General features: G+C 74.0%; 55 protein-coding genes and 1 pseudogene (2 of these 56 cut by a window edge). 33 read left to right on the forward strand and 23 right to left on the reverse strand.

What is annotated here, in order from left to right; all coding sequences use genetic code 11:
* The 4 genes from Q1K26_RS19980 to Q1K26_RS19995 form a co-directional block, all read right to left on the reverse strand.
* Positions 1-917, reverse strand: partial view of a DNA polymerase III subunit delta' gene (locus Q1K26_RS19980; RefSeq protein WP_300015114.1) — the 5' portion only. The gene continues 235 nt to the left of window position 1, outside the view; the window shows 917 of its 1152 coding nt (coding positions 1-917); the start codon lies at positions 915-917; its stop codon lies off the left edge, out of view.
* Positions 914-2905 carry an MFS transporter gene (locus Q1K26_RS19985; RefSeq protein WP_300015117.1) on the reverse strand — a complete coding sequence of 664 codons (1992 nt, stop codon included), beginning with the start codon at positions 2903-2905 and terminating at the stop codon, positions 914-916. Before Q1K26_RS19985 ends, Q1K26_RS19980 begins: the two co-directional genes overlap by 4 nt.
* Before the next feature lie 69 nt (positions 2906-2974).
* Positions 2975-3478 carry a hypothetical protein gene (locus Q1K26_RS19990; protein ID WP_300015120.1) on the reverse strand — a complete coding sequence of 168 codons (504 nt, stop codon included), beginning with the start codon at positions 3476-3478 and terminating at the stop codon, positions 2975-2977.
* 77 nt (positions 3479-3555) lie between these two features.
* On the reverse strand, positions 3556-6003 hold the full coding sequence (locus tag Q1K26_RS19995) for a penicillin-binding protein (protein ID WP_300015123.1): 2448 nt from the start codon (positions 6001-6003) through the stop codon (positions 3556-3558).
* A 154-nt stretch (positions 6004-6157) separates the two neighbouring features.
* On the opposite strand from Q1K26_RS19995, the gene Q1K26_RS20000 reads away from it, so the two are divergent.
* The gene (locus Q1K26_RS20000) at positions 6158-6571 is read left to right on the forward strand and encodes a WhiB family transcriptional regulator (RefSeq protein WP_300015126.1); all 414 of its coding nucleotides are present in this window, start codon (positions 6158-6160) and stop codon (positions 6569-6571) included.
* A 1148-nt stretch (positions 6572-7719) separates the two neighbouring features.
* On the opposite strand, the gene Q1K26_RS20005 is transcribed toward Q1K26_RS20000, so the two are convergent.
* Together Q1K26_RS20005 and Q1K26_RS20010 are read right to left on the reverse strand one after the other, a co-directional pair.
* Entirely contained in the window at positions 7720-8877 is a 1158-nt protein-coding gene (locus tag Q1K26_RS20005) for an ArsA family ATPase (protein WP_300015129.1), read from the reverse strand.
* Positions 8874-9893, reverse strand: a complete 1020-nt coding sequence (locus Q1K26_RS20010; RefSeq protein WP_300015132.1) for an ArsA-related P-loop ATPase — start codon at positions 9891-9893, stop codon at positions 8874-8876. Before Q1K26_RS20010 ends, Q1K26_RS20005 begins: the two co-directional genes overlap by 4 nt.
* A 71-nt stretch (positions 9894-9964) precedes the next feature.
* On the opposite strand from Q1K26_RS20010, the gene Q1K26_RS20015 reads away from it, so the two are divergent.
* From Q1K26_RS20015 to Q1K26_RS20030, 4 genes are read left to right on the forward strand one after another with little or no spacing between them, the layout of a single operon-like run.
* A complete protein-coding gene (locus Q1K26_RS20015) occupies positions 9965-10138 on the forward strand; it encodes a hypothetical protein (protein WP_300015135.1) in 174 nt (57 codons plus the stop codon).
* Between the two features lie 34 nt (positions 10139-10172).
* Entirely contained in the window at positions 10173-10634 is a 462-nt protein-coding gene (locus Q1K26_RS20020; RefSeq protein ID WP_300015138.1) for a RidA family protein, read from the forward strand.
* The gene (locus Q1K26_RS20025) at positions 10631-11224 is read left to right on the forward strand and encodes a hypothetical protein (RefSeq protein WP_300015140.1); all 594 of its coding nucleotides are present in this window, start codon (positions 10631-10633) and stop codon (positions 11222-11224) included. The genes Q1K26_RS20020 and Q1K26_RS20025 overlap by 4 nt, the downstream gene beginning before the upstream one ends.
* Before the next feature lie 34 nt (positions 11225-11258).
* A complete protein-coding gene (locus tag Q1K26_RS20030; RefSeq protein WP_300015144.1) occupies positions 11259-13136 on the forward strand; it encodes a hypothetical protein in 1878 nt (625 codons plus the stop codon).
* Here Q1K26_RS20030 and Q1K26_RS20035 read toward each other — a convergent pair.
* A complete protein-coding gene (locus tag Q1K26_RS20035) occupies positions 13100-14014 on the reverse strand; it encodes a Gfo/Idh/MocA family oxidoreductase (protein ID WP_300015146.1) in 915 nt (304 codons plus the stop codon). The two genes, Q1K26_RS20030 and Q1K26_RS20035, sit on opposite strands and share 37 nt — an antisense overlap.
* Before the next feature lie 16 nt (positions 14015-14030).
* Between Q1K26_RS20035 and Q1K26_RS20040 the strand changes: the two genes are divergently transcribed.
* Together Q1K26_RS20040 and Q1K26_RS20045 are read left to right on the forward strand one after the other, a co-directional pair.
* Positions 14031-14843 (forward strand): NUDIX domain-containing protein, encoded by an 813-nt coding sequence (locus tag Q1K26_RS20040; protein ID WP_300015148.1) that lies wholly within the window; start codon positions 14031-14033, stop codon positions 14841-14843.
* The gene (locus Q1K26_RS20045) at positions 14840-15625 is read left to right on the forward strand and encodes an MBL fold metallo-hydrolase (protein ID WP_300015151.1); all 786 of its coding nucleotides are present in this window, start codon (positions 14840-14842) and stop codon (positions 15623-15625) included. Before Q1K26_RS20040 ends, Q1K26_RS20045 begins: the two co-directional genes overlap by 4 nt.
* 35 nt (positions 15626-15660) lie before the next feature.
* On the opposite strand, the gene Q1K26_RS20050 is transcribed toward Q1K26_RS20045, so the two are convergent.
* The 3 genes from Q1K26_RS20050 to Q1K26_RS20060 all read right to left on the reverse strand — a co-directional run bounded on the left by Q1K26_RS20050 (position 15661) and on the right by Q1K26_RS20060 (position 18372).
* On the reverse strand, positions 15661-16938 hold the full coding sequence (locus tag Q1K26_RS20050) for an MFS transporter (RefSeq protein ID WP_300015154.1): 1278 nt from the start codon (positions 16936-16938) through the stop codon (positions 15661-15663).
* 338 nt (positions 16939-17276) lie between these two features.
* The gene (locus Q1K26_RS20055; RefSeq protein ID WP_300015157.1) at positions 17277-17951 is read right to left on the reverse strand and encodes a Crp/Fnr family transcriptional regulator; all 675 of its coding nucleotides are present in this window, start codon (positions 17949-17951) and stop codon (positions 17277-17279) included.
* Between the two features lie 169 nt (positions 17952-18120).
* Positions 18121-18372, reverse strand: coding sequence for a hypothetical protein (locus Q1K26_RS20060; RefSeq protein WP_300015160.1), 252 nt, complete (start codon positions 18370-18372; stop codon positions 18121-18123).
* Positions 18373-18606: 234 nt separating this feature from the next.
* Between Q1K26_RS20060 and nth the strand changes: the two genes are divergently transcribed.
* The 4 genes from nth to Q1K26_RS20080 all read left to right on the forward strand — a co-directional run bounded on the left by nth (position 18607) and on the right by Q1K26_RS20080 (position 22182).
* Positions 18607-19341 carry an endonuclease III gene (nth, locus tag Q1K26_RS20065; RefSeq protein WP_300015362.1) on the forward strand — a complete coding sequence of 245 codons (735 nt, stop codon included), beginning with the start codon at positions 18607-18609 and terminating at the stop codon, positions 19339-19341.
* Between the two features lie 55 nt (positions 19342-19396).
* On the forward strand, positions 19397-20053 hold the full coding sequence (locus tag Q1K26_RS20070; RefSeq protein WP_300015163.1) for a TlpA disulfide reductase family protein: 657 nt from the start codon (positions 19397-19399) through the stop codon (positions 20051-20053).
* A gap of 50 nt (positions 20054-20103) precedes the next feature.
* Positions 20104-20739 (forward strand): CoA pyrophosphatase, encoded by a 636-nt coding sequence (locus Q1K26_RS20075; protein WP_300015365.1) that lies wholly within the window; start codon positions 20104-20106, stop codon positions 20737-20739.
* Positions 20740-20982: 243 nt separating this feature from the next.
* The gene (locus tag Q1K26_RS20080; protein WP_300015166.1) at positions 20983-22182 is read left to right on the forward strand and encodes a MarP family serine protease; all 1200 of its coding nucleotides are present in this window, start codon (positions 20983-20985) and stop codon (positions 22180-22182) included.
* A gap of 10 nt (positions 22183-22192) precedes the next feature.
* On the opposite strand, the gene Q1K26_RS20085 is transcribed toward Q1K26_RS20080, so the two are convergent.
* Positions 22193-23473, reverse strand: a complete 1281-nt coding sequence (locus Q1K26_RS20085) for an adenylosuccinate synthase (RefSeq protein WP_300015169.1) — start codon at positions 23471-23473, stop codon at positions 22193-22195.
* Between the two features lie 156 nt (positions 23474-23629).
* On the opposite strand from Q1K26_RS20085, the gene Q1K26_RS20090 reads away from it, so the two are divergent.
* Entirely contained in the window at positions 23630-24253 is a 624-nt protein-coding gene (locus Q1K26_RS20090; RefSeq protein WP_300015172.1) for a hypothetical protein, read from the forward strand.
* Positions 24254-24295: 42 nt separating this feature from the next.
* On the opposite strand, the gene Q1K26_RS20095 is transcribed toward Q1K26_RS20090, so the two are convergent.
* On the reverse strand, positions 24296-24958 hold the full coding sequence (locus tag Q1K26_RS20095; protein ID WP_300015175.1) for a lysophospholipid acyltransferase family protein: 663 nt from the start codon (positions 24956-24958) through the stop codon (positions 24296-24298).
* 192 nt (positions 24959-25150) lie between these two features.
* On the opposite strand from Q1K26_RS20095, the pseudogene Q1K26_RS20100 reads away from it, so the two are divergent.
* The 4 genes and pseudogenes from Q1K26_RS20100 to Q1K26_RS20115 form a co-directional block, all read left to right on the forward strand.
* Positions 25151-25786: pseudogene (locus Q1K26_RS20100) on the forward strand (ATP-binding cassette domain-containing protein); the annotation flags it as partial.
* A gap of 110 nt (positions 25787-25896) precedes the next feature.
* On the forward strand, positions 25897-26199 hold the full coding sequence (locus Q1K26_RS20105) for an urease subunit gamma (RefSeq protein WP_300015368.1): 303 nt from the start codon (positions 25897-25899) through the stop codon (positions 26197-26199).
* 11 nt (positions 26200-26210) lie between these two features.
* Positions 26211-26561, forward strand: a complete 351-nt coding sequence (locus Q1K26_RS20110; RefSeq protein ID WP_300015372.1) for an urease subunit beta — start codon at positions 26211-26213, stop codon at positions 26559-26561.
* Positions 26558-28273: an urease subunit alpha gene (locus Q1K26_RS20115; protein ID WP_300015178.1), complete on the forward strand. Its 1716-nt coding sequence runs from the start codon at positions 26558-26560 to the stop codon at positions 28271-28273. The genes Q1K26_RS20110 and Q1K26_RS20115 overlap by 4 nt, the downstream gene beginning before the upstream one ends.
* Positions 28274-28287: 14 nt before the next feature.
* On the opposite strand, the gene Q1K26_RS20120 is transcribed toward Q1K26_RS20115, so the two are convergent.
* The gene (locus Q1K26_RS20120) at positions 28288-28515 is read right to left on the reverse strand and encodes a hypothetical protein (protein WP_300015181.1); all 228 of its coding nucleotides are present in this window, start codon (positions 28513-28515) and stop codon (positions 28288-28290) included.
* A 92-nt stretch (positions 28516-28607) separates the two neighbouring features.
* On the opposite strand from Q1K26_RS20120, the gene Q1K26_RS20125 reads away from it, so the two are divergent.
* Genes Q1K26_RS20125 through Q1K26_RS20135 form a run of 3 tightly spaced genes read left to right on the forward strand, consistent with a single transcriptional unit; the run spans position 28608 to position 30785 of the window.
* Positions 28608-29276 (forward strand): urease accessory UreF family protein, encoded by a 669-nt coding sequence (locus Q1K26_RS20125; protein ID WP_300015184.1) that lies wholly within the window; start codon positions 28608-28610, stop codon positions 29274-29276.
* Positions 29266-29970: an urease accessory protein UreG gene (gene ureG, locus Q1K26_RS20130; protein ID WP_300015187.1), complete on the forward strand. Its 705-nt coding sequence runs from the start codon at positions 29266-29268 to the stop codon at positions 29968-29970. The genes Q1K26_RS20125 and ureG overlap by 11 nt, the downstream gene beginning before the upstream one ends.
* Positions 29967-30785: an urease accessory protein UreD gene (locus Q1K26_RS20135; protein WP_300015190.1), complete on the forward strand. Its 819-nt coding sequence runs from the start codon at positions 29967-29969 to the stop codon at positions 30783-30785. The genes ureG and Q1K26_RS20135 overlap by 4 nt, the downstream gene beginning before the upstream one ends.
* Here the strand turns inward: Q1K26_RS20135 and Q1K26_RS20140 are convergent.
* The 3 genes from Q1K26_RS20140 to paaZ all read right to left on the reverse strand — a co-directional run bounded on the left by Q1K26_RS20140 (position 30745) and on the right by paaZ (position 34643).
* Positions 30745-31191 carry a BLUF domain-containing protein gene (locus tag Q1K26_RS20140; protein ID WP_300015192.1) on the reverse strand — a complete coding sequence of 149 codons (447 nt, stop codon included), beginning with the start codon at positions 31189-31191 and terminating at the stop codon, positions 30745-30747. The genes Q1K26_RS20135 and Q1K26_RS20140 overlap by 41 nt on opposite strands.
* A 99-nt stretch (positions 31192-31290) precedes the next feature.
* On the reverse strand, positions 31291-32607 hold the full coding sequence (gene paaK / locus Q1K26_RS20145) for a phenylacetate--CoA ligase PaaK (RefSeq protein WP_300015195.1): 1317 nt from the start codon (positions 32605-32607) through the stop codon (positions 31291-31293).
* A complete protein-coding gene (paaZ, locus tag Q1K26_RS20150; protein ID WP_300015198.1) occupies positions 32604-34643 on the reverse strand; it encodes a phenylacetic acid degradation bifunctional protein PaaZ in 2040 nt (679 codons plus the stop codon). Before paaZ ends, paaK begins: the two co-directional genes overlap by 4 nt.
* A 220-nt stretch (positions 34644-34863) precedes the next feature.
* Here paaZ and Q1K26_RS20155 point away from each other — a divergent pair, with 220 nt between their 5' ends.
* The 7 genes from Q1K26_RS20155 to paaE all read left to right on the forward strand — a co-directional run bounded on the left by Q1K26_RS20155 (position 34864) and on the right by paaE (position 40633).
* Positions 34864-35667, forward strand: coding sequence for an enoyl-CoA hydratase-related protein (locus Q1K26_RS20155; RefSeq protein WP_300015200.1), 804 nt, complete (start codon positions 34864-34866; stop codon positions 35665-35667).
* A complete protein-coding gene (locus Q1K26_RS20160) occupies positions 35664-36254 on the forward strand; it encodes a TetR/AcrR family transcriptional regulator (protein WP_300015203.1) in 591 nt (196 codons plus the stop codon). Before Q1K26_RS20155 ends, Q1K26_RS20160 begins: the two co-directional genes overlap by 4 nt.
* 383 nt (positions 36255-36637) lie before the next feature.
* A complete protein-coding gene (gene paaA / locus Q1K26_RS20165; protein ID WP_300015205.1) occupies positions 36638-37576 on the forward strand; it encodes a 1,2-phenylacetyl-CoA epoxidase subunit PaaA in 939 nt (312 codons plus the stop codon).
* A gap of 101 nt (positions 37577-37677) precedes the next feature.
* Positions 37678-38001 carry a 1,2-phenylacetyl-CoA epoxidase subunit PaaB gene (paaB, locus tag Q1K26_RS20170; RefSeq protein WP_300015374.1) on the forward strand — a complete coding sequence of 108 codons (324 nt, stop codon included), beginning with the start codon at positions 37678-37680 and terminating at the stop codon, positions 37999-38001.
* Positions 37998-38954: a 1,2-phenylacetyl-CoA epoxidase subunit PaaC gene (gene paaC, locus Q1K26_RS20175; protein ID WP_300015208.1), complete on the forward strand. Its 957-nt coding sequence runs from the start codon at positions 37998-38000 to the stop codon at positions 38952-38954. Before paaB ends, paaC begins: the two co-directional genes overlap by 4 nt.
* On the forward strand, positions 38948-39454 hold the full coding sequence (paaD, locus tag Q1K26_RS20180; protein WP_300015211.1) for a 1,2-phenylacetyl-CoA epoxidase subunit PaaD: 507 nt from the start codon (positions 38948-38950) through the stop codon (positions 39452-39454). Before paaC ends, paaD begins: the two co-directional genes overlap by 7 nt.
* A gap of 111 nt (positions 39455-39565) precedes the next feature.
* Positions 39566-40633, forward strand: a complete 1068-nt coding sequence (gene paaE, locus Q1K26_RS20185) for a 1,2-phenylacetyl-CoA epoxidase subunit PaaE (RefSeq protein ID WP_300015214.1) — start codon at positions 39566-39568, stop codon at positions 40631-40633.
* Positions 40634-40690: 57 nt separating this feature from the next.
* Here the strand turns inward: paaE and Q1K26_RS20190 are convergent, their stop codons facing one another.
* From Q1K26_RS20190 to Q1K26_RS20200, 3 genes are read right to left on the reverse strand one after another with little or no spacing between them, the layout of a single operon-like run.
* Positions 40691-41692, reverse strand: coding sequence for a VOC family protein (locus Q1K26_RS20190; RefSeq protein WP_300015217.1), 1002 nt, complete (start codon positions 41690-41692; stop codon positions 40691-40693).
* A gap of 47 nt (positions 41693-41739) precedes the next feature.
* Positions 41740-42936 (reverse strand): FAD-dependent monooxygenase, encoded by a 1197-nt coding sequence (locus Q1K26_RS20195; RefSeq protein WP_300015220.1) that lies wholly within the window; start codon positions 42934-42936, stop codon positions 41740-41742.
* A complete protein-coding gene (locus Q1K26_RS20200) occupies positions 42933-44213 on the reverse strand; it encodes an aromatic acid/H+ symport family MFS transporter (protein WP_300015223.1) in 1281 nt (426 codons plus the stop codon). The genes Q1K26_RS20195 and Q1K26_RS20200 overlap by 4 nt, the downstream gene beginning before the upstream one ends.
* Before the next feature lie 199 nt (positions 44214-44412).
* On the opposite strand from Q1K26_RS20200, the gene Q1K26_RS20205 reads away from it, so the two are divergent.
* A complete protein-coding gene (locus Q1K26_RS20205; RefSeq protein WP_300015226.1) occupies positions 44413-45189 on the forward strand; it encodes an IclR family transcriptional regulator in 777 nt (258 codons plus the stop codon).
* A gap of 111 nt (positions 45190-45300) precedes the next feature.
* Entirely contained in the window at positions 45301-46074 is a 774-nt protein-coding gene (locus Q1K26_RS20210; RefSeq protein ID WP_300015229.1) for an IclR family transcriptional regulator, read from the forward strand.
* Positions 46075-46116: 42 nt separating this feature from the next.
* On the opposite strand, the gene Q1K26_RS20215 is transcribed toward Q1K26_RS20210, so the two are convergent.
* Entirely contained in the window at positions 46117-46929 is an 813-nt protein-coding gene (locus tag Q1K26_RS20215; RefSeq protein WP_300015232.1) for an ABC transporter permease, read from the reverse strand.
* The gene (locus Q1K26_RS20220) at positions 46926-47879 is read right to left on the reverse strand and encodes an ATP-binding cassette domain-containing protein (RefSeq protein WP_300015234.1); all 954 of its coding nucleotides are present in this window, start codon (positions 47877-47879) and stop codon (positions 46926-46928) included. Before Q1K26_RS20220 ends, Q1K26_RS20215 begins: the two co-directional genes overlap by 4 nt.
* Before the next feature lie 81 nt (positions 47880-47960).
* On the opposite strand from Q1K26_RS20220, the gene Q1K26_RS20225 reads away from it, so the two are divergent.
* The 3 genes from Q1K26_RS20225 (at position 47961) to Q1K26_RS20235 (ending at position 50727) form a co-directional block, all read left to right on the forward strand.
* Complete coding sequence (locus Q1K26_RS20225) at positions 47961-48950, forward strand: Gfo/Idh/MocA family oxidoreductase (RefSeq protein ID WP_300015236.1); 990 nt, start codon at positions 47961-47963, stop codon at positions 48948-48950.
* 233 nt (positions 48951-49183) lie between these two features.
* Positions 49184-50155, forward strand: a complete 972-nt coding sequence (locus tag Q1K26_RS20230) for an AraC family transcriptional regulator (protein WP_300015239.1) — start codon at positions 49184-49186, stop codon at positions 50153-50155.
* A 77-nt stretch (positions 50156-50232) separates the two neighbouring features.
* Entirely contained in the window at positions 50233-50727 is a 495-nt protein-coding gene (locus tag Q1K26_RS20235; RefSeq protein ID WP_300015242.1) for a bifunctional nuclease family protein, read from the forward strand.
* An 81-nt stretch (positions 50728-50808) separates the two neighbouring features.
* Here Q1K26_RS20235 and Q1K26_RS20240 read toward each other — a convergent pair whose 3' ends face one another.
* Positions 50809-52731 (reverse strand): TPM domain-containing protein, encoded by a 1923-nt coding sequence (locus Q1K26_RS20240; RefSeq protein ID WP_300015245.1) that lies wholly within the window; start codon positions 52729-52731, stop codon positions 50809-50811.
* Positions 52732-52897: 166 nt separating this feature from the next.
* Here Q1K26_RS20240 and Q1K26_RS20245 point away from each other — a divergent pair, with 166 nt between their 5' ends.
* On the forward strand, positions 52898-53539 hold the full coding sequence (locus Q1K26_RS20245; RefSeq protein ID WP_300015248.1) for a hypothetical protein: 642 nt from the start codon (positions 52898-52900) through the stop codon (positions 53537-53539).
* A gap of 27 nt (positions 53540-53566) precedes the next feature.
* On the opposite strand, the gene Q1K26_RS20250 is transcribed toward Q1K26_RS20245, so the two are convergent.
* Positions 53567-54823, reverse strand: coding sequence for a multidrug effflux MFS transporter (locus Q1K26_RS20250; protein WP_300015251.1), 1257 nt, complete (start codon positions 54821-54823; stop codon positions 53567-53569).
* 93 nt (positions 54824-54916) lie between these two features.
* Between Q1K26_RS20250 and Q1K26_RS20255 the strand changes: the two genes are divergently transcribed.
* On the forward strand, positions 54917-56025 hold the 5' portion of the coding sequence (locus Q1K26_RS20255; RefSeq protein ID WP_300015254.1) for a pyridoxal phosphate-dependent aminotransferase. The gene runs 46 nt beyond the window's last position; only the first 1109 of its 1155 coding nucleotides appear in the window; the start codon lies at positions 54917-54919; its stop codon lies beyond the right edge, outside the window.

The following is a 56025-nucleotide window of genomic DNA, read 5'->3' on the forward strand; positions in this document are numbered from 1 at the left end:
GCGCGGTCCAGGGCGTCGCGCTGGGAGCGGGTGTTGCGCAGCTTCTGGCGCTTCTCCAGGTCACGCTCGGCGGCTTTGGCCGACCGGGCCGCCCCGGCCACGCCCTTGCCGACGCCGCCGCCGCCCATCGCGATGCCGAGCTCCTCGCGCTCGGGGACGTCGCGGGCCTCGCTCAGGGCACTGGCCTCGGCCTTCGCCCCGCGCACGAGGTCGGCGGCGAAGGCGAACGCGTCGCCCAGCGAGCGGGTGCGCAGGGGCAGGCCCAGCACCATCTCGCGCTGGGCGCGGCTGTCGGCGTTACGGGCCAGGTGGCGCGCGCGGCCGACATGACCACCCGCGACCGACGCCGCCCAGCCGGCCGTGTCCGGGTCGATCCCGTCGCGGCGGACGAGCACGTCGGCGATCGCCCCGGGCGTGGGCGTGCGCAGCGGAACGATCCTGCAGCGGGACCGGATAGTCACAGGAATATCGTCGGGATGATCCGACGGGGAGCACAGCAGGAAGATGGTCAGCGGCGATGGTTCCTCGATGGCCTTCAGGAGTGCGTTGGCGGCGCGCTCCCCGAGCCGGTCCGCGTCCTGAATGATCACGACCTGGAAGCGGCCGGTGGCTGGGTGCTTGGCGGCCCGCTGCACGATCTCGCGAGTCAGCGCGACATTGATACTCAGCCCCTCCGGCACCACCTCGCGCACGTCGGCGTGGGTGCCGCTCATGACGGTGTGGCAGGCCGCGCAGTGCCCGCAGCCGGCCTCGGCGCACTGCAGGGCCGCCGCGAAGGCCCGCGCCGCCACCGAGCGGCCCGAACCGGGTGGGCCGGTGAACAGCCAGGCGTGCGTCATCGCGGAGGGGTCCTGGGCGGCGGCGCTCAGCTCGGCCACCGCGGCGGGCTGGCCGACGACCTCGTCCCACACCGTCACGGGACCCCGACCCCGTCCGGCGCACCCACCGCCGGCGGCAGCATCGGCCCGATCCCGGCCAGGACTCGCGCGGCCACCTCATCGGGCGTGCCTTCCGCCTCGACGACGACGTAGTGGTGGGGCTCGGCGGCCGCCATGCGGGTGAGCAGCCGCTGCACGCGCAGGTGCTCCTCACCGGGCATGCCCGGTGAGGCGGCGTCGGCCGGTGCGGCGCGGTCGAGCATCACGGACACGTCGGGCCGCAGCCGGCCGGTGGCCCACAGCACCAGACTGTCCAGCTCGCGGGGATCGACGTCCCCGGCGGCCACTCCGAACTGAACGAGCGGACTGACCAGGAACCGGTCGACGACGACGACCGCACCCTGCGCCAGCCCGGGCCGGATCACCCGCTCCACGAGATCGGCCCGCACGGCCGCGGCGGCCAGCGCCTTCGCCCGCGCCCCGCCCAGCGCCGCCTCGCGGATGGCGGCGGTCCAGCGCTCGCGGTCGCGGCCGGACTCGCCGAGCTCCACGACCGTGTGCCCCGCGGCGCGCAGCGCGGTGGCGAGCAGCGTCGCCTGCTCGGCCGTCTGCTCCGCGGGGGCACCCTCGACGGCGATCAGGACACCCGACCCCTCGCGAGGGTCGCCGCGGCGCAGCGCGGCGAGCAGGTCGGGCAGCATCGGCTCGGTGCGCCGGTCGTCCATCTGCCGGTAGGCGAGCATCCCGACCACCGCGGCCACCAGGCCGCCGGCCAGCATCACGATCCGAGTGCCGTCGATGAGGAACGACCGGCCCAGCAGGTCGACGCGCTGCGTGCTCACCAGCCCGACGACCAGCGGCACCAGCGCCATCGACCCGAGCAGCGTGAGCCGCACGATCGACTGGACGAACGCGACGATCCGGCCGCGAATCCCGTCCGCCACCGCGGTGCCGATGATCGTGAGCCCGGTGAGGAACGCGATGCCCGCGAACCCCCCGACCAGCCCCACCGCCGCGATGGCGACGAACAGGTGCGGCGCCACCGCGACCAGCACCAGCGCGAGGCCCGCCGCGACGATCGCGGCGCCGAACAGCCGGTTGTGCGGGATCCGGCGGGCCATCCGCGGGGCCGCCCCCATGCCCGTGGCGAGCCCGGCGAAGACCGAGGCGAACAGGATGCCGTACGCGGCGTTGCCGCCACCGAGGCTGGTGGCGTAGAGCGTGGCCGACCCGACGACCGTGCCGCCGGCCGCGAACGCGCCGACGATGCCGGCCACCAGCCCCCGGACCAGCGGGGTGTCGGCCACGAAGCGGGCCCCGTCGCGGAGCAGCGTGAGCACGCCCGGCGCGATCTCGCGGCGCCCGTCGGAGCGCCCGGAGATCTCCGGGATGCCGAACCACACCGTGATCGCCATGACGAGGTAGGCGCTGCCGGTGATCGCGAGGGCCAGGTGCAGCGTGGCCGTCTCCCCGGCGTCGCCGCCGAGCGTCGATCCGGCGCTCGACAGCACCGTGAACAGCCCCGACGCCAGCAGCACCGCCACCCCGTAGGTGACGACGAGCGCGAGCTGGTTGGCCGTCTCGATCTGGTCGGGGCGGCGCAGCAGGTTGGGCACCGCCGCGTCCTTGGCCGGGATCCAGAACATCGCGCAGATCTCGATGAGGAACACCGCGACGAACAGCCACGCCAGCGACCCGACCAGCGGGATGGAGACGAACAGGCCGAACCGCAGCACGTCGCACACGACCATGACGCGGCGGCGGTCGAACTTGTCGGCCAGCGCCCCGGCCAGCGGGCCGAGCACCAGCGCGGGAAGCAGCTTCGTGGCGACGACGCCGCCGAGGGCGAAGCTCTGCGCCTGGTAGCCCGACGTGAGCTGGGTGGCCAGCGCGGACAGGGCGAGCAGGCTCAGCCACTCGCCGGTGGCCGATCCGGCCGTGACCAGCCACAACCGGCGGAACGCGGGGATGGCGAGGACGCTGCGCACCCGGTGCGAGGTGGGCGCGGACAGCTGGGGGGAAGCCATCGTCACCTCCTCGGGGCCGGTCGGACCCAGGGTAGTCCGGGGTACCGACAGGACCTCCGACGGCGGCTGTCAGCCGTGCAGGAGCACCATCACCAGCTGGATGAGGATCACCGCGTACACGGCCACGAAGAAGAGCGTGAACAGCCGCGACCCGATCCGGCCCCGGGCCAGCCGGGACAGTCCGAGGATCCCGGGCTCGGGAGCGACCGGGGGCCGCGCCCGGGCCGGATGGTGGCGGACCGGGGGCGGGGCCGGGGTCGCAGGCGGCCGCGGCACGGGCGCGGCGGGGGCGGCGGTCGGCGGCGGGTCGGCCGCGACCGCCCGGAGCACGGCGGGGCGGGTCGACGGCGGGTGGGGCGGATCGTGGGAGGCACCGGAGGGCACCCGGAGCCACGGCGGGGCGACGACGTCGTCGAGCACTGCGGTGACGGATCCGATCCGGGCCGCGAGCGGCGCGCATTCCGGCCGTGCGGCGCCGGTTCCGGGCCGGCCGACGAGACGGACCGGACCGGACCTGCGCGGCCGGGGCACCGTCGCCCCACCGCCGCCGGTGTCGCCGTCAGCGTCGGTCATGGTGCGATGGTAGGCCGGGTCGCGCTGCGTGCCCGGCTCATCCACCCCGTCGGGCGATCATCGGGCCTCCGAGCGGGCTACCCGTCGTCGTCGCCACCACCCCCGCCTCCGTCGCCCCCATCCCCGTTGCCGCCGCCCCCGTCGCCGCCGTCCCCGTCATCGGGTGGCGGGCCGTCACCGTCCGGGTTCTCGCCCGGGGCCGGATCCTCGGTGGGCGGGGCGGGCGGCGGCGGCACCTCGCCACTGGAGATGCTGAGCACGATCGTCTCGCCGGGCAGCGCCGTGCCACGCGGCAGTTGCCCGAGCACGGTGCCGCGGGCGGCGGCGTTGTCGACCGTACGGGTCGTGACCGCCCACCCCGCCGACTCCAGCGCACCCCGGGCGTCGTTCTCGCCCCGCCCGACGACGTCGGGCACGCGGGACTCCGCACCGCCCTCCAGGTAGCGCTCCTCCACGGGGGGCAGCGGGATCACCGGCTGGCCCTCGAACAGCGGCGCCATCATGCCGTACCAGGTCTCCGCGGGGGTCTTGCCGCCGAAGATGTTGCCGTTGCGGCAGGCGAACGGGGCGCCGCCGCTGTCGCAGAGCGCGTCGGGACGGTTGTCGTTGTCGTAGGTGATCACCGCACCGGACAGCTGCGGGACGACCCCGAGGAACGCGGCCGACTTGTTGGCCTGGGTGGTGCCGGTCTTGCCCGCCATCGGGCGGTCCCAGCCGACCTGTCCGGCCGCCCTCGCCGCGGTGCCGCCGGGGAGGTCGTCCTTGCTCATCGCGTTCATCATGGCGTTGGCCAGGCCGGGCTCGACGGCCTGTTCGCACGGTGCCTCGGTGATCTCCACCGGGTTGCCCTGCGAATCGGTGATCTCCTCGATGGGAGTGGGCGGGCACCAGACCCCACCGCTGGCCAGCGTGGCCCCGACGTTGGACAGTTCCAGGACGCTCGTCGGGCTCACCCCCAGCGTGAACGACGCCTGCCGCTGCGCCTTGGTGACCTCGGCGATGGACCGGTCGGTCGGCTGCCCGGTGTTCGGGTCGACGAACCGGTCCTCCGCCAGGGAGCGCATCCCCAGCCGCACCGCCATGTCGACCACGTCGGGTACGCCGGTGAACTCCATCAGCTTCACGAAGGCGGTGTTCGGCGACTGCGCCAACGCGTCGGTGATCGTCATGCGCTCGGAGTAGTTGCTGGAGTTCTGCACGGGCAGCGGGCGACCGCCGCCGTCGACGTAGATCGGAGACGCGTACCCGCTGGGCGGCACCGCCATCTGGTAGTTGATGCCCAGACCCTTCTCCAACGCCGTGGCGGCGGTGAAGGTCTTGTAGACCGAACCGGCGCCCAGTGGCACCGGGATGTAGGGCAGGCCGTAGGAGGTCTCCAGCGCGTCGGCGTCGAGACCGAAGACCCGGCTCGACCCCATCGCCAGCACGCGGTGCCGCTCGGCACCCGGCTCGACGGAGGCCATGACGTTGGCGACGTTCGGCTGGTCCGGGGGCACCTCGGCCACCAGCGAGGCCTGCATGGCGTCCATGACCCGCCGGTCCAGGGTGGTGCGGATCGTGTAGCCGCCGCGGTTGAGCTGCTCACGGGTGACGCCGGCCTTGGCCAGGTACTCCTGCACGTACTGGCAGAAGAAGCCGGTGGGCCCGGCACCGATGCAGCCGATGCCCTGGGTGTTCAGCGGGTTGACGACTCCCAGCGGGCTGGCCAGCGCCTCGTCGGCCTGCGCCTGGTCGATCATCTGCTGATCGAGCATCTGCTGGATGACCAGGTTCCGGCGTTGCACCGCGGCATCGGGCCGGGTGACCGGGTCGGTGGCCGACGTGCTGCGCACCATCCCGGCGAGCAGCGCCGCCTGCGGCACGGTCAGCTCGGCCGCCGTGACCCCGAAGTACGTCTGAGCGGCCGTCGCGATCCCCGCAGCACCGTTGCCGAAGGGCACGATGTTCAGGTAGCGGGTGAGGATCTCCTCCTTGCTCAGCGACTGCTCGAGCTGCAGCGCGATCTGCGCCTCCTTGAGCTTGCGCGCCGGGGTCTGCTCGGTGGCCTTGAGCCGCTCGGTCTCCGTCTCGGCCTCGACGTAGAGCAGGTAGTTCTTGACGTACTGCTGGGTGAGCGTGGACGCGCCCTGCTCGATGCTGCCCGACACCGAGTTCGTGACGAGCGCTCGCGCCGTGCCCTGCCAGTCGACGCCCTGGTGCTGGTAGAATCGCCGGTCCTCGACGGCCACTATCGCGGCCTTCATCGCCGGGGAGATCTCGTCGGCGGTGACGGCGTCGCGGTTCTGGTTGGACTCGAAGAAGTAGGCCATCGGCGCGCCCGCCGAGTCGGTGACGACCGAGGTCTGCGGGAGCGGTTTGTCCAGGACGTCGGTGGAGACGCTGCCGACGCTGTCGCTGGCGTCGTTGGCCACCAGCCCGATCCCGAGCGCGACCGGGAACGCGATGCCCGCCGTGATGATCCCGGCGAGCAGGCACAGCCCGAGCAGCAGGGAGACCGGCCGGACGAGATGGCGCGGGAAGCTCACGGTCGAGGAGCCTACGCCCGGAGGTGTCGGGAGCCGGTCAGGCCGGTCCCGGCGGGAAGTTGAGTATTTTTGCTCGCTGTCGGAGGGAACCCGGGGCTCGCAGAATCCGTCTGTGGTGGTCGTGACGGCCATGCGAACGAGATCTGGAGGGCCCATGAGCGAGCTCGCGAGCTCATCGTCGGCGCAGCGGCACCGGTGGAACTGGCGGGCGGCGGCGCGCTGCCGCACGACCGACGCCGACGGGCTGTTCGTCACCGGCGCGCAGCAGCGGGAGGCGCGGATGTTCTGCCGCTCATGCCCGGTGCGCACGGAGTGCCTGGCGCACGCGCTCGACGAGCGCATCGAGTTCGGGGTCTGGGGCGGCATGACCGAGCGGGAGCGGCGCGCGTTACTGCGCAACCGCCCCGAGATCGGGTCCTGGTACGAGATGCTGATCGACGCCCGATCGGCCTACTACGCCGCCGATCCCGGAGTGGACCCCTACGAGCACACCGCCACCGGGCTGGCCAGGGCCGCCGAGCAGGCGGTGGCCGCACGGATGGCGCAGCGCCTGCACGAGTCGGCCTGACCCGGCCGCCACGGACGACCAGTGCCTCGCGCGGAGACGCCGCGGATCTGGTGGGCCGGTCTCGGACGGAGTGCCGGTTCGCGCCGGCCGGTGTGGATCTTGTGGACCGGGCGGTTCTTGTGGCCGATACACGGCCGGGTAGCTCGGTGCGCCGGTGTGCAGCGGCACGTGCAGGTGGGCGCCTACGGCCGGGCGGGCGCGGCGGCAGCGGGCGGCGCGGCGGCAGCGGGCGGCGCAGCGGCAGCGGGCGGGCGCCCTGCGGGGGCACTCGGGCCGGCTGGGCTTGCCGGCGTTGAGCACCCAGCGCATCTTCGGGTCGCTACGGGCGCACCGGGCAGACCGCGGAGCAGGCGGCGGTGCGCGAGCTCGAGGCGCGGCCGGGCCGCCCGACGCGGCCCGGCGGGCCGACGCAGCCGGGCGGGCCGACGCAGCTCGGCGGGCCGACGCAGCCGGGCGGGCCGACGCAGCCGGGCGGGCCGACGCAGCCGGGCGGGCCGACGCAGCCGGGCGGGCCGACGCAGCCGGGCGGGCCGACGCAGCCGGGCGGGCCGGGTACACCGGCGGGAGGCGGTACGGGGCACACATCGGCCGATACGACCGGACCGGGCCGACTCGGCGGCGAATCCTCGCAGTCGGGTGGACCGACGCAGCCCCGGAGCCGACACAGCCGACTGGGAGGTGGCGGCCGAACGGGGAGAGCCGAGGCAGCCGGGCCTCGACGGTACAGAAGTGGGGCACGGCGCTTGTCGGACCGAGTCATCGCCGGTGGTCCGGTACCCCGAGCGCGGCCGCTCGGCTCGCTCCGCGGGCCTTGATCGTCGATTCGGAACGGCCGACCGCGCTGAGCACGGTTGCCGGTTCCCGGTCGTCGATCATCGTGCATGGCATCGGCCTCGATCGCCGGTTCGGAACCGGCAGGCGCGTCAACAGCGCCTGGAGGTTCCGAGGCGGCGATCATCGAGCACGGCCCGCCAGCCCCGCAGGCCGAGCCCACAGCCCAGCCCCGCAGCCCAGCCCCGCAGCCCAGCCCCTCAGCCAGCCAAGCGATCGAGCCGGCCGCCTGCCCACCGGTCGAGCCGGGCCCGGTCCACACCCCGCCACCTCGGCCCCACACCCCCGGCCGTGCCGTGGACCGGTGCCGTGGACCGCTACTCCGCCTTGCGCAGCGGCGTGGCGTCCGGGGCGGGGGTCGGGGCCGTCGCGTCGGCGAGCCGGGCGCCCACCTCGCGCAGACCGGCGAGGTCGGCGATCTCGGCCGCGACCACCGGCACCCGGGCCACGGCCACCGTCGGGTGGGCGTTGCTGAACCGCGCGAGCAGCCGCTCCTCGCGCTCGGCGAGGTCGACGCGGTCGGCGTGCAACCGCAGCACCGCCACGGCCAGGGGCGCGCCGCGCAGCCCGTCGGCGACGTCTCGCGCCTTGCCGGCGGACAGCGGGGCGAGGACCGGGTGGGTGCGGTTGAGCACGAGCCCGGCCAGCGGCATGTCCTCGCCCGCGAGCCGGTCCACGAAGTACGCGGCCTCGCGCAGCGCGTCCGGCTCCGGCGCGGCGACGACGACGAACGCGGTGCCCGGCGAGCGCAGCAGCGCGTAGGTGGCCTCCGCGCGCTCCCGGAACCCGCCGAACATGGTGTCGAAGGCCTGCACGAACGCGGACGCGTCGGCGAGCAGCTGCCCGCCCAGGATCGTCGACACCGCCTTCGCGAACAGCGAGAACCCGGCTCCCACGATCTTGCGCAAGCCGCGGCCGCCTGCACGCGCGGGTGCCGAGAGCAGCCGGATCATGCGGCCGTCGAGGAAGGTCGACATGCGCTGCGGGGCGTCGAGGAAGTCGAGCGCCGAACGCGAGGGCGGGGTGTCGACGACGATCAGGTCCCACTCGCCGGTGGCGGCGAGCTGGCCGAGCTTCTCCATCGCCATGTACTCCTGCGTGCCGGAGAACGACGAGGAGATCGTCTGGTAGAAGGGGTTGGCGATGATCGCCTCGGCCCGGCCGGGCTCGGCGTGCGTCTCCACCATCTCGTCGAAGGTGCGGCGCATGTCCAGCATCATGGCGTGCAGGTCGCCGTCGGCGTCCTGGACGAGTCCGGGCTCGTTGGTCAGCGCCTGCAGGCCCAGTGCCTGCGCGAGCCGCTTCGCCGGGTCGATCGTGAGCACGACGGTGCGGCGGCCGCGCTCCGCGGCCCGGATCGCGAGCGCCGCGGACGTGGTGGTCTTGCCGACCCCGCCCGACCCGCAGCAGACGATCACTCGGGTGTCCGGGTCGTCGATCAGCGCGTCGACGTCGAGCGCGGCCGCGGTCCTCATGCCCGTACCCCGGTCCCGACGCCCTGAGCCACGAGTTCCTCGGCCAGTTCGTAGAGCGATCCGAGGTCGATGCCGTCGACCATGGTGGGCAGCTCCAGACGGGGCAGGTCGGGGCCGGAATCGAGCCGGGCCAGGGCGACGCCCTCGGCGTGCACGCGCACGGCGTGGTCCACGGTCTCGTCGACCAGCGCGCTGATGACGTCGGGTGGCAGGTCCAGCCCGGCGGAGGCGAGCCCGGCGCGGATGCGGTCGGCGTCGACGCGCCCGCCCGCGGCCGCGGTGACCGAGCGGCCGGGCAGCCACTGCGGACGCACCTGGTTGACGATCACCGCGCCGGGCCGCAGATCGGCGTCGACCAGCTGGTCGACAGCATCCAGCGTCTCGGTGACCGGCAGGTCCTCCAGGAGCGTGACCAGGTGCACCGCGGTGGCCGGGGAGTGCAGCAGCCGGACGACGCCCTCGGCCTGGTTGTGGATCGGTCCGACCTTCGCGAGGTCGGCCATGGCCTTGGTGACGTCGAGGAAGCTGACGACACGGCCGGTCGGCGGTGCGTCGAGGACGACGGCGTCGTAGGCCGGGCCGCCACCCGGGTCGCGGCGCGTGACGCACTCCTTGACCTTGCCGGTGAGCAGCACGTCGCGCAGGCCCGGCGCGAGCGTGGTGGCGAACTCGATCGCACCCATCTTGCGCAGTGTCCGGCCCGCCATCCCGAGGCGGTAGAACAGCTCGAAGTACTCCAACAGCGCCGCCTCGGCGTCGATCGCCAGCGCCCGCACCTCGCCGCCTCCGGGCGCCACCGCGATCCGGCGCTCCTCGTAGGGCAGCGGCGGCGTGTCGAACAGCTGCGCGATGCCCTGGCGGCCCTCCACCTCGATCAACAGCGTCCGTCGTCCGTCCGTGGCGAGCGCCAGGGCGAGCGCCGCGGCCACCGTGGTCTTGCCGGTGCCGCCCTTGCCGGTGACGACGTGCAGGCGCACCTGCGCCAGATCGTCGTGCCACGCCGCCGTCGTCGTCATGACCACCAGGTTACGAGCACGTGTGCGGACCGGGCGCTCGATCGGAGTGAGGCGCTGGCTACAGTCGGGCCATGAGCTCCCCCTCGCAGACCAGGTGGGAATACCTCACCGCCCCCGTCCTGATCCACAACACCCAGGCGATCCTCAACAACTTCGGCCGCGACGGCTGGGAGCTGGTGGCGGTCACCACCGGCGCCAACCCCGAGCAGCTGGTGGCATGGTTCAAGCGGCCGGTCCAGGGATGACCGCCGACGTGCTGGCCTCCGCGCAGGCGGCGTCGTGACGGCCCCGAGCGCGCGGCTGCGCGAGCTGGGCATCGAGCTGCCGAAGGTCGCCGCACCCGCCGGGGCCTACATCCCGGCCCGGCGCAGCGGGAACCTGGTGTTCACCGCGGGCCAGGTGCCCTTCGTGGACGGCACGCTGGCGGCCACCGGCAAGGTCGGCGCCGAGGTGGGCGTCGAGCAGGCGCGCGACCTGGCCCGCACGTGCGCGCTCAACGCGCTGGCCGCCGTCGACGCGCTCGTCGGGCTGGACGCCGTCACCGGCGTGGTGAAGGTGGTGGGCTTCGTCGCCTCCGCACCGGGGTTCACCGCGCAGCCTGCCGTGATCAACGGGGCGTCAGACCTGTTCGGCGAGGTGTTCGGTGAGGCGGGAGCCCACGCCCGGTCGGCCGTGGGCGTGGCCGAGCTGCCGATGAACGCCCCGGTGGAGGTCGAGATCATCGTCGAGGTCGGGGGGTGACCGCCGAGCAGGCGGGTCACGACCTGCTGGTGCGGCTGGCCGGGAGGCTGCCCGACGCGGTGCTCTGGCGGCTGCGCGACTGGCTGGCCGCCCGGGCCCGCGCCCCGCTCGGCGCCATGCTGCCGCGCGAGCTGCTGCGCCACCGCGTCGGCCTCACCGACGACGAGCGTGAGCTGCTCGTGCGCAGCGCGGGCGAGTGGGGGGCCTCGCGACGGCTGCTGGAGGCGGTACTGCCGACGGACTCCGTCGTGGGCACCGAGTTCGTGTTCCACTCCGGGCCGCACGGGCTCGACACCGCGGCGCTCAGCGTGCTCGGCGTCGTGCGCGGGCATCCGGGCTCCGTCGAGCTGCGGCAGGCGTGGCGCGCAGGCCCGCGCCGCGAGCAGCGCGTGGTCGTCGTCCACGGCGGTGAGCGTCCCTGGACGCTGACGGGCACGGTACAGCGCGTGCTGCGGGCCCACGGCGACCGCACACCGTGCGTCGAGGTGCTCCCGGCGCACGGGGAGCCTCCCGCCTACCACCAGGCGGCCATCATCGGCTCGGCGCCGTTGTGGCGGACGGCCGTGGAGGCAGTCGCAGTAGGGGCGTGATGGTTCCTCCGACTGCCGGCGGGCGGGAGACAGGATGACGGAATCGGGAGGGCCGGTGGACGACCGGACGACGGGGGCCTCGCCCCACGAGCTCCTGCTGGCACTTGCCGGCCGGATCGACGACGACCTGCTCGCCTGGTGTCGCGAGCTGGTCGCGGTGGGCGAGGACGGGCACGCGGTCGAGCTGCTCACCGCCACCCTGATCGCCGACCGCACCGTCCTCCCGGCACGCGCGCGCGCTGCCGTGGTGGCGGCCGCCCGGGCCGCCCGTACCGACCTGGACGCCGACGCCGCCCTCGTGGCCGCCGAGACCGAGTACGGGACGCCGCACCGCTTCGACGCCGGACCCTCCGTCGACGCCCTGGCCGCCGCCGTGGGCGCGCTGCCCGCGCGCCAGGTCGCCGGCTGCCGGACCTGGGTGACCTCGCGGCTCACCCCCGCAGGCACCGCGCCCGGGCCGCTGCCGCACCCGGTCGTGCTGGTCGAGGTCGCCGAGGACACGCGGCCCGTCGATGTCCTCGCCTACCAGATGGCGATCGCCTGCGAGCGGGCCGGACAGCGGGCGGCCGTGGAGGTCGTCGTCGCCGGTGCGGACCGCCCGCAGTACCAGCAGGAGGCACTGCGTACGGCCCGTCCGGTGCACGTCGACGGGGCGGCGGCCGCCGTGCACGGGGAGTCGGGCCCACGGGAGCCGGGCCCAGGTGAGTTCCCGGCGGTCTTCGCGACGGCGGACGCCTTCGCCACACCGGAGGTCCGGCCGGAGCCCGTGGCGTTCCTGTCCCCGCCGCGGGATCACCGGCCTGCGGTGGCCGAAGCTGCCGTGGCCGAGCAGGAGGCGCCGGAACCGCCCGCGTCCGTGCCCGCCGCCGAGGAGCGGGAGGGGTCGGGGTGGCGCGCCGCCCGTGGCATCGTCCCGCCCCCGGCATCCGAGGCCCCGCCCCCGGCGCCCGAGCCGCTGCCCCCGGTATCCGAGCCGGCAGCGGGCGAGACCCCGGTGCCCGAACCGAGCACGCCCGAACCACCGGCCACCCGGCGGCGCTCGTTCGCCCCGCTGCGCGGACTGGCCGGGCCCGACGGCCGGCCCGGTCCGGCGCGAACCGTCACTCCGCTGCCCCGCCCGGCGACCCGGCCGGGCCCACTCCAGACCGGGCACGGCACCCCTCGCCCGCTGGCCCCGGTGGCCGACGACGGCACGACGCCCCCGATCCTCCCGCTCCCGGCGGCCGACACCGACACCCCCGAGTTCGCCTCGCTGGGCGATCCGTTGAGCGAACCGGTCGAGCCGGAGCCCCACCGCGAGACGGTGATCGACGAGGACGACCCGCTGGGGATCGGGCGGCTGCCGGTCCACGACGCGCAGCCCGGGTTCGGGCCGGCCGCCCCGGCCGCGGACTCGTGGCTCGCCGACTGGATCTCCGGCGACTGGGCGATGCCCCGATCCGCACTGGACGGGGCTGCCGGCCCCCTGCCCCCCGTCGACGGCTCCGACCTCCGGACCTCGCCGCGAGCGGAGGCACCCGCGTCGCGCGAACGGGCGGAGCCGCCGCCCGCCGACCGCGTTCCGCAGATCCGGCCACGGGTCGAGATCGACCGGGTCGACCCCCCATCGCCCCGCCGACCGGTACCGCCGGCTGCCCCGGTGCCGGCGACCGCGGCGACGGGCACGCCCGGCGTCCCGCCGGAGTCCGAGCCGGAGCAGACGGGCCTCATCCTGCGCCCGGAGTCCGCCGCCCGGCTCAGCGAGTCCGACCGCGAGCTGCTCGCCCGGCTGCAGGCCGACCTGGGCGAGGGGTCCCGACGACGGGTCACCCGCCAGCCCGGGATCGACGGCGACGACGGCAGGCACGAGTCGTCGACCGGCACCAACGGCCGGGGTCAGCGGCCTGCGGCGCCCCCGGACATGACGGGCTGACCCGCGAGCCCGAGCGCCCGCTCGACGATCTCCTGCAGCGTCACGGCGTGGGCGATGTCCAGGCCCACCGGCGGGCCCTCCCTACACGCGGCGGCCACGAAGTCGTCGAGCAGCCGGGCGTAGCACGCCGTGGCGTCGCCGACCCCGCCGGACAGCTCGTGCCGCCCGGCCCCGCCGAACACCGTCAGCTCGATCTCCGACGGATCGACGGGCAGCCGCAGCGAGAGCGTCACCGTGCTGTGGGCGCCGCCCGCGTGGTCGAGCCCGAGTCGCCAGAGGTCCGGCTCGTCGTGATGGGCCCAGCCCACCCCGGTCACCGGGCCCAGCGCCGCGCCGAGCAGGTCGATGGCGTGGGGACCCAGGTCGAGCAACGCGCCGTGCTCGGCCCGCCACGCCGACGCCGCGTACTGGCCGCCGAGCAGCGAGCCCGAGAGCCACCGCACGGCGCCGACGGTGTCGGGTCCCGCGCCGTCGGGGATGCCGTCGAGCCACGCCCGGATCCTCGGGTCGTAGCGCAGCGTGAGCACGACGGCCGACGTGAGACCGCGCGCCGCCTCCGCCAGGGCGCGGGCCGCGGTCAGGTCGGCGGCCAGCGGCTTCTCGCAGACCAGGTGCTTCCCGGCTGCTGCGGCCCGCACCGCCAGCGCCCCCTGCACCTGCGGCGGCACCGCGAACGCGACGGCGTCGACGGCGTCGAGCAGCTCGTCGAGGTCAGCGGCCGCCCGGCTCCCCAGCCCGTCGGCGAGGGCCGCCGCGATCTCGGGACGGCGCGTCCACACCGCCGCCAGCTCGGTGCCGGGGTGCGCCGCCAGCGCGGGCCCGTGCACCCGGCGAGCCCACGGCCCGCCCCCGACCAGTCCCACCCGCAGCCTCCGCACCGCCTACATTCTGCTCGTGACCCCCGAACCGGCCGTTGCCCGTCCCGCCGCCACGGTGCTGCTCATCCGCGATGCCGACGGCCCCCGGCCGCTGCAGGTGTTCCTCCAGCGCCGGGTGGCCGGCATGGCGTTCGCGGGCGGGATGACCGTGTTCCCCGGCGGGGGCGTCGACCCGTCGGACCTGCCTGATCCCGCGCTGTGGTCCGGGCCGGACCCCCACTGGTGGGGCAACCGCATCACCGCAGGCGCCGACCTCGCGGGCCGGCTGGTGCACGCGGCCGTCCGCGAGACGTTCGAGGAGTGCGGCGTGCTGCTGGCCGCCCGCGCCGACGGCTCACCGCCCGACCGGGCGGTGTTCCCCGCCGAGCGGGCCGCGCTGGTGGCGCGCGAGCGCACCCTCCGGGACGTGCTGACCGCCGGCGGGCTGGTCCTGCGGGCCGACCTGCTGCACGCATGGGCGCGCTGGGTCACCCCCGAGGAGTCGCCACGCCGCTACGACACCGCGTTCTTCGTCGCCGCCGTGCCGGAGGGCCAGCAGGCCGACGCGCACACCACCGAGGCCGTCGAGGCGGCGTGGTGGCACCCGGCCCAGGCCCTGGAACGCTGGCAGGCCGGTGAGATGGAGCTGATGGCGCCCACGTTCCGCACCCTGCAGGAGATCGGCGAGTACCCGGACACGGCCTCCGTGCTGGCCGCGGCCGCCGAGCGGGAGGTGGCGCCGGTGACGCCGCGGGTACGCAAGGACGGCGACCACGTCGTGATCGTGCTGCCCGGTGACCCGGACTTCGAGATCGCCGCGGGGCACCTGCAGCCGGGTGGCGCCACGTGAGCCATCCCGCCTACCGCACGCTCCGGGCCGTCACCCCGCTGGCCTCGGTGCTGCTCGCCGACAACCCGTCCCCGATGACGCTGGAGGGCACCAACACCTGGGTGCTGCGGGCGCCCGGCGTCGAGGGGTGCGTGGTCGTCGACCCGGGGGAGGACGAGATCGGGCACCTGGAACGGGTGGCCGCCCAGGGGCCGGTGGCGCTGGTGCTGCTCACCCACCGCCACCACGACCACGCGGGCGGCGCGGCGCGGTTCGCCGCACTCACCGGTGCGCCGGTGCGGGCGCTCGACCCGTCGCTGGTACTCGGCTCGGAGGCCCTCGGCGAGGGCGACGTCGTGGCCGCGGCCGGGGTCGAGCTGCGCGTCGTCACCACGCCGGGACACACGTCGGACTCGGTGTCGTTGCTGCTCGACGGGCCCGGCGCCGCGCAGGCTGTGCTCACCGGCGACACGATCCTCGGCCGCGGCACCACCGTGATCGCCCCGCCGGACGGCGCGCTGGGACCGTACCTGCACTCGCTGCGCCGCCTCGCCGAGCTCGCCCCCGGCACCGCGGTGCTGCCCGGCCACGGCCCGGAGCTCCCGGACGCGCCCGCCGTCGCGGCGGCGTACCTCGCCCACCGCGAGGAGCGGCTGGAGCAGGTGCGGCACGCGCTGACGCGGCTCGGGTCCGGCGCCACCGCCCGACAGGTCGTCGAGCTGGTCTACGCCGACGTCGACGAGTCGCTGTGGCCGGCCGCGGAGTGGTCGGTGCAGGCGCAGCTGGCCTACCTGCGCGGCTGATGGGGTGTGGCGCACCCGGTCACAGCGGGGTGGCTCTACTCCGGTCCGATCGGAGCACAGCCACCCCGCCGTGGCTCTCGGACGGCGCCGAGGCCGGTCGGCGGCATCGGGGCCAGGGTCGCGCGGCGCGCCCAGAGCACCGTCGCCACCGCCGCTCCGGCGATGCCGCCCGCCAGGAACGCGCTGGGTGGCCCGGCCAGGTCGACGGCCACGCCGGCCATGACCTGCCCGCCCGAGATGCCGAGGACCGCCGCGGTGACCACCCAGCCGAACCCCTCCGTCGAGGTGCCGGCGGGGGCCGCGAGCTCGACACCGAGGGAGTGGGCCGTGACCTGCGGGGTGATCAGTGCCCCGGCCGCGAGCATCGCCACGACCAGTACGGGCAGCCCGAGCGGGCCGATCAGTGCCATCGCCGCGACGCAGGCCGCGAAGGCCGCGAGCAGGAACGGCATGCGCAGGTGCAGCGGCCGCGGCCACGGCGAGAGCGAGTATAGGAAGCCGGCGAGCACCGAGGTCACCGACCAGGCCGACAGCAGCACGCCGCCCAGCAGGGGCGAGCCCGCCGCCGTGCCCACGGCCGGCACGCCCACCTCGACCGAGCCGATCACCAGCCCGAACCCGAGCGACGCCAGCGCGACGGTGCGCATGCCGGGCCGGGCGAGCGCACCCAGCATCCCGACCGAGGGGCCCGCGGGGGCCGGCCGCTGCGCGCGGACCGGCCTGCTGAGCGCGAAGATCGACGTGCCGACCACCATCCCGGCCATCGCGACGGCGAGACCGGTGCCCGGCCACGGCGCCACCACCAGGATCGCGGCCAGCGCCGGGCCGAGGATGAAGAAGACCTCCAGGCTGATCGCCTCGTAGCTGTACGCGGCGTCGCGTCTCGGCCCGGCCGGCACCAGGTGCGCCCACAGCGCCCGTGACGCACCGGGCATCGCGGGTCGGACCAACCCGGACAGGGCCGCCACCCCCACCAGCACCGCGAGCGGGGCGCCTGCCTCGAGCGCGAGGATCAGCCCACCGCCCGCGAGGGCATAGGTCAGGGCGGCGAGCAGCAGGGGCCGGGTGGGGCCGACGCGGTCCATCAGCCGCCCCTGCCCGACCGCGCCCAGGGACTCCCCGGCCAGTGCCCCGGCCGACACCAGCGCGGCGACGGCGTAGGAGCCGGTCACCCGCTGCGTGTAGAGCAGCACGGCGAGGGTGGTCATCGCGATCGGCAGCCGCGCGAGCGCCGAGGCGAGCGCGGGCACCAGCGCGCCGGGGGAGTTCAGGGCGGCGCGGTAGTCGGCGAGCGCGGCGGACGAGGAGGACACGACGAGCAGGGTCGCACATTCTGGGACGACCGTGCCACTTTATTCCGGCGGATGCGGCTGCGAACAGGGCGGCGACGTCCTCCCCCCCCCCCCCGCGGCCGGGGTACCAGCCGGCCCCGATGCGGCGGGCGCCATGCACAGAACCGCCCACGTGGCCGACCGTGGCCCCGGACGACGGCGCCGCACGCGGTGAACAAACCGCGTCCGCGGGCCGCACCGCCGCAACCACCTACCTGCGGTGACCCGCCATGATCGACGTACCGGAACGCGCAGCGGGGCCGGACACGCCTCCCGGTTCCCGCACGCCGATCACCGGCACGGCGCCGACACCCCTCGGGTCAGCGGGCGCGGCGGGCCAGGCGCTCGGGCTCCAGGATCAGCACGCTCTTGCCCTCCAGCCGCAGCCAGCCGCGGTGGGCGAAGTCGGCGAGCGCCTTGTTGACGGTCTCGCGGCTCGCCCCGACCAGCTGCGCGATCTCCTCCTGCGTGAGGTCGTGGGTGACGCGCAGCAACCCCGACTCCTGCGACCCGAACTGCCGGGCCAGCTGCAGCAGCGACTTGGCCACGCGACCGGGCACGTCGGTGAAGATCAGGTCGGCGAGCATGTTGTTCGTGCGCCGCAGCCTCCTGGCGAGTACCCGCAGGAGCTGCTCGGCGATCTCCGGGCGCTTGCCGATCCACTCCCGGAGGGCGGCGCGGTCCATGGTGTAGGTGCGCACCTCGGTGACGGCCGTGGCTGACGACGTCCGCGGGCCCGGGTCGAAGATGGACAGCTCTCCGAACATGTCGGAGGGGCCCGCCACCATCAGCAGGTTCTCGCGCCCGTCCGGCGACTTGCGCCCGATCTTGACCTTGCCGGCGCCGACGATGTAGAGCCGGTCACCCGGCTCCCCCTCCGCGAAGATCACGTGCCCACGCGGGAACTCCGCCGGTTCCAGCGCCTGCGCCAGTGCGTCGGCCGCGTGCGGCTCGACGCCCTGGAATATGCCTGCGCGGATCAGAATCTCGTCCACTTCACCGCTCCTCGTCCCGGCCGCTGCCCCGCGGCGGATCACCGGCGCGCCAGTCTAGGGGGTACGCCAACAGTCCGTGACACCGCAGCGGCCGTTTCGGGTGCACGACCGGGGGACATCGGGTCGAACACGCCGCCGCGAGCCCGATCCGGGCCGACGGCGACGACGGTCAGGCGGCCCTGCTGGGCTTCTCCGGCTTGCCCCCGCGCGGGTGCCGGTTGCGCAGCCGGAACAGCTCCAGCGCCCGGACCGTGCCCTGCCGGAACAGGGCGCGTACCTCGTCGGGGCGTGGGCGCTCCAGCAGCTCCTCGAGCTCCTCCGGGCGCACGGTGGACTCCCGCAGCCTGGACTCCACGCGCTCCATCCCGAGCGCGAAGAACATCACCAGCAGCGGTACGAGTACGGACAGCCAGGCAGTCATGTCGGGACAGATGTTCCCGCACTGGCTCCGGCCATGCGTCGCGGGGGTCGCCGCGTCGCGATCCCGATACCCGTTCGTGACCCGGTTCGGCGGGTGCCGGGACCGTCGGGGGGTCGCCGTACCCTCGTGGGCGTGACAGGTTCCGCCGCTCCCACCGCACGCAGCGCAGCCAAGCTCGCCAGGCGGGTGGCTGCGGGCGAGCCGCCGCTGGGCCGCGCGCGACGCGTCGGTCGGATGCTGCGCGAGCTCGCCGTCACCCATCCCGACGCGCACTGCGAGCTCGACTTCTCCACGCCGCTGGAGCTGGCCGTCGCCACGATCCTGTCCGCGCAGAGCACCGACAAGGGCGTCAACCTCGTCACGCCGTCGCTGTTCGCCCGCTATCCCACGGCGCTGGACTACGCCGGGGCCGACCGCGCGGAGCTCGAGGAGCGGATCCACAGCACCGGGTTCTTCCGCAACAAGGCGTCCTCGCTCATCGGGCTCGGTGCCGCCGTCGTCGAGAAGCACGGTGGCGAGCTGCCAGGCACGCTCGACGAGCTCGTCAAGCTTCCGGGCATCGGCCGCAAGACGGCCAACGTGATCCTCGGCAACGCCTTCGACGTTCCCGGCATCACCGTCGACACCCACTTCGGCCGGCTCGTCCGGCGGTGGGGCTGGACCGAGGAGGAGGACCCGGTGAAGGTCGAGCACGCGGTCGGCGCGCTCGTCCCCAAGCGCGACTGGACGATGACGTCGCACCGGGTGATCTTCCACGGGCGGCGGGTCTGCCACGCCCGCAAACCCGCCTGCGGCGCCTGCACGCTTGCTGCCGACTGCCCCGCCTTCGGCGCCGGCCCCACCGATCCCGAGCAGGCCGCGGCCCTGGTCAAGGGTCCCTCGCGGCCTCGGTTGCTGGCCCTGGTCGGGATCTCCGAGGCCGCTGCTCCCGCCGCTGCGGCGTCGGTCGCCGACCAGGACGTCCCATGATCCGGTCGCGGCCCACCACCGCAGGCCGCCGCGGGCGATCGCGGGCGAGCGGGCGATGAGTGGCCATCCGCAGGCCGCGCGCACCGGTGCGGGCCGCGCCGAGATCGTCTCCACCGTGCTGGTGCTGCTGCTCGTGGGCCTCGCGGTGTTCGCCCTGTGGCCCCGCGGTGCGGATCAGGCCGACCCTACCGCCACCCAGCGGGTCGCCGTACCCGTCGGTGACGCGGAACTCGCCCCGCTGCGGGCCGCCGCCGGGCTGCCACCGTGTCCGACGGGAGCCGGCGGGCCCGGCGGCCCGCTCGACGGGGTCACCGTCGGCTGTCTGGGTGCCGCGGGGGAGGTCGACCTCGGCGCGGTCACGGCCGGGGGCCCGATGCTGATCAACCTGTGGGCGTCGTGGTGCGCCCCCTGCGTGGAGGAACTGCCGGTCCTGGCCGAGTACGCCGCGCGCCCCGGCGCGGTCCCGGTGCTGCTGATCGATCTCGACGACGACCCGCGGGCCGCGCTGCGCCTGCTCGACGACCTCGACATCGCGTTGCCCTCGGCCGTCGACCAGGGCAACGCCGTCCGTCTCGCCCTCGACGTGCCGCCGAGCCTGCCCTACACCTACGTCGTCGACGGCGGCGGCAGGCCCACGCGGGTCGACCCGCCGGTCCCGTTCCGCACGGCCGATGCGGTGGCCGCCGCGGTCGCCGAGCTGAGCCCGCGGTGACGCTGCAGCCCGAGCGGGCCCCCGAGCGGCTGCGGCCCCTGCTCCACGCGGTGCGCGACGTCGACGCCCCCACCCTGAGCCGGCACCGCATCCCTCCGCCCGACGGCGGGCGCCGGGCGGCCGTGCTGATCCTGCTCGGCGAGCATCCCGCCCACGGCACCGATGTGCTGCTCGTGGAGCGGGCGAGGACCCTGCGCGAGCACGCCGGACAGGTCGCCTTCCCCGGCGGCGGCACCGAACCCGGCGACGCCGACGCCGTGGCCACCGCGCTGCGGGAGGCCGAGGAGGAGACCGGCCTGGATCCGGAGGGAGTGGTGCCGCTGGCCCTGCTGCCCGACCTCTACATCCCGCCGTCGGGTTTCGTCGTCACCCCGGTGCTGGCGGAGTGGGAGCGGCCCTCGGCCGTGCACGCCGTCGACGCGGGGGAGACGGCGGCCGTCGAGCGGGTGCCGATGACCGTGCTGGCGGAGCCGGCCAACCGGGTCCAGGTCGGTCACCCGTCCGGATACGTCGGCCCGGGCTTCCTGGTGGCGGGTCTGCTCGTGTGGGGCTTCACCGGGGGCCTATTGTCCGCGCTGTTGGATCTGGGGGGATGGGCGCAGCCCTGGGCACCGGCCCGGGTACTGGACCTCGACGAGGCATGGACGGCGGCCCGGGCGGGCCGACGCGGGATCGCGGGATCATGAGGGCAGTCTTGGTGAGCGGGGCTCGCGAGCGAATCGACAACACAGCGCTTCCCCAGCGCAGCGCCGAGCGAGCGCAGCGAGGGAGTGCAATGAACGAGCCCGCGAGCGAATCGACAACACAGCGCTTCCCCAGCGCAGCGCCGAGCGAGCGCAGCGAGGGAGTGCGATGAGCGAGCCTGCGAGCGAATCGTCAGCACAGCGCTTCCCCAGCGCAGCGCCGAGCGAGCGCAGCGAGGGAGTGCGATGAGCTGGGTCGATGTTCTCGTGGTGGTGCTGGCGCTGATCGCGGGGGTGTCCGGGTGGCGGCACGGGATGGCGGTGGCACTGCTGTCGTTCGTCGGCGTGCTCGGCGGGGCGATCCTCGGCGTGCGGCTGGCGCCGCTGCTGGCCTCGGGCATCGAGTCCAACAACGCCCGCATCATCGTCAGCATCGTGGTGGTCGTCGTGCTGGTGGCGCTGGGTGAGACCACCGGGGTCTACTTCGGCCGCCGCATCCGCGACCGCATCACCGGCGAGCACACGCTGCGCGTGGACTCCACGCTCGGATCGGTGCTCCAGGCGATCACGGTCGTCATCGCGGCCTGGCTGGTGGCGCTGCCGCTCGCATCGGCGAGTTTCCCCGGTCTCGCGTCCGGGATCCGGGGATCCGAGGTGCTGCGCGTCGTCGACTCGGTGATGCCCGAAGGTGCCCGCGCGCTCCCCGACGAGCTGCGGCAGCTGCTCGACAACTCGGGCTTCCCGGAGATCTTCAGCAGCCCCTTCGACCGCACCCCGATCGAGGAGATCGGCCCCCCGGACCCGTCGCTGGCCGGCAACGCGGTGGTGCAGCAGGTGGCCGGGAGCGTACTGAAGGTCCGCGGGCGGGCGCCGTCCTGCCAGCGCGCGCTGGAGGGCACCGGGTTCGTGATCGGGAACGGCCTGGTGATGACGAACGCGCACGTGGTCGCGGGCACCCAGGACGTCGGGGTCGAGGTCCTCGACGGGCGTGGCAACCCCGACCTGCTCGACGGCGACGTCGTCCTCTACGACCCGCGGGTCGACATCGCCGTGCTCCGCATCCCCGGCCTGGACGCTCCGGAGCTGGTGTTCCGGCCCCGCCCGGCCCAGGCCGGCGAGGACGCGATCGTGCTGGGCTACCCGCTCGACGGGCCGTTCGTGGCGAGCCCGGCGAAGGTCCGGCAGCGGATCACGCTGAACGGGCCCGACATCTACGACGACGGTGAGGTCAGCCGGGACGTCTACACCGTGCGCGCGATGGTGCAGTCGGGGAACTCCGGCGGCCCGATGATCGACCGCGACGGCCAGGTGGTCGGTGTCGTGTTCGGCGCGGCGCTGGACGACAGCGAGACCGGCTTCGTGCTCACCAACGAGCAGGTGGCGGCGTCGGTCAACCCGCAGGCCCAGCTCGGTGCCGAGGTGGACACCGGCGTCTGCGCGAACTAGTGCCGGCCGGTCAGACGTCGCGGGTGATCGTCTGCTCGCGGCCGGGGCCCACGCCGATCGCGCTCACCGGGGCACCGGTGAGCTCCTCGATCCGCTCGACGTAGGCGCGGGCGGTGGCGGGGAGCTCCTCGAAGGTGCGGTACGGGGAGAGGTCCTCGAACCAGCCGGGCAGCTCCTCGTAGACGGGCACGGCGTGGTGGACGTCGGTCTGGGTCATCGGCATCTCGTCGACGCGGCGGCCGTCGATCTCGTAGCCGACGCAGACGGGCACCGTCTCCAACCCGGAGAGCACGTCGAGCTTGGTGAGGAAGAAGTCGGTGATCCCGTTGACGCGCACGGCGTAGCGGCCGATCACGGCGTCGAACCAGCCGCAGCGGCGCGGCCGGCCGGTGGTCACGCCGACCTCGCCGCCGGCCTTGCGCAGGTGCTCGCCCATGGCGTCGAGCAGTTCCGTGGGGAACGGGCCGGACCCGACGCGGGTGGTGTAGGCCTTGAGGATCCCGATCACCCGGGTGATCCGGGTCGGGCCGATGCCGGAACCGACGGCGGCACCGCCTGCCGTCGGGTTCGAGCTGGTGACGAACGGGTAGGTGCCGTGGTCGACGTCGAGCAGGGTGCCCTGCGAGCCCTCCAGGAGCAGCGACTCGCCCGCTTCCAGCGCCTGGTTGAGCAGCAGCCGGGTGTCGGCGATGCGGTCGGCGAAGCGCCGCCCGTACGCGAGGACGGTGTCGACCACCTCGTCGACGTCCATCGCGCGCCGGTTGTAGACCTTCACGAGCACCTGGTTCTTGGTGGCCAGCGCGGCCTCGACCTTCTGGTGCAGGATCTTCTCGTCCAGCACGTCGGCCACGCGGACCCCGACCCGCGCGACCTTGTCCTGGTACGCGGGGCCGATGCCGCGGCCCGTCGTGCCGATCTTGGCCTTGCCCAGGAACCGCTCGGTGACCTTGTCCATCTCGACGTGGTACGGCATGATCAAGTGCGCGTCGGCGGAGATCATCAGGCCGCCCGTGTCGACGCCGCGGTCCTCCAGGCCGGAGAGCTCCTCCAGCAGCACACCGGGGTCGACCACGACGCCGTTGCCGATCACGTTCTTCACCCCGGGTGTGAGGATGCCCGACGGGATCAGGTGCAGCGCGAAGTTCTGGCCGTCGGGGAGCACCACGGTGTGACCGGCGTTGTTGCCTCCCTGGTAGCGCACCACCCACTGCACCTGGTCGCCGAGGATGTCGGTGGCCTTGCCCTTGCCCTCGTCGCCCCACTGGGCGCCGATCAGCACGATGGCGGGCATGTGAGACTCCAGATCTGAAGGCGACGTGGCGGCGGGAGGGTAACCGATCAGGTGGGTTCGATCGACTCGGAACTTCTGCTGCTGACCTGCGCGGACCCGTCCGGGGAGCGGTGGCTCCGCGGTTACGGTAGTCGGCGGGTCCCCACGGTCGACGGGGTGCCCACCGTGACGTTGCCCGCCCGCCCGGGGCGCGCTGACCTCGATCCCGTCCTCACCGAGCACCGACCCGGGCGGATCATGGTGCACGGCACGGACGCCGACCTGGCTGCCGTAGTGCTGCGCCTGCTGCGCACCGAGCGGCTCGACGTCGAGGTCGCCTACCTCCCTTCCCCTCGGCGGTCGGCGGTGGCCGCGATCTGGGGGTTGCCGAGCGGTCCGGCGGCCCTCGCCCTCGCGATGGGGGGCCGGGCGGAGCCGGCACCGCTGGTGCGCGACGACACCGGCGGCGCGCTGGTCGGCCGCGCGGAGATCCGCGAGCTGCGCGGCGAGTGCTGGTGCGACGACACCCTCGTCCTGCGCGGCACCGCCCCCCGTCTGGTCGTGGCTCCCGGACCGCGCGGGATCGCGGTGCGTGTCGGGCGCGGCTCCGGCCTCCCCGACGGCCTGCCCCGGCCCGCGCCCTCGCGCTCCCGGATCGGGGCGGGCGGAGCGGTGGGCCGGGCGGTCCAGGTGGGCGGCACGCCCTTCACGGTCACGGCCGACGGGCGGGCGTACCCACGCCCGTTGGAGCGGCGCACCTGGTACCGCCACACCACCGACTGGCTCCTGGTCCGCCCGTGACGGCGGGTCGATCGCAGCGGGGATCGTCGCGCGCGGAGATCGCTACGCGGCGGGGCGCTCGTGGTAGGTGTCGACGTACTCCTGCTCGGAGAGCTGCGCGATCGCGTCCATGATCTCGTCGGTGACCGCGCGGCGGATCATGCCGGAGCTCTCCAGTCCGTCGTAGCGGGAGAAGTCGAGCGGGGCGCCGTAGCGCACGGTGACCCGGCGGACCCGCGGGAACCGCCTGCCCACCGGCTGCACCCGCTCGGTGCCGACCAGCGCGACCGGGACGACCGGGGCCCCGGTGCCGAGCGCGAGGCTGGCCACGCCCGTGTGGCCGCGATGCAGCCGCCCGTCGAGGGACCGGGTGCCCTCGGGATAGATCGCGAACGCCCCGCCGTGCTCCAGCACCCGGCGCGCCGCGCGCAGGGCCGCGAGCCCGGCCGACGCGGACCCTCGCTCCACCGGCACGTACCCCAGCGCGGACAGGAACGCGGCCAGTGAACGGCCCTTGAGGCCGCGGCCGGTGAAGTACTCGGCCTTGCCCAGGAAGGCCACCGGGCGCCGGGCCGTGAGCGCGATGACGGCGGTGTCGACGGCGGCCCGGTGGTTGGCCGCGATGATCACCGCACGGTCCCGCGGGATGCGCGCCGCGCCGTGCACGACGGGCCTCCAGACCAGCCGAACGAGCGGGGCGAGCAGCCATCGCACGAGGAGATGCACGGGCGGGGAACGCGGCCGGTGACGCCCCGGTTCCCGCCCGTGAGGGACACCACCCGGTCGGCGCACCGGAAACCCGGTTGCGCGGCCGCGGGGATCGGGACACGCTCGGCGACGACATGTGGATCTGAGCGCACCCCGCACCGCCCGCGGCCCGGCCCGGCGGTGCTCCCCCCGTTCCCCGGTGGTGCGCGCATGCCTGCTCTTCTGGCCCATGACCTCGTCAAGACCTACGGCGACCGGACCGTCCTGGACGGTGTGTCCCTCACCGCCGCCCCCGGCGTCCGCATCGGGCTGATCGGGGAGAACGGCGCCGGCAAGTCGACGCTGTTGCGCCTGCTCGCCGGTGTGGAGGAGCCCGACGCCGGCACGGTCGAGCGCCCGCCCGACCTCGGCTTCGGGCACCAGCAGCTGCCGTTCCCCGGCTCGGCGACGGTCGCCGCGGTCGTCGACGACGCCCTGCGCGAGGCCCGCGCCGTGCTGCGGGACCTCGACGACCTCACCACGCGCCTGCCCGCCGACCCCGGGCTGCTCGGCGTCTACGGCGAGCGGCTGGAGTGGGCCCAGGACCACGACGCGTGGGACGCCGACCGCCGCGCCGCCCGCACGCTCGACGGGCTCGGCCTGGCCGGCATCGACCTCGGCCGGCCGCTCGACACGCTCTCGGGTGGGCAGCGCAGCCGTGTCGGGCTGGCCGCGCTGCTGGTCCGGCGCCCTGCCGCGCTGCTGCTCGACGAGCCGACCAACCACCTCTCGCCCGCGCTGGCCGACGAGCTGGAGGAGGTGCTCGGGTCGAGCCCGGGTGCGGTGGTGGTGGCCAGCCACGACCGGTGGCTGCGGCGCCGCTGGACCGGCCGGGTGATCGCCCTCCCGGCGGGCGGGTGGTCGGCCGAAACGCGCCCGCCACGCGGTCGTAACCGGGCGCGGTGAGGATGGCCGCCATGTACCTGAGCCCGCAGGAGCAGGACAAGCTGCTCGTGCACGTCGCCGCGGACGTCGCGCGGGGTCGCCGGGCGCGTGGCCTGCGGATGAACTACCCGGAGGCGGTCGCACTGATCACCGACCACGTGCTGGAGGGGGCCCGCGACGGGCGGTCCGTCAGCGAGCTGATGTCGAGCGGGCGCGAGGTGCTCGCCCGCGACGAGGTGCAGGAGGGGATCCCGGAGATGTTGCACTCCGTGCAGGTCGAGGCCACGTTCCCGGACGGCACGAAGCTGGTCACCGTGCACAGCCCGATCGCATGACGGAGAACTCGATCACCCCCGGCGAGATCCTCCCCGGTGACGGCGACGTGCCGCTGAACCCAGCCCGCCCGCGGACGACGCTCACGGTGACCAACACCGCCGACCGGCCCGTCCAGGTCGGGTCGCACTTCCACTTCGCCGCGGTCAACCCGGGCCTGGAGTTCGACCGGGCCGCCGCGTGGGGCACCCACCTCGACATCCCGGCCGGCACGTCGGTGCGTTTCGAGCCGGGTGTCGAGCGCGAGGTCGCGCTGGTGCCGCTCGGCGGTGGGCGGGTCGTCCCGGGTCTGCGGGTGGAGTTCGCCGGTGCGCTCGACCAGCGCGACCACACTCCCGGCCCCCTGACCTACGGAGAGACGTGACGTCCATCGAGCGCGGTCGCTACGCCGACCTGTTCGGTCCGACCGTCGGCGACCGGATCCGCCTCGCGGACACGAACCTGCTGATCGAGGTCACCGAGGACCGCAGCCGGGGCGCCGGATCGGGCGACGAGGTGCTGTTCGGCGGCGGCAAGGTGATCCGCGAGTCGATGGGGCAGTCCGCGCGCACGTCCGCGCAGGGCGCCCCGGACCTGGTGATCACCGGTGCGGTGGTCCTCGACCACTGGGGCGTGGTCAAGGCCGACATCGGGATCGCGGGAGGCCGGATCGTCGGGATCGGCAAGGCCGGCAACCCGGACACGATGGACGGCGTCGACGACGCGCTGGTGATCGGCCCGTCCACCGAGGTGATCGCGGGCAACGGCCGCATCCTCACCGCTGGCGGCGTCGACTGCCACGTGCACTTCGTCTGCCCCGAGCTGGTCGACACCGCGCTCGCCTCGGGACTGACCACGCTCGCCGGTGGTGGCACCGGACCGGCTGACGGCACCAAGGCCACGACCGTCACCCCCGGACCCAGGGCGATCGGGCGGATGCTGCAGGCGATGGACCACCTGCCGATCAACCTGCTCCTGATGGGCAAGGGCAACACCACCAGCACGGACGCCCTGTGGGAGCAGCTGCGCGCCGGCGCGGGCGGGTTGAAACTGCACGAGGACTGGGGCACGACACCGGCGGCGATCGACGCCTGCCTGCGCGTCGCCGACGCGTCGGGCGTGCAGGTGGCGATCCACACCGACACGCTCAACGAGGCCGGGTTCGTCGAGTCCACGCTCGCGGCGATCAACGGGCGCTCGATCAACGCGTTCCACACCGAGGGCGCCGGGGGCGGGCACGCGCCGGACATCATCGAGGTCGTGTCGCGGGGCAACGTCCTGCCGTCGTCGACGAACCCGACGCGCCCGCACACCGTCAACACCATCGACGAGCACCTCGACATGCTGATGGTCTGCCACCACCTCAACCCCGGGGTGGTGGAGGACCTCGCGTTCGCGGAGAGCCGGATCCGGCCCACGACGATCGCGGCCGAGGACGTGCTGCACGACCTCGGCGCGATCTCGATGATCAGCTCGGACAGCCAGGCGATGGGCCGGATCGGCGAGGTGATCATCCGGACCTGGCAGACCGCGCACGTGATGAAGGCCGCCCGCGGCGCGCTGCCCGGCGACGGCGCGGCCGACAACCTGCGCGCCCGCCGCTACGTCGCCAAGTACACGATCAACCCGGCGATCGCGCACGGGATGGCCGACGAGATCGGGTCGGTGGAGGTGGGCAAGCTCGCCGACCTCGTGCTGTGGGACCCGATGTTCTTCGGGATCCGCCCGCACCTGGTGCTCAAGGGCGGGTTCATCGCCTGGGCGGCGATGGGGGACGCGAACGCCTCGATCCCCACCCCGCAGCCGGTGCTGGCGCGGCCGATGTTCGGGGCGGCGCCGCTGGTCGCCGCGGCCACAAGCCGCAACTTCGTGTCGACGGCCGCGCTGGCGGCGGGGCTCGATCACCTGGGCATCCGCACGCCGTGCGTGCCGGTGGCCGACACCCGCCGCGTCGGCAAGGCCGACATGATCGGCAACGACGCGCGGCCGGACGTGCGGGTGGACCCGGACTCGTTCGCCGTGCGGATCGACGGCGACCTCGTGGAACCGGCACCGGTGGACCGGCTGCCGATGGCCCAGCGCTACTTCCTGTTCTGATCCCCGTGCCGAGGTCACCAGAAGGCGAGCACCACGAGCGTCACGAACAGCGCAGCGATGTAGGAGCCCACGAACGCGGCGATGTCGCCGAAGTGGATGCCGTGGTTGGTGCTGACCTTCAGCACGACTGGCCCGATCCTCGTGGTTGCGGCGACCGCGAGACCGAACAGGGTGGCGCCGACCCAGACGACGGCAATGATCATCATCCGGCCACTGCGCACGGCGACGGGAGGGCTGTTCACACGAGGAGGACGTCTGGCGGCATGCCGGGGTTCCCTGCCGTTCACCGGATGATTATCGCCACAACCCTCTCCCGACACCTCTTGGCCGAACCGTGACGGGCCTGGCCGCGCTCACCCTGGCCGACGCCCGCTTCCCCGGCGGCGGTCACGTGCACTCCGGCGGTGTGGAGGAGGCGGTCGCCCGCGGGCTTGTCACCGGCCCGGCCGACCTGGCCTGCTTCCTGTCCGGCCGGTTGCGCACGGCCGGGCTCGTGTCAGCGGCGTTCGCGGCCGCGGCGGTGCGCGCCGATGCCTTCGCCGATCTCGACGCCGCGCTCGACGCCCGCACCCCGTCGCCTGCCCAGCGGGCGGCGTCGCGTGCACAGGGACGGGCGACGCTGCGGGCCGCGCGTCTGTCGTGGCCCTCGCCCGTGCTCGACACCCTGTGCGTGGTGCACCCGCGCCCGCACCACGCGCTGCTGGTCGGCGCCGTCGTCGGGATCGACGGCGGCCCGCCCGCCGACGCCGCGCGGTGCGTCGCCTACCTGAGCGTCAGCGGGCCCGCGGCGGCGGCGATCCGGCTGCTGGGCCTGGACCCGTTCGCCGTCAACGCCGCGATCGTCGGGCTCGGTGGCACCCTGCGCGACGTCGTCGACGCGGCGGTCGGAGCGGCGGGCGGTCCGGTCGCCGACCTGCCCGCGCCCGGGGCTCCCGTGCTCGACCTCATGGCCCAGTCCCACGTCGTTCATCACCGGGAGAAGGTGCGTCTCTTTGCCAGTTGAGCCCCACGGGCATGGCCACGGCCACTCGCTCGATCCCTCCGCCGTCGAGCCCGACCCGCACACCTCCGACGAGACGACGGGGCGCGCCGTGCGCATCGGGATCGGCGGGCCCGTCGGCAGCGGCAAGACCGCGCTGGTCGCGGCGCTGGCGCGCAGCCTCGCGCCGCGGCTGGCGCTCGCCGTCGTCACCAACGACATCTACACCACCGAGGACGCCGACTTCCTGCGCCGGGCCGGGGTACTGGCCCCCGACCGGATCGAGGCCGTGCAGACCGGATGCTGCCCGCACACCGCGATCCGTGACGACATCACCGCCAACCTCGACGCCGTGGAGCTGCTGGAGGAGCGCTTCGGGGACCTCGACCTCGTGCTCGTGGAGAGCGGCGGCGACAACCTCACCGCCGTGTTCAGCCGCGGCCTGGTCGACCGGCAGATCTTCGTCGTCGACGTCGCGGGCGGCGACAAGGTGCCCCGCAAGGGCGGGCCCGGCGTCACGACCGCCGACCTGCTCGTGATCAACAAGGTGGACCTGGCGCCGCTCGTGGGGGCCGACATGGACGTGATGACCGGGGACGCCCACCGCGTGCGGGCCGGGCTGCCGGTGGTGACCCAGTCCCTGGTGGACGACCCGGCCGCGACCGCGGTGACCGGCTGGGTGCTGGCGCAGGTCGGCGCCGTGCGCGCGCTCGCGTGAGGGCCCGGGCGCGGCTGGTCGTCGAGCGCTCACCGGGCGACGGGGCCAGCGCGGTGCGGGAGCTGCGGTCGCAGGCCCCGCTGACGCTGTTGCCGCAGCGGGGCACGGCCGCGGCGCGTACGAAGGCCGTGACCGTCCACCTACTGGGATCGGCCGCCACCCCGCTCGGCGGCGACGACGTCGAGCTGGACGTCGTCGTCGGGGCCGGGGCCGACCTCGTGCTGACCGGGGTCGCCGCCGCGCTGGTGCTCCCCGCGCAGGGCGGCGAGCCCAGTCGCCTCGCCCTGCGCCTGGAGATCGGCGACGGTGGCAGCGTCCAGTACCTGCCCGGGCCGACCGTCGTCACCGCGCGGGCCGACCACGAGAGCGTCCTCGCCGCCCGACTCGGCCACGGGTCGCGGCTGCGGTGCCGCGAGGTGCTGGTGGCCGGGCGCAGCGGCGAGCGGTCCGGTCGCTACCGGGGGACCACCCGCGTGACCGGTCCGGGCGGGCCGCTGCTGGTACAGACCCACGAGCTCGGGGACGCGGCACTGCACGCCTCCGCCGCCCATCTCGCGGGCCGACGCGTACTGGCCGGTGAGGTGCTCGTCTGGGGAGCGGACCCGGCCGAGGCGGTGGCCGGCGAGTGGTGGTCGCTCACCCCGCTGGGGCGGGGCGGGTCGCTGGCCACCGCGGTGGCGGCGGATGCCGTGACCGCCTGCCGGGAGCTGGCGTCGGCCGTGGCGGCGCATCCGGGCTGGTCCGCGACGGCGACCGCCGCCGCGGACGGAGACGTCACACCGCGTGCTTGTCGCCCCGCGCGGCGTGACGCATGACGGAGAGGATCTCCTCCTGTTCGGGGGTGGTGCCCCGGGTGTGGGCGCGGTGGATGCCGTCGCGGTGCGCGATGAGCGTGATGTCGGGCTCGCCGTCCTCGGAGACCTTCGCCATCGCCCAGCGGCCGAACACGCGCTCGGCGATCGGGGTGGTCTCGAGCAGCTCGACGTGCTCGTGGCGGGGATCCTTCTCGATCTTCTCGTAGAGCCGGCGGACGACGGCCTCCAGCACCTGCACGAACCAGTTGTCCGACAGCAGCAGCGCACCGCAGATGTTGCGCTCCTTGTTGTTGCTCCGCGCCTGGCTGAACAGACTGCCCAGCGCCACCTTGCGGCGGTCCTCCACGATGCGGTTGCGGCTCCGGTAGATCAGGCGGATGACACCCTCGGACGTCGCATCGGCCACGAAAGCCACTCTCCTTTGAATTGTCCGACGAAGCATCGGCCCTTGCAGCCGATCGTCGACCCGCCCGATAGACCGTGGGGTCTCACATTGAGACGGGCATCACAGACTCCGGCGGTCCACCAGCCGCTGGAGCTTGCCGACCGACCGCTCCAGGGTGTCAGGATCGACGATCTCGCAGGTCACGCTCACCCCGACCCGGTCCTTGACCGCGGTGACGAGTTCGAGCGCCGCGGCCTCGCGTCGCTCGAACGGGGTCTCCGGGCGGGCCTCGACGCGCACACCGAGCGCGTCCATCCGGCCGGCGGTCGTGAGCACGAGCTGGAAGTGCGGCGCCAGCCCCGCCGTCCGCAGGACGATCTCCTCGATCTGGGTCGGGAAGACGTTCACCCCACGCAGGATGATCATGTCGTCGCTCCGGCCGGTGATCTTCTGCATGCGGCGCATGCCCGGCCGTGCGGTACCCGGCAGCAGTCGGGTGAGGTCGCGGGTGCGGTACCGGATGATCGGCAGCGCCTCCTTCGTCAGCGAGGTGAACAGCAGCTCGCCCTCCTCGCCGTCGGCCAGGACGTCCCCGTCCAGCGGGTCGACGATCTCGGGCAGGAAGTGGTCCTCCCAGATGTGCAGGCCGTCCTTGGTCTCCACGCACTCCTGCGACACCCCGGGGCCCATCACCTCGGACAGCCCGTAGATGTCGACGGCGTGGATGTCCATCCGGTCCTCGATCTCCAGGCGCATCTGCTCGGTCCACGGCTCCGCGCCGAAGATCCCGACCTTCAGCGACGACGCCCGCGGGTCGAGGCCCTGGCGCTCGAACTCGTCGATGACGGTGAGCAGGTAGCTCGGCGTCACCATGATGACGTCGGGGGAGAAGTCGACGATCAGCTGCACCTGCCGGGGGGTCATGCCTCCGGAGATCGGGATGGCCGTGGCCCCCAGCTTCTCGATGCCGTAGTGCGCGCCGAGCCCGCCGGTGAACAGGCCGTACCCGTAGGCGTTGTGCACCTTGTGCCCGGGCCGCCCGCCCGCCGCGCGGATCGAGCGGGCCATCAGGCCCGCCCAGTTGTCGATGTCGGTCGCCGTGTAGCCGACGACGGTGGGCCGGCCGGTGGTGCCCGACGACGCGTGGACGCGCGCGACCTGGTCCTGCGGGACGGCGAACATGCCGAACGGGTAGTTGTCGCGCAGGTCCGCCTTCGTCGTCATCGGGAACCTGGCGATGTCGGCGAGCTCGCGGCAGTCGTCGGGGTGCACGCCGTGGGCGTCGAAGGACTTCCGGTAGTGGGCCACGTTGTCGTAGGCGCGGCGCAGGCTCCACTGCAGCCGCTCGAGCTGCAGCGCGCGCACCTCGTCGACCGACATGCGCTCGGCCGCGTCCAGCATGTCCCGCGGCGGGGCCTCGCCCAGGCGCACGGTCATCGCGCCACCTCCTTCTTCGCCACCAGCGTCAGCACGTCGTAGCGTGCCACCGACTCGCCGTCCTGGCGGGTGATGTCGGCGTCCCAGCGCACCTCGCCGTAGGCGGCGGAGTCGCGCGGGGTGAGCTGCTTGCAGGTCAGGGTCACGGTGAGCGCGTCGCCGAACTTCACCGGTGCGAGGAAGCGCAGGCGGTCGACGCCGAAGTTCGCGAGCACGGGACCCGGGTCGGGGTCGACGAACAGCCCCGCCGCCAGCGAGACGACCAGGTAGCCGTGCGCCACGCGCTCGCCGAACAGCGGGTTCGCCGCGGCCGCCTCGGCGTCCATGTGCGCGTAGAAGGTGTCGCCGGTGAACTCGGCGAAGTGCTCCACGTCCTCCTGCGAGACGACGCGCGGACCGCCGACGATCGTGTCGCCCGGCCGCAGCTCCTCGAGGTGCTTGCGGAAGGGGTGGACGTCGGTAGCGGTGCGCGCCGCCCCGGTGACCCAACGGCCCGTGATCGCGGTGAGGGTGTCCGGGTCGGCCTGCACGGCGGTGCGCTGCATGTGGTGCAGCACGGCGCGGATGCCGCCCATCTCCTCCCCGCCACCCGCCCGACCCGGCCCGCCGTGCACGAGCTGGGGCATCGGCGAGCCGTGGCCCGTCGACTCCTTCGCGTTGGACTGCGTCAGCACCAGCAGGCGGCCGTGCCACGGCGCGACACCGAGCACCACATCGCGGGCGAACGCCGCGTCCCCGGTGACGACCGAGCCGGCGAGGCTGCCATGCCCGCGCGCGGCGTAGTCGAGGAGCTGGGCGGTGTTCTCGTACGGCAGGAGCGTGGCGACCGGGCCGAACGCCTCCACCTCGTGCGGCTCCGCGCGTTCGGGGTCACCGACCAGCAGGACCGGCGAGAGGAACGCGCCGCGCTCGGCGTCGGCGCCCGTGACGTCGACCTGCTCGGGATCGCCGAACACGATGCGCCCGGCGTCGGCGAGGGCCTTGATGCTGCGGCGGACCTCCTCGCGCTGCTCCAGGCTCGCGAGGGCACCCATCCGGACGCCGTCGGCGGCCGGGTTCCCGACCGTCGTCCCCGCGAGCCGCGCCGACACCGCCTCGGCCACCGCGTCGACGTGCTGGGCCGGCACGAACGCGCGCCGGATCGCGGTGCACTTCTGGCCGGCCTTCGTGGTCATCTCGGCGACGAGCTGCGACACGTACAGATCGAACTCGGGCGTGCCGGGCCCGGCGTCGGGGCCGAGGACCGACAGGTTGAGCGAGTCGGCCTCGGCGGAGAAGCGGACGCTGTTGCGGACGATCGCCGGGTGCGCCCGCAGCGTGGCGGCCGTGGCCGCGGAGCCGGTGAACGACACGAGATCCTGGCCGGTGAGGTGGTCGAACATGTCACCGACCGAGCCCGCCACGAACTGGAACGTGCCCTCGGGCAGCAGGCCCGAGTCGACGACCAGCTCGGCCAGCCTCGCGGTGAGGAACGCGGTGGGGCTCGCGGGCTTGACCACGCTGGGCACCCCGGCGAGGAACGCGGGCGCGAACTTCTCCAGCGGCCCCCACACCGGGAAGTTGAACGCGTTGACCTGGACCGCGACCCCGTGCAGTGGCGTGGCGACGTGCTGTGCGACGAACGTGCCGCCCCGGCTCAGCGGCTCGACGTCACCCTCGACGTAGAGCGTGCCGCCCGGCAGCTCGCGCCGGCCCTTCGACGCGTAGGCCAGCAGCACGCCGATGCCGCCGTCGACGTCGAACTTCGAGTCGCCGAGCGTGGCGCCGGTCCGGGCCGACAGCTCGTAGAGCTCCTCGCGGTGCTCACGCAGGTGCTGCCCCAGCGCCTTGAGCAGGGCGGCGCGCTGGTGGAAGGTGAGCGCGCGCAGCGCCGGGCCACCGACGGTTCGGCCGTGGTCGAGCACCGCGGCGAAGTCGACGCCGGCCGAGGAGACCCGGGCGATCTCCTCCCCGGTGACGGCGTCGTGCAGCGGCCGCCCCTCGTCGGTCGGGGCGTGCCAGCCGCCCCGGACGTAGCTGCGCAGGACAGGTGCCACCGGCGGGCCTCCGTTGACTCACTCTACCGACCGTTCGTTCGGGCGAGACGCTAGCACCCCCCGCCGCGGCGGCCAAGGTCCCGCGCTCCGCCCCCCACCTCCGCCCGGGTTGCAGTGAAGCCACCCCACTGCAGCCAGGTGGCAGTGAAGCCACCCCACTGCAGCCAGGTTGCCGCGGCGGGTGGGCGACCGATCGTTCGGTCGGCGCTACGCTGCCCCCGTGACCGATGACCCCGCCGTGCTGCTCACCCGCGACGACGTCGACCCGGCCGTCGCCCTCCTGACGCTCAACCGGCCCGTGCGCTACAACGCGCTCACCGTCGAGCTGAAGACGGCGCTGCTCGCGGCGGTGCAGGAACTCGCGAAGACCACCGACGTGCGGGCGCTGGTGGTCACCGGGTCGGGCAAGGCGTTCTGCGTCGGCCAGGACCTCGGCGAGCACGCCGCGGCCCTGGAGGCCGACCCGGACTCGGCGTTCGACACCGTCACCGAGCACTACAACCCGATCGTGCTCGGGCTCTCCGCGCTGCCGTTCCCGGTGGTGGCCGCCGTCAACGGGCCGTGCGTCGGCGCCGGGCTGGGCTTCGCGCTCGCGTGCGACCTGCGCGTCGCCGCCGCCGGACTGAAGTTCTCGACCGCCTTCGTCGGCATCGGGCTCACCGCCGACTCCGGCCTCTCGGCCGGCCTCGCGCACGCCGTCGGCGTCTCGCGGGCCACCGAACTGCTGATGCTCAACGAGACCTTCACCGCCGAGGACGCCGCGAGCTGGGGCCTCGTGCGAGCCGTGGTCCCGGGCGAGGAGGTCGTGCCGGCCGCGCTGGAGCTCGCACGACGCCTGGCCGCCGGGCCGACGCTGGCGTACGCGGAGGTCAAGCGGGCGGTGCGCCGCGGGGCGGTGTCCGATCTACCCACGGTGCTGGCGGAGGAGGCCGCCGCGCAGGCCCGGCTGGCCGCCACCGAGGACCACCGCGCCGCCGTCGACGACTTCCTGCACAAGCGCCGGCCGGAGTTCCGGGGCCGATGACCAGCGGTGCCCGCGTGCGGCGCCCGAGCCACGGCCCGGGTTCGCTGCTGGAGGTGGCGGTCGGCGAGTTCATCACCCGCGGCTACGACGCGACGTCGATGGAGGACCTCTCGCGCGCGGCCGGGATCACGAAGTCGTCGTTCTACCACCACTTCGCCGGCAAGGAGGCACTGCTGCGGGCCGCGCTGGAACGGGCGCTCGACGGGCTGTTCCCGATCCTCGACTCCGACGCGGCACGCACCGGCCCGCCGCTCGCGCGGCTGCGGCACATCGTCCGCGGGCAGATCGCGGTGCTCGTCGCCGAGCTGCCCTACGTCACGCTGCTGCTGCGGGTCCGGGGCAACACCGAGACCGAGCGATGGGCGCTCGGGCGGCGCCGGGAGTTCGACGCGCACGTGGCCGCGCTGGTGCGCGAGGCCGTCGACGCGGGCGAGATCCGCGCGGGCGTCGAGCCCGCGCTCGCCGCGCGGCTGCTGTCCGGCCTGGTCAACTCCGTGGTCGACTGGGCCAAGCCGGGCCGGGGCACCACGACCCTCGCCGACGACGTGGCGCGCGCCGCGTTCGAGGGCATCCTCCCCGCCCGGTGATCACCTTCCGCGCCCGCTGCGGGTCGCGGCCCACGGCGGCCGGACCGCTGCGCCTGCACGGCCCCTGATCGTGCGCTGCCATCGCCCGGATCGGGGACGTCGTCCGGCCCGCCGGTCCTCGCGTGTCCCCGACGCTCGCGCACCCTTCAGTCATGTGCGCACGTCGGGACGTGCGCGGATCACCACAAGGTGCGCGGGTGTCGGAGTCCCCGGGATGTCACGCGAGCCGGGCCGCCTGCCGCAACGCCCACTCCCGGGACGGGATCCGGCAACGCCCACCGCGGTCGTGCGCCGCCCGGCCCGGTGCCGCAACGACCGACCCGCTTGCGCGCGGGACGGTCGTGCGGCACCATGAGCCGAACGAACATTCGGTAGGAGGATCCGTGAGCGAGCTCCAGGCCCAGTTCGAGGCCACGATCGACGCTGACCAGCGCATCGAGCCGCGGGACTGGATGCCCGAGGCGTACCGCAGGACGCTGATCCGGCAGATCGCGCAGCACGCGCACTCGGAGATCATCGGCATGCAGCCGGAGGGCAACTGGATCCTGCGGGCGCCGTCGCTGCGCCGGAAGGCGATCCTGCTGGCCAAGGTGCAGGACGAGGCCGGGCACGGCATGTACCTCTACGCGGCGGCCGAGACCCTGGGCGTCGACCGTGAGGAGCTCACCGAGAAGCTCATCGACCAGAAGCAGAAGTACTCCTCGATCTTCAACTACCCCGCCCTCACCTACGCCGACATCGGCGTGATCGGCTGGCTCGTCGACGGTGCGGCGATCTGCAACCAGGTGCCGTTGTGCCGCTGCTCCTACGGCCCCTACGCGCGGGCGATGGTGCGGATCTGCAAGGAGGAGTCGTTCCACCAGCGGCAGGGCTACGAGCTGCTGCTGGCCATGGTCAACGGCACCGATGCGCAGCGCGAGATGGTGCAGGAGTCGACGAACCGCTGGTGGTGGCCGTCGCTGATGATGTTCGGCCCGCCCGACGACGACTCGCCCAACTCCGCGCAGTCCATGGCGTGGGGGATCAAACGGCACACGAACGACGAGCTGCGGCAGCGGTTCGTCGACATGGCCGTGCCGCAGGCCGCCACGCTGGGCGTCACGCTGCCCGATCCCGACCTGCGGTGGAACGAGGAACGGCAGGCGCACGACTACGGCGAGCCGGACTGGGCCGAGTTCAAGGCCGTCATCGCCGGCTCCGGGCCGACCAACGCCCAGCGGGTCGCGCACCGGCGCCGCGCCCACGAGAACGGCGCGTGGGTGCGCGAGGCCGCGCAGGCCTACGCGGAGAAGCAGGCCGCGAGGGTGGAGGTCGCGGCATGAATCCCCCCACGGACAGTGGTAGTGCGCAGACAGCGGCCGCCGCCGCTGACAGCGGCCGGTCCACCGGCGCCGGGTTCACCGCCGAGGGCGGGCACGGCGCCGTGCCCACGAGCGGCGTCGAGACCGGCACCGGTCAGCGCAAGCGGCGCGGCTGGCCGCTGTACGAGGTGTTCGTGCGCGGCAAGCGCGGCCTCAACCACGTGCACGTCGGCTCGCTCCACGCCGCCGACGACGAGATGGCACTGCACAACGCGCGCGACCTCTACACGCGGCGCAACGAGGGCGTGAGCATCTGGGTGGTCAAGGCCGACCACATCGCCGCGTCGAGCCCCGACGAGAAGGACTCCTTCTTCGATCCCGCGGGCGACAAGGTCTACCGGCACCCGACGTTCTACGCGATCCCCGAGGACGTGCCGCACCTGTGAACACCCACCACACCGACGTCGGCGAACAGGCCGTGACGGACACCGACGGCACCAACGCCTACCAGTCCCTGTCCGAGACGACCGGCCACGACGACCCGCGCTGGGCGTTCGGCACCGGCATCGTCGAGGAGTCCGGGGCCGAGATCACCTCGCCGGTGCCCGAGGGCGTCGACCCGGCGGATCTGGCCGCCTACTGCCTGATGCTCGGCGACGACGCGCTGATCTGCAGCCACCGGATCTCGGAGTGGGTCTCGAACGCCCCGGAACTGGAGGAGGAGGTGGCGCTGGCCAACACCGCGCTGGACCTGCTCGGGCAGGCCCGCCTGCTGCTGGCCCGCGCCGGCCACGTCGAGCGTCGGGGCAGTGACGGGGCCGGTCGCGACGAGGACGAGCTGGCCTACCTGCGCACCGAGGCGCAGTTCCGGCATGTCGCGATGGCCGAGCTGGGCGACGGCCTCGACTTCGCGCGCGCGATCGCCCGGCTGCTGATCTTCTCCAGCTGGCGGCTGGCGTTGCTGCACCGCCTGCTCGGCTCGGCCGACCCGGTGCTCGCGGCGGTCGCCGGCAAGGGGGTCAAGGAGCTGACCTACCACCGCGACTACGCCGCGCGCTGGACCCTGCGCCTGGGCGACGGCACCGCCGGGTCGCACGCCCGCATGCAGGCCGCGCTCGATGCGGTGTGGCCCTACGTCGAGGAGCTCTTCCGCACCTCCGACGAGGAGCGGCGGCTGGTCGCGGCCGGCGTGGCGGTCGACCCGGCCGAGACTCGCGCCGAGGTCGACGCCGTGCTCGACGAGGTGTTCGCCGCGGCCACCCTGGCCCGCCCGGACCGGCCGCAGATCGGCACCATCGGCGGCCGCAGCGGGCGTCAGGGCGTGCACACCGAACACCTCGGGCACGTGCTCGCCGAGATGCAGAGCCTGGCCCGCCAGCACCCGGGGGCGACGTGGTGACCACGACCAGGATCGACGCGCGCACCGTGGTCGCGCAGGTCGTCGACCCGGAGATGCCGATGCTCACCCTCGACGACCTCGGCGTGGTGCGCGGCGTGGACGTCGACGGCGACACCGTCACGGTGACGATCACCCCCACCTACTCCGGCTGCCCGGCGATCGAGGTCATGCGCGACGACCTGCGGGCGGGGCTCACCGCCGCCGGCTGGCCGCGGGTGCAGGTGCGCACCGTGTTCTCGCCGCCGTGGAGCACCGACTGGATCTCCGTGGAGGGTCGGCGCAAGCTGGGCGAGGCCGGGATCGCACCTCCTGGGCGGTCCGGACCGAGGACGACCGGGCCGATCCCGCTGACGCTCACCGCTCCGTCGACGGCGGTGCGCTGCCCGCGCTGCGGCTCGCCCGCCACCGAGGAGTTCTCGCACTTCGGCCCCACCCCCTGCACAGCGCTACGCCGCTGCCCAACATGCCGAGAACCCTTCGAGCACATGAAGCCGATCTGACGCACCGTGCGAGCTGACCTCGGAGCCGGCACACAGGTCCCGGGCCTCGCACACAGGGCCGGACCTGTGTGCGGACCCGTCAACCTGTGTGCGAGCGTCACCCAACCAACGATGGGAAAGCCAGTGGCGGACTTCCATTCCCTCCCGGTCGCGTCCGTGGAACGGCTCTGCGACGACGCCGTGGCCGTCACGTTCGCCGTCCCCGACGACCTGCGCGGGCTCTACGCGTTCCGCCCCGGCCAGTACCTGACGCTGCGCAAGCACACCGTTGGGGGCGAGGAGCGGCGGTCGTACTCCATCTGCGCACCGGCCGGGGCCGCGCCGCGGGTGGGCGTGCGGCGCGTCGACACGGGCCTGTTCTCCGAGTGGCTGGTGGACGGCCTGGCTGCGGGCGACGAGGTGGAGGTCGGCCCCCCGTCCGGCTCGTTCACCCCGGAACTGGAGGCCGGCACCCACCACGGGTTCATCGCCGCCGGGTCGGGGATCACGCCGGTGCTCTCGATCGCGGCGTCCCTGCTGGCCGCGCACGACGACACCCACGTCACTCTGCTCTACGGCAACCGCCGCACCGACACCGTGATGTTCACCGAGGAGCTGGCCGACCTCAAGAACGCCCACGGTCCCCGCCTGCACCTGCTGCACGTGCTCTCGCGCGAGCCGATGGAGGCCGAGATCGTCGGAGGCCGCCTGGACGCCGCGAAGCTCGGCGAGCTGCTCACCCGCCTCGTCGACACCGCGGATGTGGACCACTGGTGGTTGTGCGGCCCGCTCGGGATGACCGAGGACGCCGTGGACGTGCTGACCGGGCTGGGTGTGCCGAGGCCGCGCGTGCACCGCGAGCTGTTCTACGTCGACGAGCCGCCGCCGGAGCTGCACCGCGCCGAGGAGGTGGTGTCCGGCGAGGTCAGCGAGGTGAACGTGATCCTCGACGGCCGCAGCACCCGCCTCACCCTGCCGCGCGACGTCCCGGTGCTCGACGCCGCCCAGAAGGTGCGCGGGGACCTCCCCTTCGCGTGCAAGGGCGGGGTGTGCGGCACGTGCCGAGCCCGGGTCACCGACGGTGAGGTGACCATGCGGCGCAACTTCGCGCTGGAGGACGACGAGGTGGCGGCCGGGTTCGTGCTCACCTGCCAGACGCTGCCGGTGTCCGGCGCGGTGACCGTCGACTTCGACTCCTGACCACCGGACCCCGACGTCCCGCTCACGCCGCGTGCTGTGGCACGGGTGAGAGCCGGGCTACCGGGCCGAGGCGGGCAGCAGGAGCTTCTCCTGCCCGGGGTTCGCCGGGGTTCCGTAGACGAAGTACGTCTCGGCCGGCAGCGTGGCGCCCCCGATGGCCAGTCCCGTGTCGAAGTCGGCGAGATCCCAGGTGACGGTCTCGTGGTCGGGCTCGAACTGCAGGATGCCGGAGTTGCCGAACAGCTCGATGCGGTTGCCACCGGGTTCGAACACGTAGAGGAACGCGCCCTGGGTGATGCCGTGCACGTCGGGACCGGCCTCGATCCGGATCCCGTACTCACGGCACAGCTCGGCGGCGTCGGTGTTGTGCTGCGGCACGCCGTACCAGAACGCCAGGTGGTGCAGGCGCCCGCGGGTCCCGGTCTGGTCGAGCATGACCGCCATCTCGTGGCCCAGGATGTTCACGCTGAGCCACACGCCGATCTCGGTGTCGGTGGTGAAGTCCACGACCCGCTCGCGGGTGCCGAAGCCGAGGGCCTGCTCGAACATCTCCTTGTGGGCGGTCACGTCGCTCGCCATGAGGTTGACGTGGTCCAGCCGGCGCGGGGGCAGACCCTGCAGCGGCCGCTTGGACCGCCGCGTCAGGATCGGGCTGCGCAGCTCGGGGGGCGCGGTGTACTTCTCGACCTCCCAGACCAGCTCCATCGCGTGCCCGTCGGGGGTCTCGAAGGCGAAGGTCCGCCCGACGCCGAGATCACCCTTCGTCCAGCCCCGGCCCAGGCCGGCGGTGTCGAGCGCGGCGGCGCGGCGCTCCAGCGCCTCGGCCGAGGTGGTGCGCCAGCCCAGCATGCCCAGGCCGGCCTGGTCGGCGGCGGTCAGTTTGAGGCTGTGGTGGTAGGGGTCCTCGTAGCAGCGCAGGTAGACGGAGTCCCTGTCCCGCGCGGTCTCGCGCATGCCGAGCAGCTCGGTGAAGAACCAGAGGCTGCCCTCCAGGTCCGGGGTGAGCAGCTCGGCGTGGGCCAGGTGCGCCAGCTCGAAGCGGGGCAATGGGGTGGTCACGATCGTTCTCCTTCGGGATGGACGATTTCGGTGTTCGACGGCGTCAGTCATGGACGGGCGTCGGCGAGTGCGGGGCCGCATGCCGCTTCGGCGTCGTGGCCGTGGATCCAGCCCAGCCACGTGTCGAGTCCCGTCAGGCGCTCGTCGCGGGCGTCGGCGGCGGGTCCGTCCGGGAGGTGCAGGGCGGCCGAGGTGTCCCACGACGCGCGCTGCACCGCACGGGCCCGTGCCCGGCGCAGCCGCTCGTAGCGGCCGAACGCCGACTCGTGGCCGTCCGGGCCCGCGTCGGCGAGGCAGCGGGCGAGCACGGCTGCGTCCTCGATCGTCTGGTTCGCGCCCTGCCCGTGGTGGGGCAGCATCGCGTGGGCGGCGTCGCCCAGCAGCACCGCACGGCCACGGCTCCAGCGCGGCAGCGCGGGCAGCGTGAACAGGCCCCACCGGTCGCTCTGCGGTCCGGCCTCGACCATCTGCCGCACGGCGGGGTGCCAGCCCGCGAACGCGGCCGCCAGCTCACCCGGTTCGGCCTCGGTGAGCCCGGCCGGGTGCGTCCACCGCTGCGGTCCGTCCAGCACCGCGAGGAAGTTGACCGTCCCGCCGACCTGGTAGTGCAGCAGGTGCGCGCCCGGTCCCACCCAGAACTGGACGGCGGCGGGGTCGGGCAGCAGCGACAGCGCCGCGGTCGGCACCATCGCGCGGAACCCGCTCGTCCCCGAGTAGACCGGCTCGCCGCCGGACACGTGCCGGCGAACGCTCGACCGCACCCCGTCGGCCCCGACGACCACGCGGGCGCGCACCGTCCGCCCGTCACGGAACGCGAGGTGCACCCCGGCCGGGCCGTCGGAGATCTCCGCGAGGCAGCGTCCGAGATGCAGCCGCTCCGCCCCCCACGCCACGCTGAGCGCGCGTTGCAGCGAGGCCCGGTGGATGCCCCAGAACGGGGCCCCGAAGCGGCGCGCGTACCGCTCGCCGATCGGGTGGCGGGCGAGCACGTCCCCGCGGCGCCAGTGCCGGAACTGCAGTTCCGTGGGCACCACGGACGCGGCGGCCAGCTCGTCGCCGAGCCCCAGCCGCTGCAGGATCCGCGAGCCGTTCGCGGCGAGCGCGACCGCCGCGCCGACCTCGCGCAGTTCCTCGGCCTGCTCGAACACCTCGACCGACCGTCCGCGCTCGCGCAGCGCCAGCGCGAGGGTCAACCCGCCGATCCCGCCGCCGACGACGGCGATGTCGACATCCGCCGCGCTCACGGCCGCACCGCCGGGGCCGGGGCGCTCGTCGCCGTGCGGTTCCGGATCAGCAGCAGGGCCCCGGCGGCGATCACGCCGGGGATCGCGAAGGCCAGGAAGTTGGCGTAGAGGGGGACGCCTGCGGTGAGCAGGACCCCGCCGAGCAGCGGTCCGATGATCGCGCCGATGCGGCCGACCCCCAGCGCCCAGCCGATCCCGGCCGAGCGGGCGTGCCCGGGGTAGAACTGGGCGGCGTAGGCGTTGGCGAAGATCTGCGCGGCGAAGGTCGCGCCGCCGCCCAGCGCGACCGCGGCGTAGACCCACAGCAGGTTGCTGTCGCCGAGGAAGCCGAGTGCGCCGACGAAGGCCGCGGCCACGAGGTAACTGACGACCAGCACCAGCCGCGTGCCGTAGCGGTCGGACAGGTACCCGCCGACCCAGGTGATGACGATGCCCGCGAGGAAGAGCGTCATCAGGAACGACAGGCTCGACCCCAGGGGGTACCCGGCCTCGATCATGAGCTGGGGCAGCCAGGTGAGCAGCCCGTAGATCATCAGCAGCACCATGAAGAACGCGATCCACAACATCGCCGTGTTCACGCCGTTCCCGTCGCGGAACAGGCTCGCGACCGGCGAGGCGGCGGCGGTCTCCCGGTCCGGTCCCCGCACCGTGAGCTCGCCGTCGGGGGGCAGGCCGGGGTCGAGCGCACGCAGGGTCCTCCCGAGCTCGTCGGTGCGGCCGCGGCGGACCAGGAACGCCGGCGCCTCGGGCAGGTACCTGATCAGCAGTGGCACCACGAGCAGCGGCAGGGCGCCCACCAGGTAGAGCGAGCGCCACCCGTAGGCCGGGATGAACACCACCCCGATCAGCGCCGCGGCGATGCCACCGACCATGTAGCCGCTGAACATGACGCTGACCAACGTGCTGCGCAGCCGCGCGGGCGCGTACTCGGTGACCAGCGCGACCGCGTTCGGCATCACGCCGCCCAGCCCGAGACCGGCCAGGAACCGGTAGATCCCGACCTCCCACGGCGAGGTCGCGAGGAACACCGCACCGGTGAAGACCGTGTACAACACGACACACGCGATGATCGGCATCCGCCTGCCGACCCGGTCGGCGAGCGCACCGAACGCCATCGCGCCGAGCATCATCCCGACCAGGGCACTGCTGCCGATCAGGCCGGCGGCGGCCGGGCTGATGCCGAACTCGGCGATCATGCTCGGGACGGCGGCCCCGTAGATCGTCAGGTCGTAGCCGTCGAACAGGATCACCAGCCCGCACAGGGCGACGATCCGCATGTGGAACCGACCGAATCGGCTGCGGCCTATGGTCGTATCCAGGTCTACTGGTTGCACGGGACCCACCTCGTCGTCGGGGCTGAGCGGGCACCGTCGCACCCCTCGACAGCGGTGACGTAGCACCGTGTTCCAGTCACTGAAACGGGATCGCGCGGCATGATGGCCGGGCCCCAACCCCTGCCGAGGAGACGGAGATCCGGTGACGACCCCGCACCCCCAGCAAGGCGTCCAGTCCATCGAGATCGGGATGCGGGTGCTCACGGCCCTCGAACGCGGTGGCGGTCCGATGCCGCTGTCGCGGATCGCCACCGACAGCGGCCTGCAGCCGAGCAAGGCCCACCGCTACCTGGTGAGCCTGCTGCGTACCGGGCTGGTCTCGCAGGAGGTCGGCACCGGCCTCTACAACCTCGGCCCGGCCGCCCGCCGCCTCGGCGTCGAGGCGCTGCGCCGTGTCGACGAGGTGGGAACGGCCTCGCGGCACGCCTGCGCGCTGCGCGACCGCACCGGGCACACCGTCTACCTCGCGGTCTGGACCGACGCCGGTCCGAGCCTGGTGCGCCAGGACCACGGCTGGCATCCGCTGCCGATCCTGGTCCGGGTCGGGTCGATCCTGCCGATCACCGACTCGTCGCTCGGGCGCGCGTTCCTCGCCTATCTCCCCGAGCCGCTCACCCGCCCGATCCTGCAGGCTCAGCTGCAGCGGAAGGAGACCTCGGAGGTCCCGCCCGATCGGCTCGCCGAGCTGCTCGCCGAGGTCCGCCGCACCGGCCTGGCCGCGGTGCGCGGCAGCGTCATCGCCGGTCTCAACGTCATCTCGTCGCCGGTGTTCGGTGCGGGCGGCGGTCTCGAGGTCGTCATGGGCGTCGCCATGCCGGCCCGGTTCGACGGCGATCTCGACGTCCGCCGCATCGGGGACGCGCTGCTCGCCACGACCGGTGCCGTCTCGATCGAGCTGGGCGGCGCCGACCAGGCCTGACGGCGTTCTACATTACGTATTGCGTTACACAATGCAGAATCGTAGGGTCGGCAGGGCCCTGTCGACGCCGGAGCGCGGCGGGTGATCTCGGAGCGGAGAGAGGACCACCGCATGAGCGACGTCGAGGTGCCGACGGTGTCCGACGGTGCGCCCTCCAAGCTCGGTCGGGCGCTTCGCCTGCTCAGGGCGTTCGAACCCGGTGACACCGAGCTCAGCCTCGCGGAGCTGGTGCGCCGGACGAGTCTCCCGAAGGCCACCGCACACCGGCTGCTCGGCGAGCTCGCGGAGTGGGAACTCGTCGAGCGCAGCGGCACCGGGCACCGCCTCGGGGTCCGGCTCTTCGAACTCGGTGCCCTGGTCCCGCTGCAGCACCGCCTCCGCGCGGCCGCCGAGCCCTACCTCACCGACCTGTTCGAGAGCACCCGCGCCACCGTGCACCTGGCGGTGCTGGACGGCTCCGACGTGGTCTACGTGCACAAGCTCGGGAGCCGCCACTGCCCCGTCGTGCAGTCCCGGCTCGGCGGGCGGATGCCGGCGTACTGCACCGGGGTCGGGAAGGCACTGCTCGCCCACGCCCCGCCCGCCACGGTGCAGCAGGTGCTGAGCGACGAGCTGGTACGGCGCACCCCGCGCACCGTCGTGGCCCCCGGCCTGGTCCTGCGCGAGCTGCGGGCGGCGCGCGGGCGCGGCTTCGCCGTCGAGCACGAGGAGTCCACGCGCGGCATCGGCTGCGTCGCGGCGCCCGTGCTCGGGACCGACCGGCAGGCGATGGCCGCCGTGTCGGTCACCGGATGGGCCCACCGGCTCGACGTCGACCGGCTCGCACCGGCGGTGCGTGCGGCGGCTCTGGGCATCGCACGGGCCGTGCAGCACACGAGCGCGTGACCCGGCACGCGGCGGAGCCGGATCGGCACCGCCCCGAAGTGCTCAGCGACTGGCCGCTCGCCGGTACTGGTGGTTGGCCAGCGGCACGAAGACCGCCAGGATGATCACGACCCAGATCAGCGTGTAGAGCTCCGGGTTGGCCAGGGACCATGCCGTGGACGGGACCGCGTCGGGGTTCGGATCGGGGTTGCCGAACAGGTCGCGCGCGGACTGCGTGACCGCCGAGACCGGGTTCCACTCGGCGAACGTGCGCAGCGGGCCGGGCAGCGTGTCGAGCGGCACGAACGTGTTGGCCGCGAACGTGAGCGGGAAGGTGACGATGAACGACGCGTTGTTGACGACCTCCGGGCTCGGCACCAGCAGCCCGACCCACGCCATCACCCACGAGATCGCGTAGGCGAACAGCAGGAGCAGCAGGAATCCGGCCAGCGCCTCGCCGACCGAGGTGTTGATGCGCCAGCCGATGAGCAGCCCGGTCAGCGACATCACGATCAGCACGATCACGTTGTTGAGGACGTCGGACAGCGTGCGCCCGGTGAGCACCGCCGAGGGCGCCATCGGCAGTGACCGGAACCGGTCGACGATCCCCTTGCGGACGTCCTCGGCCATCGCCGCCCCGGTGATCGTGGCCCCCAGCACGACGGTCTGGGCGAAGATGCCGGCCATCAGGAACTCGCGGTACCCCGAACCGCCGCCGGCCGGGTCGATCGCGCCGCCGAAGACGTAGGCGAACAGCAGCACGAACATGATCGGCGACAGCGTGGTGAAGACCAGCAGGTCGGGCACCCGCTTGATCTTGATCAGGTTGCGCTTGGCCACCACGGCCGAGTCGGACACGACATCGAGCACGCTCATGGACCGTCCTCCGTGGCGCCCTGCCCGGTGAGGGTGAGGAACACGTCGTCGAGCGTGGGCCGGCGCAGACCGGCGTCGTCGACCGGCACGCCGGCGTCGGCGATCCGGCCGAGCGCCTCGCGGAGCAGGTCGACCCCGCCGGTGACCGGCATGAGCACGCAGCGCCGGTGCTCGTCGAGCACGGGCGCGGCCACCCCGAGCGGGGCCAGCAGCGCACCCACCTCGCCGAGCCGCCCGACGTCGGTGACGGTGATCTCCAGCCGCTCGCCCCCGACCTGCGCCTTGAGCTGGTCGGCGGTACCGCGCGCGATGACCCGGCCGTGGTCGATCACGACGATGTCGTCGGCGAGGACGTCGGCCTCCTCCAGGTACTGCGTGGTCAGCAGCAGCGTGGTGCCCCCGGCCACGAGCTTCTGGATCACCGCCCACATGTCGGTGCGGCTGCGGGGGTCCAGGCCCGTGGTGGGCTCGTCGAGGAAGAGCACCGGAGGGGCCGCGACCAGCGCGCCCGCGAGGTCGAGCCGGCGCCGCATGCCGCCGGAGTAGGTGCGGGCCGGGCGGTTGCCCGCGTCGACCAGGTCGAACTGGGCCAGCAGCTCCCGCGCCCGCTCCCGGCTCCGCCTGCGGCCCAGGTGGTAGAGGCGGCCGATCATGTCGAGGTTCTCGTAGCCGGTGAGGTACTCGTCGACGGCGGCGTACTGCCCGGACAGGCCGAGCCTGCGTCGCACGGACCCCGGATCGCGCAGTACGTCGATCCCGCCCACCTCGGCCTGCCCGGCGTCGGGTGCCAGCAACGTGGTGAGGATGCGCACGACCGTGGTCTTGCCGGCGCCGTTGGGACCCAGCAGACCCAGCACCGTGCCCTCGGGCACGGCGATGTCCACGCCGTCGAGCGCGGTGACGCTCCCGTAGCGCTTCACCAGGCCCGAGGCCCGGATCGCGTCCTTCATGGCACCCCCCGGTCGTGTCGGGGCCCACTGTGCCCGAACCCCCCGACAATCTCGTGGAGGTTTCGGACCAGGATGGTGCGCATGACGGTGCGCTGGGGAATCGTGGGTCCGGGCCGGATCGCGGCGAAGGTCGTGGCGGACTTCCCGCACGTGCCCGGTGCGGAGGTGGTGGCCGTGGCCTCCCGCTCGGCCGAGCGGGCCGGCCGGTTCGCCGCGGAGCACGGCATCGGCCGGGCGCACGGCTCGTACCGCGCGATCGTCGACGACGACGGGGTCGACGTCCTCTACATCGCCACCCCGCACCCCCAGCACCGGGCGATCGCGCTCGCCGCGCTGCGGGCGGGCAAGGCCGTACTCGTGGAGAAGGCGTTCACCGTGACCCCTGCCGCCACCCGCGAGATCGTCGCCGTCGCCGCGGAGACCGGAACCTTCGCGATGGAGGCGATGTGGACCCGGTTCCAGCCGGCGATCGTCCGGATGCGGGAGCTGCTGGCCGACGGCGCGATCGGGGAGGTGCAGTCCGTGCAGGCCGATCTCGGGGCCCAGCACCCCACCGATCCCGCGGATCGCTTCTACGACCCGTCCGTCGGGGGAGGGGCATTGTTCGACGTCGGCGTGTACCCGATCTCGTTCGCACAGATGGTCCTGGGCACCCCACGGACCGTCACCGCACACGGGGTGCTGAGCGAGACCGGCGTGGACGTGGAGGAGGCGATGCTGCTCGGCTGGCCCGGCGGACGCAGCGCGTCGCTGCTGGCGTCGCTGCGCTGTGCCACACCCGGCCGGGCGCGCGTCGTCGGCACCGAGGGATGGATCGACGTGCCACCGCGCTTCCACCACCCGTCGCAGATCGTGCTGTGCCGCAACGGGTCCGAGCCGCGGACCGTCGAGGCGCCTGCCACCGGGGCCGGGTACGCCCACGAGCTGCGGGAGGTGACCGACTGCGTCGCCGCCGGGCGGACCGAGAGCACCGTGATGCCGCTCGCGGACACCGTGATCGTGCAGGACGTGATGGACGAGGTGGCGCGGCAGCTCGGGATGGCCGTGCGGGAGGGCCCCGCCGAGCTGTAGCGGGGGGTCGGCCGGAGAGACCGTCCACCCCCTCCTGCGGAGGTCTCTCCGTGCCGGAACCAGAGCTATACCCACGGTCGGGCGCGCACAACTCGGCCATGCCCCGCATTCGTCCGGCGGACAGCGACACGTCGCTGGGTGGACACCGCGTGACGGCGCGGGCCCGGATGGCCGAGTGCGCGGGACACCGCCCTCCCCGTAGCGTCCCCCGCGCAGCCGGCGAGGGGAACACCGTGACGGACTCGTTGATGCGACTGCACATCTCGACCGGCGACCCCGACGAGGCACACCAGTGGCTCAGCGACGCCTACGCCGACCACCGGGTCACCCTGTCCGGCCGGAGCACGGCGTTCCGCTTCACCCACAGCGTGGCCGACTGCGGACTGCTCAAGGTCGGGGTGGCCCGCCACACCATGACGCTGCACGGCACCTGGGAGCCCCTCGACGACATCATGCTGTTCAGCCACCTGCTCACCGGCCGGTTCACGATCCGCTCGCCGCACGACGAGGTGGCGGCCGGCCCCGGTGACGTGTTCGGCTACGACCCGGACACCCTGATGCAGGTCGAGTGGAACGACATCAAGATGGCCCAGGTCCGCATCCAGCGCTCGGCGATGGAACGGCTGGCCGCCGAGATGCTCGGGGACGACCGCGGCTCGGTCCCCGTCGGTTTCGACCTCGCCCGCCCGGTCACCGCGGCGAAGGCCGTGCACTGGAAACGGCTGATGCAGTACGTCACCACCGACGTCGCCACGAGCCCGGGCGTGCACGGCAGCCCTCTGGTGATGCGGCACGTGCAGCGCCTGGTCGTGGCCACCGCGCTGGCGACGTTCCCGAACTCGACGCTGACCGGGACACCCGTGCCGGCCGGGTACGCCTCGCCGGACGCCGTACGGCGGGCCGTCGAGTTCATCGAGGAGCACGCGGGCTCCGACATCGACCTCACGGCGGTGGCCGAGGCCGCGCACGTGGGGCCGAGGGCGCTGCAGCGGGCCTTCCGGCGCACCCTCGACATCACGCCCCTGGGCTACCTGCGCTCGGTGCGCCTCGACCGCGCGCACGCGGAACTGCGCACGGCCGACCCGGGTGCGGGCGCCACGGTCAGCGGGATCGCCGGCCGCTGGGGGTTCGGGCATCCGGGCCGGTTCGCGGCCGACTACCGCGCCCGCTTCGGCCGTTCCCCGAGCGAGACGCTGCGCAACTGAGCCGGATGTCGCAGATTGCGTCAGCGGCACGTTCGGGCATGCGCCACACTGGCGGCCCCGTCCCGTGAGGAGCGACGATGCTCAAGATGCGCGTACTGCGGCTGGTGGTGCACGTCCGGACCCGGGAGCCGGTGCTGCTGCTCGGTGAGGTCGACGGCGAACGGTGCCTGCCGGTGTTCCTGCGCCGGGCCCAGGCGGACATGATCGCGCTCGGCGAGCGCGGGGAGTCGGACCCCGAACTGCCCCAGGACATGCTGCTGCCCATCGTGCGCGGTCTGGGCCACGAGCTGCACGGCGTCGAGATCGTGGCGCTGGTGGACAGCATCTTCCAGGCCGAGCTGGTGTTCGACGGCGGCACCCGCGTACAGGCCCGGCCCAGCGACGTCCTCGCGATCGCGGTGCGCGAGGGGCTGCCGATCGGGGTCGCCGACGAGATCCTCGACGAGGTGGGCCAGCCCATCGCGGACCTGTTCCCGCACGGCACCGACGCGCCGCCGGAGAAGCAGCTGGAGGACTTCAAGAAGTTCATCGACGAGGTCTCCCCCGAGGACTTCGCCCCCCCGGCGCCCTGAACCCGGCCCGGCCCCGGCGCCGCGATCACGGCGGGATGGTCGCTCGACGATCCCGGGTTGCGGCCGGCCGCCCCTGATCGTTCAGAAGCGGCCGCCGCCGCGCCTGCCGCGGGAGGAGGAGCCGCCGAAACTGCCGGGCGAGCGGCCGCCGCCGAACCCGCCCCCGCCGAACCCGCCGCTCCCGCTGAACCCGCCGCGGGTGGCACCGGAGATGATGCCGCCGAGGATCAGGCTGCCCAGGTCCACGCCGAGGCCGCCACCCCGGCCGCCCGACGGCGCCGACCACGCCGAGGCGTCCGACTGCGCCAGCCGCAGCGCCTCCTGCGCCCGGGCGTCGGCCTGCTGCGCCTGCGCCTGCGCGGTGCCCACGTCGCCGCCCGACGTCGCGGCCTGCAGGTGGCGCTGCGCCTCCGCCAGGCGGGTGCGCGCCTGCGCACCGACCGCGCCGCGGCGGGTCCCGATGAAGTCCGCCGCGGCGGCGACCGACGAGCGCGCGGTGAGCAGGGTCTGCTCCAGCACCGCGGCGGCGCGCCGGGCACGGTCCTGCGCGGCCCGGGCCTGCGCGATGCCGGTGTCGAGCGCGGACCCGGCGTCGTCGAGCAGGCGCAGCGCGGCGATCGGGTCGGACGACTCGGCCTGCGCGGACGCCGCGATCGCCGCCCGCGCCCGCGCCACGATCGGCGCCAGCGCGGCGTCGGGCAGCGCGCCCGCCTCGGCCACGTCCTGCTCGGTCTCGGCGCGGGCCGCCGGGATCCGCGCCGCGGCGTCGGCCAGCTCGGCCTCGCGTCGCGCAACACCGTCGAGCAGCGTCTCGGCCTGGGTGATCGCGTCCTCGGCGGCGCGACCGGAGACCACCGCGGCGGCGGGGCGGGCGGCGTCCAGCTCGGCGCGGCCCGCGGTGATCTCCGTACCGGCCACGGCGAGCAGCTGCCGGGCCCGGTCGAGGTGGCCGGCGACCGGTTCGAGCGCGCTCGGGGCGTAGCGGGCGCCCAGCGCGGCCCAGGTGGCCTGGACCTGCGGCTCGCGGGCGGCCACCGCATCGCGACGGCCGGCGAGCCCGGTGAGGTACTGCGGCGCGGTGGCCTCGAGGTTGCGCAGCTCGTCGAACGCGGCCACCTGGGCGTCGAGGCGCTCGTCGGCGGCGCGGCAGGCCCGGATGATGTCGGCGTACATCGCCCGCTGGGCCGGCTCGTCCTCGGGGACGTCGTCGTCGAGGAGCTGGCGGATGCCGAACGCGCGCAGCATGTCGGAGCGCGACTCCTGCACCGCCGTGGTGAACGCGGTCACCGCCTCCTCGCCGAAGTGCGCGCGTGCGGCGGCGAGCTCCTGCTCGGACGTGCGCACCGCCTCGTCGACCTCGATCAGGCCCGCGCTCGCCCGGTAGGCGAGGTCGTCGGTGGCGACGTCGGTGAACTCGTCGCGGGGTGGGGCGGGCTGCTCGGCCTCCGGGGCCGCCGCGGCCCCGCGCCGCCGCCGGGACACCAGGTAGGCGCCCCCGCCGACGGCCGCGACGCCGCCGATCACCAGCGCGGCCACCGGCACGCCGCCCGACCCGCCGCCCAGCCCGTCGGACAGCGCGATCGCGGCCCCGGCCCAGTCGTCGACGGCGAGCCGGTCCTCGGTGGCGGCCAGCGCACTGTCGATCGCCGAATCGGACGGTGCCGCACCCTCGGCGATCGAGACCCCGTAGGCCCGGTCGCCCACCGCCACCGCCAGCAGCACGTCGTCATCACCGAACTGGGAGAGGCGAGCGGCGTCGTCGGCCCAGTCCTGGCCGTCCGCACCGTCGAAGCTGTCGACGTAGACGACGAACAGCTGGGTGCGGTCGGCCTCGCGCAGCCTGCCGAACGCCTCGGTGATGCGGGCCTCGTCGCCGGGGGCGAGGACACCCGCGGAGTCGGTCACCGCGTCCGCGACCCGCGACGGCGGCTCGGCGCTCGCGACGCCGAACCCGCCGAGCAGCACCAGGGCCGACACCACGGCGAGCAATCCGAACCTGCGCACGGCGACCTCCATCCGATGATCGGTCCCATCATGTCGTGCCCGTCCCCGCAGCCGTGGGGCGCCCGACGGGGCACGCGGCCCCGGAGGCTCCGGGACCTCGGCCGAGGCGATCCACTTCCCCTGGATTGGCCCTGGCCGATCACGCCATGTGGCCGAGGATGAGGACATGGCCGTCGTCGACCTCCGCCCGCTCCCCGTCAGCCAGAACCCGGCGCGACGACTCACCCAGCTGGCCGGCGGCCTCGCGCTCTACGGCTTCTCGATGGCCATGCAGATCCGCGCGACGCTCGGGCTCAACCCGTGGGACGTGCTGCACGAGGGCCTGAGCCGGCAGACGCCGCTGAGCTTCGGGCTGATCACCGCGATCACCGGCGTGGCGGTGCTGCTGCTGTGGATCCCGCTGCGGCAGCGGCCGGGCATCGGGACGGTGGCGAACGTGGTGGTGATCGCCGTGGCCGTGGACGTCGGGCTCGCCGCGCTGCCGGCGCCGGACGGCCTGGTGGCGCGGATCGCGCTGATGGTCGGCGGTGTGGTGCTGAACGGTCTCGCGTCCGCGGCCTACATCGGCGCCCGGCTCGGACCCGGCCCGCGCGACGGGCTGATGACGGGGCTGGCCGCGCGCACCGGGAGCTCCATCCGGCTGGTGCGCACCGGGATCGAGATCACGGTCCTCGCGGTGGGGTGGCTGCTCGGCGGGACCGTCGGCGTCGGCACGCTGCTCTACGCGCTGGCGATCGGCCCGCTCACACAGGCGTTCCTGCCGTTCCTGGTGGTGCGGGCGGCGGGCCCGGACCGGCCACGTCGATGACCGCCGCGGAACCGGACGCGGTCCGGGTCAGCCGACGGCGACGGCGACGGGCGCCGGCTCGGTCAGCGTCCACGGCCGCACCACCGTGACCAGCACGACCAGCGCCAGCACCATCCCGCCCGCGACGACCGCACCCATGGCGAGGGCGTCGTTGCCCAGCACGCCGACGACGGGCGAGATGACCGCACCGATCCCGAACTGCACGGCGCCGAGCAGCGCGGCGGCGGTGCCCGCGGTCTCGCCGTGCCGCGCCAGCGCCACCGCGGGGGCGTTGGGCAGGGCGAACCCGGTGCAGAACAGCACCAGCCACATCCCGCCGAGCACCCCGACCAGCCCGCCGAACGCCGTGGCGGCGATCGTGACCAGCAGCAGACCGGCCCCGGCCCCGACCGACACCGCGGCCAGCAGGATCTGGCGCGGCTCGAACCAGCGCAGCAGCACGGGGTTGAGCTGGGTGGCGACGATCAGCCAGACCGCACCGGCACCGAACAGCAGGCCGAACTGCTGCTGGTCGAGCCCGTACTGGTCCTGGAACACGAACGACGACCCGGAGACGTAGGCGAGCAGCGCCGACATCGCCAGGCCGGCGACGATCACCAACCCGACGAACGTGCGGTCGCCGAACAGCGCGCCGTAGTCGCGCATCGTGCCCCGGACGCCGGCCGTGCGCCGCCGCGCGGGCGGCAGCGTCTCGGGCAGTGCCAGCGCCGCGATCGGGATGAGCAGCAACGCGTACACCGCGAGCGCCACGAACACCCCACGCCAGGAGGTGACGGTGAGCAACGCCCCGCCCAGGGTGGGCGCGATGATCGGCGCCGCTCCCATGACCAGGATCAACCGGGAGAGCAGGGTGGCGGCGGCGCGACCGGTGTACAGGTCACGCACTATCGCCATCGCGACGACGGCGCCCGCGGCCGCGCCGACGCCCTGCAGCACGCGCAGCCCGCCGAGCACCACGATGTTCGGCGCGAGCGCGCAGAGCACCGAGGAGACGACGTGCAGCGCGGCGCCGGCCAGCAGCGGCCGCTTGCGGCCCATGACGTCGGACAGCGGCCCGATGGCGAGCTGGCCCAGTGCGAGCCCGAGCAGGGTCCCGGTGAGGGTGAGCTGGACCGTGGCCGAGGTCGTCAGGAACTCGGCGGTGATCGTCGGCAGGGCCGGCAGGTACATGTCGATCGTCAGCGGGCCCAGCGCGATCAGGGAGCCGAGGATGACGATGAGCCGCAGCCGCTCGCCCCGGCCGGGTGCGGTGGCGGGCTCGACCCGATCGGAGGTTGTCGTCACTGATCGCTCAAGGGGCGACCTCCGGCGGGTTGTTCCCGATCCCGGCCGGGTGTGACGCCGGGCACGTCGCCGAGCCCGGATACGGTGCGTCCCATGGTGGTGGCCCGGATGCGACCGTTCACGTCGACGATCTTCGCCGAGATGTCGGCGCTGGCGCTGCGCACGGGCGCGGTCAACCTCGGCCAGGGCTTCCCGGACACCGACGGCCCGCCCACGCTGCTCGCCGACGCCGCCGCGAACATCACCGGCGGGGTCAACCAGTACCCGCCCGGACCCGGGATCCCCGCCCTTCGCGCCGCGGTGGCCGAGCACCAGAGCCGCTTCCACGGCCAGTCCGTCGACCCGGAGCACGTGCTGGTCACCACCGGCGCCACCGAGGCGATCGCCGCGGCCGTGCTCGGGCTGTGCGAGCCGGGCGACGAGGTCGTGACGTTCCAGCCCTACTACGACTCCTACGCCGCGACGGTCGCGCTCGCCGGTGCGGTGCTCAGGGCCGTGCCGCTGCGCCCACCGTCGTTCGGCTTCGATCCCGACGAGCTGCGGGCCGCGTTCTCGGCGCGGACCCGGATCGTGCTGGTCAACACCCCGCACAACCCGACCGGCGCCGTGTTCACCGCCGAGCAGCTCGCGCACATCGGGGAGCTGGCCGCCGAGTTCGACGCGGTGGTCGTCACCGACGAGGTGTACGAGCACATGGTGTTCGACGGGGGCACGCACGTCCCCGTGGCCACGCTCCCGGGGATGGCCGAGCGGACGCTGACGATCTCCTCGGCCGGCAAGACGTTCTCGGTGACCGGCTGGAAGGTCGGCTGGGTGCACGGACCGGCGGAGCTGGTGGCCGCGGTGCGCGCGGCGAAGCAGTTCCTCACCTACGTCAGCGGCGCGCCGTTCCAGCCGGCCGTCGCCGCGGCGCTCGCGTTGCCCGACGCGTTCTACACCGACCTCGCGACGGGCCTGCAGCGCAAGCGCGACCTGCTCGGCTCCGGGCTGCGCGCCGCCGGGTTCACCGTGTTCCCGTCGGCCGGCACGTACTTCGTGGTCACCGACGCCGCGCCGCTGGGCGTCACCGACGGGGCCGACCTCTGCTGGCGGCTGCCCGAGCTGATCGGCGTGGCCGCGGTGCCCGTCTCGGTGTTCTGCGCCGATCCCGACCTGGGTCGCACCCTGGTCCGCTTCGCCTTCTGCAAGCGCGACGAGGTGCT

Source organism: Pseudonocardia sp. (genome assembly GCF_029263155.1).
Lineage (GTDB): Bacteria > Actinomycetota > Actinomycetes > Mycobacteriales > Pseudonocardiaceae > Pseudonocardia.

What these genes read in the sequence shown, in the direction of transcription:
- Q1K26_RS19985 (WP_300015117.1), bottom strand. Translation starts at nt 2,905, where the DNA reads ATGGCTTCCCCCCAGCTGTCCGCGCCCACCTCGCACCGGGTGCGCAGC.
- Q1K26_RS19990 (WP_300015120.1), bottom strand. Translation starts at nt 3,478, where the DNA reads ATGACCGACGCTGACGGCGACACCGGCGGCGGTGGGGCGACGGTGCCC.
- Q1K26_RS20000 (WP_300015126.1), top strand. Translation starts at nt 6,158, where the DNA reads ATGAGCGAGCTCGCGAGCTCATCGTCGGCGCAGCGGCACCGGTGGAAC.
- Q1K26_RS20005 (WP_300015129.1), bottom strand. Translation starts at nt 8,877, where the DNA reads ATGAGGACCGCGGCCGCGCTCGACGTCGACGCGCTGATCGACGACCCG.
- Q1K26_RS20010 (WP_300015132.1), bottom strand. Translation starts at nt 9,893, where the DNA reads ATGACGACGACGGCGGCGTGGCACGACGATCTGGCGCAGGTGCGCCTG.
- Q1K26_RS20015 (WP_300015135.1), top strand. Translation starts at nt 9,965, where the DNA reads ATGAGCTCCCCCTCGCAGACCAGGTGGGAATACCTCACCGCCCCCGTC.
- Q1K26_RS20030 (WP_300015144.1), top strand. Translation starts at nt 11,259, where the DNA reads ATGACGGAATCGGGAGGGCCGGTGGACGACCGGACGACGGGGGCCTCG.
- Q1K26_RS20060 (WP_300015160.1), bottom strand. Translation starts at nt 18,372, where the DNA reads ATGACTGCCTGGCTGTCCGTACTCGTACCGCTGCTGGTGATGTTCTTC.
- nth (WP_300015362.1), top strand. Translation starts at nt 18,607, where the DNA reads ATGCTGCGCGAGCTCGCCGTCACCCATCCCGACGCGCACTGCGAGCTC.
- Q1K26_RS20070 (WP_300015163.1), top strand. Translation starts at nt 19,397, where the DNA reads ATGAGTGGCCATCCGCAGGCCGCGCGCACCGGTGCGGGCCGCGCCGAG.
- Q1K26_RS20080 (WP_300015166.1), top strand. Translation starts at nt 20,983, where the DNA reads ATGAGCTGGGTCGATGTTCTCGTGGTGGTGCTGGCGCTGATCGCGGGG.
- Q1K26_RS20085 (WP_300015169.1), bottom strand. Translation starts at nt 23,473, where the DNA reads ATGCCCGCCATCGTGCTGATCGGCGCCCAGTGGGGCGACGAGGGCAAG.
- Q1K26_RS20105 (WP_300015368.1), top strand. Translation starts at nt 25,897, where the DNA reads ATGTACCTGAGCCCGCAGGAGCAGGACAAGCTGCTCGTGCACGTCGCC.
- paaK (WP_300015195.1), bottom strand. Translation starts at nt 32,607, where the DNA reads ATGACCGTGCGCCTGGGCGAGGCCCCGCCGCGGGACATGCTGGACGCG.
- Q1K26_RS20160 (WP_300015203.1), top strand. Translation starts at nt 35,664, where the DNA reads ATGACCAGCGGTGCCCGCGTGCGGCGCCCGAGCCACGGCCCGGGTTCG.
- paaE (WP_300015214.1), top strand. Translation starts at nt 39,566, where the DNA reads ATGGGAAAGCCAGTGGCGGACTTCCATTCCCTCCCGGTCGCGTCCGTG.
- Q1K26_RS20200 (WP_300015223.1), bottom strand. Translation starts at nt 44,213, where the DNA reads ATGCGGATCGTCGCCCTGTGCGGGCTGGTGATCCTGTTCGACGGCTAC.
- Q1K26_RS20210 (WP_300015229.1), top strand. Translation starts at nt 45,301, where the DNA reads ATGAGCGACGTCGAGGTGCCGACGGTGTCCGACGGTGCGCCCTCCAAG.
- Q1K26_RS20215 (WP_300015232.1), bottom strand. Translation starts at nt 46,929, where the DNA reads ATGAGCGTGCTCGATGTCGTGTCCGACTCGGCCGTGGTGGCCAAGCGC.
- Q1K26_RS20220 (WP_300015234.1), bottom strand. Translation starts at nt 47,879, where the DNA reads ATGAAGGACGCGATCCGGGCCTCGGGCCTGGTGAAGCGCTACGGGAGC.
- Q1K26_RS20225 (WP_300015236.1), top strand. Translation starts at nt 47,961, where the DNA reads ATGACGGTGCGCTGGGGAATCGTGGGTCCGGGCCGGATCGCGGCGAAG.
- Q1K26_RS20235 (WP_300015242.1), top strand. Translation starts at nt 50,233, where the DNA reads ATGCTCAAGATGCGCGTACTGCGGCTGGTGGTGCACGTCCGGACCCGG.
- Q1K26_RS20245 (WP_300015248.1), top strand. Translation starts at nt 52,898, where the DNA reads ATGGCCGTCGTCGACCTCCGCCCGCTCCCCGTCAGCCAGAACCCGGCG.